Origin of the sequence: Spirosoma sp. (assembly GCF_026391055.1) — a bacterium.
Classification (GTDB): Bacteria; Bacteroidota; Bacteroidia; order Cytophagales; family Spirosomataceae; genus Spirosoma.
Genome location: NZ_JAPLET010000009.1, coordinates 1 through 57,671, shown reverse-complemented (window position 1 = coordinate 57,671; position 57,671 = coordinate 1). Strand labels below are relative to the sequence as shown.

Below are 57,671 nucleotides of genomic sequence, written 5' to 3'. Positions count from 1 at the left end.
GGCCAGGCTTTTTTACGATTGGAATGTAAAACCGCACGGGCGGCCCCGTGCTCTTCGGCGATCTGGATCACCGTTTGGTAGGCCTCAGCCTATAAGCGGAGAAACTGATTCTCCTTCCGCTCCGGCGGCCCGGTCCATGTCAGCTAGTTTACGTTCCAGCATTTTGATATAATCCGCGTCTCGTTTCATCGTTTTTCGGCGGTTTCTGGGTTGTAATAGGCGGCCGACGCGCGGGGAAGTAAGCGGAGTCTAAAGTAGTTGCGGTTGAGACGGCGCAGCTCCTTCATGGGAATGCGCAAGGTTTCTTCCAGTTCGGAGGCCTGGACTCGTTCGGCGCGATAGGCTTCGACGACCTTCCATCGAAATAGGTGTCGAGTTTTCTTTTTCTTATAGCCTAACAAATCATTAAGATACGTATTCATACTGGATTCTGACTAGATTTTCCAGTAGCATACGGTATTCAATAATGCTTACCAGGCTGCGTGATACAGATGGGTTGCTCGGCTAATTGCTTGACAAAGTCGGTCGGGCTGAGACCCAGGTAGCGTTGAAAATCCCGAATGAGGTGGGGTTGATCGTGGTAGCCATGCAGAACCACCAGATCGGCCCAATCGGGTTGTGTAGGGTACTGCTTTACCAGTTGAGCAATCATGTTTTTGAACCGAATAAATCGGGCCATCTCTTTGGCCGAAAAGCCCACGATGCTTTGTAGCCGGAGTTGGACCGACCGGGGTGATAGGTGACGATTTTTGGCAATGGTTTTGACCGGATCAATCGCCAGATTAGTGAATAGCGAAACCTCATCGAGCAATGAAGCCGTGTCCTCAGGGGCCACATTCACCTGGATGTAGGTCATGAGTAACTCAGCCCGGTCGGCAATGGCGGGTAGTTGCGCCAGCGTTTCCCACAAGTCCAGGTACGTTAAGTCGGTTAGTGGGACGGCCACATGGTTTGCCGTTTCGGTTCGTAGGGTGTGAATGGGTTGGCCCAGCAGCCGGTAAAACCCGTTCAGGGTAAACACGACGACCATGACCTCCGCGTCTGGTAACAGTTCGTAGGTTAGTACACGGTCCAATGGGCCCAGTACGGCCACCCGCTCCACCTGCGCGGTATCATCGGCGACGGATACTGATATTGGCGGCCCAAAATTAAACACCAGCATCATCTCATAGTGGGGAAACAACTGAAGTTGCTGACTGGTCGCTTCACCCGGATGCTTCATGTAATAGATATGCCTGAATACCTCCGTTAGCCGGTCAGGCGCCACAAAAGTTTGCGCTATTGTCTGATTGTTCTCCTTCATATACAATCTATGTATTTCGTTTTCGTACAAGCCTGCCCGTAGCCGGCAACCGAACTTTGGCCCATCAATCAAACAAGTTTCACAGATGGCCTTACATACACTTATCGGTGCCAATGGCACCATCGCTAATGCCCTGATCCCCGTTCTGCAAGCCAATCAGCAGACCATCCGACTGGTTTCCCGCAACCCCAAATCCGTTGCCGGGGCCCAAACCGCTGCGGCCAGTGCACTCCACCGCGACGAACTGATCCAGGCCGTTGCCGGTTCCGACGTGGTGTATCTGCTGATTGGAATCGACTATAACGCAGATGTCTGGCAACGCGATTGGCCCCTCATTATGCAGAACACAATAGCCGCCTGCCAGGCTGCGAACGCTAAACTCATTTTTTTTGACGACGTGTATATGTATGGCCGGGTGAATGGGCCAATTACGGAAGAAACGCCCTATCGCCCAAGTAGTCGAAAAGGGAAAGTACGCGCTGAGGTGGCGACGATGCTTCAGCAGGCGATGAAGGCAGGTAAGGTTCGGGCCAGTATTGCGCGCGCGGTGGACTTTTACGGGCCGGGGGTGAGCGACAAGAGCGCACCTGGCATCTACGTGTTCAGCAACCTGAAAAAAGGCAACCGAGCGCAGTGGCCCATCAACGCCAACGTACCCCGCTCGTTCAATTACACACCCGACGCGGCACAGGCGTTGTACTTGCTGGCCACCCGGGAGGAGGCTGTTGGTCAGGTTTGGCACTTACCTACTCCCCAACCCGCCCTGACCGGCCGTGAGTTTGTCCAGCTGTCGGCTCGTGCCATGAACACACCCAATAAGCTGTTTGTATTGCCCAAATGGGTGCTGAAGGTCATTGGTTGGCTCAATCCGTTTATGAAGGAGGCTTACGAGATGAATTATCAGGACGAGTTTGCTTTTCAGTTTGATTCCTCCAAATTTGAACGGGCGTTTAATTATACCCCGACTTCCTACGAAGAGGGTATTAAGGCTACAGCCGCGTGGTTTCAACATCGGTAAGTAACGCATTGGTAAGCTGCCCAGCGCGTGTTATGGTTGCCGGATTGTCACAAAATCATGACACATGCTGGACGGCTTGCTGGTTACTGTAGTTTTGGCTAGACGGGTACGGCGTCAAATAAAAGTGGCCATATCTAAGGTGGTTTTGGTGAAACACCCGAGTTGCTGATGGTTGGCCGTTGCCGTGGGATAACTGAACTGCCCCACTGGCGTCCCACCTCATCCTCTTTTCACCGCATGGCGAACCCCCCCTTATTTGTCCGCTTTGACTTGACAACGTGCAGCAATAGCAATAAGGTCTGGTCATTGCGAGAGACGAAATCCTCCTGTAATTCCTTTTTTAAAGTGACAAATTGTTGTTGACGGGTAGTGACACAGGTCGGCCCATCAAACACTCCATTATGGTGCCTGTTCATGGCCACTTGTCTGTCTCAATCGGGGGCGTATTTTGAGAGTAGGAGTGAAGTATCAGTTTCGTACACTATCCACCATTTGGATGTGTCAATCCATTTGGAACACGGCTTGGTTTTTGTATAATTTGTAGTCAAGGTGCATATAAAATCTTATGTTAATGAACTATTCTAAGATTACATGCTCTATACAAATCCTGAAAACGGGGCGAATTATCCTTTGAAAAGGGGAGATGATAGGTCGGTATTATAATAAGGAATTATTCATGGATTAGGTCTGTCAACTGCGCGTAAAAACCCTGTAGAGAGAAAAACAAAAGCCAGACAACACGAAGTCACCTGGCTTTCTTTTCGCTCTATGTGCAGGCCTAGGGCTGCGTTTTAAGTGCATCTAGGACTACTTCGAGTGAAATATAAGAGTAAAACTAGCTAGCTAAGGAATTGTTTAAGCGATTGACCCATTTTTACGGATTTAGAAAATATAGCTGTTTATTTTCCAAATTTAGCGTTTAATGATCGCTCGATAGGGGCTTTGCAGATGGTTAGATTAACATAGCGTTTGATTATACAACGGAAATTCAGCTAAAAAATAAGTTCTGGGTTACATGCAGATGCAGGCTATAGAACAGGTTTTGCGAGAATCAAGGTAAATAATAATTTCGTGGTAATTAACAGTATTCATTTTCCCTTCTTCAAACTCTTTATCACTTTGATTATGAAGCGTCTTCTCTTAAGTCTGCCAATACTAACAATGCTGGCAGTAGCCTGTCAAAAATCAACTCCTGACCTTTCACCAAACTACGAGGGCCAGTATCAACTACAATTTACCACTCAGACCAACTTCGATAACACACCCGTAGCGACGACAAGTACGATTAAAGGCAGCTTGATCATTGTCAAAAATGCAGATGGGACTTACACGTTCACCGAGAAAAGACCCAACGACAACATTGGACGTACTTACCAAGTCCGTTTAGTAGGTACTCGATTTGAGTTGCCCACTCAGACCGAATCATTTCCAGTTAATGGAGTCAGCTATGCTCCTCAATTCATGGGTACAGGCGAGTTTAAAACCAACAGCGTGACTATTAGACGAACAGCTAGTTTTACAGCAGGATCAGTACGAGTCAATAGCATGTATGAAAGCTATGGTTATCGTTAACAAGATCTGGACAATTGCGATAGAGATGCACCAGCGAAAGCGTAAAGTCAAGTTACGCTGGTACCCGTATAAGAAGGTGAGGTACGGAAATGTACAATATGAGGGGCTCTTACGGTGATTTTAATATCTGTCCAATCCAATCGGTAGCATACGGCTCAGGAATTACTGATAACCACTAACGAATTTATGGACTTCTCGTCTTCCAAATCGTTTGCCTGCTACTATTATATTGCCCCCTTTGAGCATCGAGCTGGTAGTAGCGTTCGAGGCAAGAGCCGAGTCAGCCACCGGGCCAATAAGCCTATGAAGAAGATTCTTCACTTAGCTGCCATGGCTGCTGTACGAGCTAGGGGTAAATTCAAGATTTACTTTGAGTGAAAAGTAGCGGAAGACAAAAGTAAAATGCTGGTGCTGAACAACGTACATAATAAGCTGGTGCGCACAATTTTCGCAGTTGTTCTTGAAGGCACAGAGTATAACAAAAATTATTCCTTCCCTGTTGTCTAACTATATAGAAATCCAGTAGTCTGCACATTCGCCACTACAGCTGATTAACCAACTGTACAGTAAAAGTTTATCGGAAATACATGCTTTCAACGTCCGATTATACGAGCGAAAATATGCGATTAATATGTGGATAAGCAATCAAAAGCGCTTGTTTTAAAGGTAAACAGAGACCTTAAAGCAAGAACCTGTTGAAAACCAGTCGTAACTGTAGCTTCAATTACATATTTCATCTAATGTGAGTCGGATATATCTTAATTATATCAGTTACGCCATGTAATTATTTATATATTAATAGCCGAGTTATATAGCTAAATTTATTTAATAACTATATGTCGAAAATATTAGTCTATATGTCGAATTTATTAAAGAAATATGAATAGCAAGTATAATTTAGCCTAAACCCTATAGATGTTTTAGTTTTCAAAATAAAAAAACATTATTATAAAAAATAGTATCAAAAAATGAAAAAAGTTGTTATGATAACAGATGTTGATTTCTGGCAAGGGGGCGCCGGTCATCGTTCTCGAATTAGTGAATTGGCTCGGTATCTGCATAAATTCACACAGTTAACTATTTTATTGGTTAATCAACCAAAAAATGCAAATTTAGAACTAAAACACGGCTATTTGAACATTATTGAAGTTAAAGATTTATTAAAGCTAAAGAGGAGTAATCAACAATTAATTATGGCTCAAATCATTCAAAGCTTGAACTGTGATTGTTGTCTTGTCGAGTACATTCATCTCAGTTATCTAATTGATACGCTACCACCTCAAATCAAAAGAATTTTAGATACACATGATATAATTAGCCAACGAAAGGAGTCCTTCAACAAAGCTGGTTATGTTGATTACTATCATCTGCCAATTAGCTTTGATGAAGAGATTGAAATTTACAAACGTTATGATAATATCTTACTTATTCAAGATCAAGACTATTGTACCATCACACCTTTATTAGAAACAGGTAGAACATTGCTCGTACCTCACGCGGTTTCTTTAGAGAGAAAAAATGTAGCAACTAATGCTTATAGCGTTAGCTTTGTCGGTAGCACATATGTACCTAATGTCGATGGTATCCATTGGTTTCTTGATAAAGTGTGGCCTCGAATAGCTGATAACAAACCGCTGTTGCATCTTTTTGGCAACGTTAGCCAGTTTGTTTCTCCAACACATAGAGTAATAAAAAGAGGATTTTACCCAGATTTAAATAGTATTTATCAACAAGTTGATATTGCAATTAATCCAGTACAGTTTGGCTCAGGGTTAAAAATTAAAAATGTCGAAGCGTTAAGTGCAGGGCTGCCACTGATCACTATGAAGCATGGACTGTCGGGTTTAGAGGATGCTCAAGGAACTGCCTTAATTGCAGTAGATAATGAAGATGAGTTTGTTGAGGAGTTGACGGATTTGCTAGGTGACTATAACCGGCGAGTTCGGCTTAGTCAAAACGCTTATGACTATGCTCTCACTAAGTTTAGTCCTCAGGCTTGTTACCTTCCTTTGTTAAACGTTATAAATCAGTGATAATGATTTCGTTTAGTATCCAGTATAAAAAGCTTATAGCTTACCTACCCTCTGCTTAAGTGGATGAAACCGAAAATAGATAGAGTTGTCAATTAGTTTATCGATGATAGAAGTCTTAGCTTGATCGGTAAACATTAGTTTATAAAAACGTAGCGCTAATTCTTGATCGTTGGTTTTAACGACGTCTCGAGCTGTGGTATGAGTTGGAAAAGAATGCGAAATTGGATATTGATCAAACCAGTAATTAGAAAAATCACCTAGCATCTTATACTTCTTCCAAAATTGAGAAAAACCGCAGCATGGATAATGTAGTATATGACCTTTATATTCTGTCTTAGTCAATTTATCAGGAAGAAATTCATGGACGCCGTGGGGCAGTAATTGTTGATGTAGATAACCTGCAGACTTTCCATTTCTGTAAAATCGAAAAAAATTCTTGAACTGACCGATCGTAGCTTCGCATATACTTATTTGATTGCGAGTGAGTAAATGCGGATTTAATTTGAATAATGTTACTTCTTCAAAGTAGTTCATAATATTGGTCTGTTCCGGCACCGCTTCATGATTCAAGTAATGAACAACACTATTTCCCTCATTGGTTAATCGTTGAAAATGGGACGTTAAATCTTCCTCGCAAACAAATAATTCATCTATGTCAATATGGAGAATCCAGTCATAGTTGGCTTGCTGCGCTAGCCTAATTGCCACCTCAACGTTGAGAATCTGCCGCGCCATAACTTCCCGATTGATATGTAATCGGTAGTCTTCATATAATTTATTTTGCTTCCATTGCTTTTCTAGCAATTCCCCTCTTTTGAAACAAGTAACATATGGAAGATCAGCTAAAGCATCAGCCATTAAACTGTCTGATTCATCGAAGAATAGATAAATGTGTGTAAAACCGAGCGAATGGTGGTACGCCACAAAGGTTTCAGCTACTGCATCAGCATCGCGAAGTGTGGTAACAAGACAACTTTTCATTGGTAAGATACGACTTCTGCTAAAGCTTGTGCACGAACCCAAATATTGCACCCATATTTTATACCTTTATCTACGGGTAATCCCGCATGAAGGGACGTGGGTATTATTTCCAAATTGTTATCTAAGTTTCTGAAATATAATGCACGTCCAGCTTTGGGCTGAATTTTCATATTTATTTCGGGGAAATAAGTTTCTCCTCTTTCAAAATCATCATTTAAATAGACTAGTATTGTGTGAACACGGTCGTAACCGTTTCCTCCATCGTAATGGGGTTTAAATTGCTGCCCAAGTGCATAACGAACGCATTGTATATTTTCGATGTGCGTTAATGGTACATTTAGTTCATCAGCTACTTTTTGATAAATACTAGCTAACAGTAAGTTGTTCCTATCGGGCAAAAAGGCACTAAAGCTTGTTCGTCGTGTTGATTCGACATGAATTTTCGCTTCTTGCTTTACCTGCTGAATTTGGCTTCTGCTAAACATATTGCTTTGTTCAGCATAAGTAATCAATTGATTACATTCATCTTGTGTCAAAAAGTTGTCAATTAACCGTACATCTGGATATGGTTGGGTTTCCATGAGTGAGGAGTCACTTTCTGAATACCCGAGCCTATCAGTAACTTCACCTACTAAAACAATGCCATTCCAATCATTTTTAAATGTTTCAATAGTTTCCTTACAATCTCCTAAAGCAGGCGTGTAATAGTACACATAATCTGAAATCTCGCTAATAACTGCAAATTGAGGGCCAATAATAGTTTGGCAATAGGTTAGCAGAGGACCTGTTAAAGATGTATCCTGATAATCCGAAAGCTGTAAGGAATAAGGTGTTACGCCCCAACCACGTAGTAGGCGCGAAAAATCCAATAGGGAGATTTTCGGAAAACTATCAACAGTTGTCAGGGCTTGCTGGACTAAACGACGGGGAATAGAGAGGCCGACATCTGTTAAAAATCGATGTAAAGTCAAACACTCGGGACAAGTTGTGAAGTATGGTTCCATACGCTAAGCAGAGTAAGGGGTTGTTACTAATTTTTTTAAATAATCGAATGGTTTTAAAAGCTTTATTGATTGATGAACGTAAGAAACCAGTTCGTAATGGATAGAACTATTAATCAGGCCGGTTTCCTTTGTAATTAACAATAGTAAATTTTGCAATAGAGAAAGCTTCAAAAGGTCAAATGAAATATCGAGATCCTCCTGCATGAATTCGCTTACGCCTTGGCAAAAGATCTTGACGTCTCCGGCAAAAAATGCACGTTTCAAATAAAGCCAGTTGTATATAATTGCCCTGTTTTGTGTGGTAGCCTCAATGTTAGGTAACTGATCGAAAAGAACTGTGAATAAATCGGCTTCAGTACATTTATATCCACTGGCACCTGCTTCGATTAAGTGTTTGGCAGCCACTGAGACAAATCCATCAATAGAGAGTTCACTAATATATGATACATGTTGAACTGCTTGTAGGTCCCAACCACCACCAAACAATTTCTGAGTTTGCTGGGCCACTAATAGTTCGATTATCCCACTTAACAAAGTGGCTCCTTCCAACTCACGGTTCGTTTTGAATAAGATAGTGGCCAGATTGTTGTGCTGCTCAAAACGTCGATAGATCAAAATACGATGCCCTCGGCGCTCCAAGTATTCGCTTATATTTAAACCTTCCAGCGTGAAACTAATAGCTTTTTCTGTTTGCTTTCGTTTATAATAATAAAAAGCCCAGCCTGATAGACTAAAAAGACGAGCGAAAATATAGGCATCACCACTGAGCTGATGGAGTTGTGAATCTGCATCAGCTAAACGCATGTTTCCTTTTTCGAGATCAGTTCGGCAAACAGATACTGCCTGTTCATAGGCCAAAGCTACATTTACTGCTTTGTCAAAGCCTGCCTTTCCTAAGTAAGTTGTGCCTTCCTTATCAAAGTATAGTTTTGATAATCGGCCCGTGTCATAAAATTTTGTTACAGAGTCTGCAGTTCGAAAGGCCTTCAAAGAGTCCTTTACATCTGTGAGCCAGATCGGATAAGTAGTAGCAACCATATAGCTGCAGCGGTTAAGTTTTAATGAATATAAACCAGTTCATCGAAGGGAGGCAATCCGACCTGCAAATACCGCATCAATGAGAGGCCTATACCGATAATGCCTTCATTAAAACAGGGAAAGGTAAACGGATACGTTTTGTTAACAGCCGATTCGTATCCAGCAAATTCGTTATTGAACGTGGCGAAAGACGGCAAACGAGCATACCAACTATTGGCGGCAGCTTGAAACTCAGGGCGGCCAGTTTGACGCCCTAGTTTATCAAATAGAAGGGCTGTTCCAGCCGCTCCATAATTTAACTGAGCGTCCCGAATGTAGGTTTCTTCTAAACTTGATCGCAGTGTACAAACTCTGGCCAATTCAAGCGCCTTTGCTTGTATAACATCGTTTGTAAGCACCTCCGAAGCGCGTAAAAGCGCATAACTGATACCAAGATCACCACAAGGTAGCAACAATGGTGTAGCACCAGGCGAGTCTCCAACTACCATTGGGAACGCTCCACCCGGAAAATTCTGCTGCTGGGCCAGTAAATAGGTAACCGCTCGCTCTAGTATTATTTTACAGCGGTCAGCTTGAATTCCCTGCCGATATAAAGCCGAGAGAAACATAATTCGAGCAGCCGAGCCATTAGCTAACCCGAGATAAACACCTTCACGTTTATACAGCGGCCCTTTCCAATAGACCCCCCCTGTAACGGAGTCTTCGTGGGCAGTGTTCTCAATGGCCGTAGCTAACTCTTTAAGTTGGCGTCGAACGTCCGGATTCGAATGCTGCCTAATTAAAAAGTAATTTCCTGCTCTGGATGCTCCACTATACTCATTAATATCATCGTCTGCTATTTTTTGAGTCATAAACGTCGTTAAAACTTCATCTATATACGCGAGTAAAGGCTCAACATCTGCTTCTAAAAAGCTATTGTTAGTGGCAAACAGCAGAAAAGTACCTACTTCGGCTAACTCACGGACATACGCTAATTTTCGCTTATTCAAGTAATCCGGTGATTCAAGTAGCTGCAAAACCTGATTTAAGTAATCCTGCGCCTTATCATAATACTCATCATCATGAAAATATCGTCCGCAGTAGCAGTAAAACAAGCTTAATCCTAATCGTCCGTATGCATATCCAGCATTAGTTAATCGATTCTCAACGCTAGGGATACAGGCAATTATTCTATTTAAACTGTCTAAGTGGGTTTGACTATTAATAGCTTTCATAATTGGCAGTCCTGTAAGTTTGTTGTTTTCGTTACATTTTTAATCGATCACGTTCTGCGCTATTATTCAAATTTTGACTACGTGCAGGAGTCACAGTTTTTTTACCAAATTTGTAATAGAGAGACATCCCGAATCGGCGCGTATCGTAATAGTTATATGTCTGCTGATCAACTACTCCGTAGCGAACGGTTGTTCTATAGCGTTCGCTCCAAAACATATCGTCAGCGCTTAATCGTAAGCTAGCCTTTCCTTTCCAAAGCTCTTTAGATATAGAAAAACTGACGTTATAAATTGGCTGGGTGTCGTTAAGCCCCCAAATGCTCCTGGATGTGTAGTAGGCAGTTAGTTGAGCCTGCCAGGTTTTAGGAAGTGAAAAACTGTTTACTGACTGAAGAGAGTAAGTTGTTACTGACGTTTTAAAATCTGCAAAATTGGCAGACTGCAAATTATTATTTGATGTCCAGATACTATTGGTTGTTTGCCACCATTTAGCGAGTGTCAAGGGCCAATTGATGGACGCATAGAAATTATTCATTTCAGAAAAATTTCTAACAGCAAATCGAGTAACCTTAGTAGTGGGATCCTGCTCGGGAAGTGTGATCATTGAGTTCAGAATATGATAATATCCCGCAGAAAAGGTAAGACCTTTATATGAGTCTGATAATTCGAATAGGCTAGCGAACTGAGGTTTCAAATTAGGGTTACCAACAGACTGTGTATAAGGATCAATAAAAACAATAAAAGGGAGCATGTTCTCGTACATTTGCCGGTCAATCCGACGAGTATAGGAAAACGAGAAGTCATGGTTCTTGCCAAACTTGCGTTGTAGAAAAATACTTGGGAATAGATTAAAATAGCGAGTTCTAAAGACGTTTATAACGCTAGCATCCGTATTTTCAGCTCGTAGACCTCCTTGAAATTGCAGCTTTTTGAAAGACCTATTGATCGTTAAGTATGCCGCAGCTACTTCTTCACGGTAAGCAGATTGATTGGAGAAATTAGGATTTACTACCGATTCTCCACTAGCCTGTTGATCCTGACGAATCAAGTTGTTATTGGTTCGGACAGAGCTATATTTCACACCTATCTCTGCTTTTGCCTTTTTACCAATTGGGAGCGAATAATCCAGTTGAGCAATGCCAATCTGAATTGCTGATTTATTTGTGATGACCAGTTGAGAAATAAAGGATGGATCATCGCCCACGTGCCGTTCAATAGCGATGGGTTGAGACCAGAAATCATTATAATCTGTAAGCGTAGCGGTTGCAGATAACTCTTTGTCAACGCCTAGTTTTCCTTTATAACTAAAATTGTAATTAAAAATCGTATAATTCTCACCCATCCGTCCGGTAGTTAAGAGGGAAGAATCAACAACTGGTGAATTCAAGCGGCCAAATTGGGCGTTGTTCAATAGTTTGTTATTGATAGAACCCTTCAATGCGTCAAAACGGAGACCAATCACGTGGTTAACTGTTGGACTAAAATCAACGCCTACTTTTGTAGCTAGACGAGGAAACGTTTGCTGATCCGTTTGCGATTGACTTCTATATTCTAGCTTATTTTCATTAAAACGGCGAGTTGCCTGCTCCCAACGGGCACCATTATACGTTGAGTAGTCAATGTCGGTGTACAGGTTCCATTTATTTTGTCGGTAATTAAGATTTAATCCTGTACCTCCCCGAAATCGTTGCCCTTGTGAGGTATTAACCCGATAGCTTCCGTTAAGGCCAAGTTTCTGCCCTTGTTTGGTTACGATATTGATAACACCACCAGAAGCACTTGCATCATACTTAGCTGAGGGGTTTGTAATAACTTCAACAGAAGCTATATTATCAGCCGCTAGGCTTTGTAAAGTTGTCGTTAATGTAGCCTCTGGTATCGTTTTACCATCAACTAATATCAGTACGTTTGTTCGACCTCGTAGAGAAACGGTATTATTGCCATCTACAAATACATAAGGAGCTACCTTTAAAACCTCAATAGCATTCGTGCTTTTGCCCGCAATACTGTTCTCAATATTGACAATCAGTTTATCGGCTTTTTTCTGTACAAATGCTTGCTGTGTTTTAATAGTTACCTCCGCCAGTGTTTGTGTATCGGGCACTAAAGGGATATCAATGGGAGCTAGGGCAGATTCATTTAGAGTCAAAAGCGGACTAAATGATTTCTTGTAGCCAACATAGGTAGCTGCTACATAATATTGCCCATTACTAATACCATCAATTAAATACGTTCCGTCTTCGCCAGTAATCTTCGCCTTTACAATACTTGAATCTTTGGCTGCTAAAACCATAACCGTTGCAAAAGGAGCCCCTTGACCAGGCTTTTCGAGAATACGGCCGGTCAGCTGATTTTGCGCTATCACCTTCGAAGAACTCAGCAAGTTCATCCCAAGAGCTACCGCTAGATAAAAGAGTTTATAAGTACTCATGTCGCTTTTATTTTATGCTTCAGCGAAGCAAGCCGAATCGCCAGTCATTCTAAAATAAAATCGACAAACCCGCTCACTTTTTCGACCAATTGAGCGATTCTCTGTCAATTGGAACCGGCAGCACGTTTTAGCTTCATATGAAGGCAAAAAAATGACTTAATCTCACCAGCACATCAAGTAGTCGAAGTTGTCAATTAAGTGGTCGAAAAAATTTCTATAAGCTTTTTTGCCCTATTTACTTTGTATCGTTAGTCAGCCAAAACTATCTGAGCACTAGCACTTGCTTAGTACATATTGGAAAAGAGCAGCCATTTAATAGCTCTGTAGGGTCGTAACCTACCTAAGCAACTGCTGTGATCAAGGATCTTTAATTGAGAATGAAGGCCTGCATTTTGAATTAAAAATTCTTGATTACAGCTTCTAAAAACATCCTTTCATTTTAAAAAAACGACAATGAAAAAGATCAATTTGATTAATGCCTTGGAACTGGCAAAAGAGACCCTTGCTCAATTAAGTGATCAAGAACTTCAATATGTTGCGGGTGGTACGCAAGACGATTATGATGAGCAAGTGTGTGTTTCGGGAACAAACAATTCCTGTAATACATCTTCATGCCCACAAGGTGGTGGTCAACCTAAATAAACAAGTACGGGAACTACAAAAGGAGACGGCTATTTCCTTATATAACGAGGGATAAAGTCGATCCTTTTGTAGTTTTTTTACAAGTAAAAAATCTCTTAGGATTAGCAGTCGTATAAATCACCGAGATAAACTTCTAACTTAAAAAATACGTATGAAGACTAATAAGCACACACAAGCGATAAAATTAGCTAAAGAGACTGTAGCTAAACTGAGCGAAGAAGATCTAAAACAAATTGTAGGTGGTGCAACAAAAGAAGATGATTCATCCGAAGCACTTGACCCCCCCTCTATGTACTGCGCATCGCGGATAAATGCCTGTACTTATCCCAAATAAATAGCCATCAATACTTTGAATGGGCCTGGCTACACACATGACATAATGCAAACAAACTTACTGTAAAGTTATTTGTGAAATAAACTATTCGGGCTTCTTATATTAACAGAGTTATGCGTCATTACTCACCCTGTGATTTTTTTGTGCTTCGGACACCACTTAAATCCGTTGAAGAGGTTATTGAACTTAATGACCTCTTCAACCTGGAAGGGGAAGTTGCATTTCTTGATAAATTGAAAAAATTATTTGAAGATCCATTGCTGCTAGAAGCCATTTATTTAGCTTCTCCTGAACTTTATTCAAGCACTAAAAAGTGGATCGCTGGTGAGGTTTTAGAGAAAAAAAAACAGGAAAAAATTAGCTTGGCTCTTTATAAGTATTTCTGTAGAATGGCTACTCGACCCACGCCTTATGGCTTATTCGCTGGGTATGCCGATGGTCAACTTACCACGCACAATACGGAAGTAACGTTTGCAACCGATTCCTTACAGAAACAGTCTCGTTTGGATATGAACGCGGTAGCCAAGTTAAGTACGCATCTTCTTAGCATTCCACAAATCGCTGAGCAACTGTTATTTTACCCGAATACGAGTTTATATAAGATCGGTGATTCATACCGGTATGCTGAATCAAGACTTCAAGATCGAAAGCGTAGCTATTGTCTTACTTCTGTTACTTACAGCCCTTACCTGGATAAAGTGGTAACATATGCCAAAGGGGGAAAAACAATTGAATCACTTACTAAGCATTTACAATCTGAGTCGGTCAATGCTGACCTTGCGCTAGGTTATATTAAGCAGTTAATCGATGCTCAGTTACTAGTAAGTGAGTTGGAGCCAACTTTAACCGGTGAAGACTTTTTCGCCGTGCTGAGCCGTAAGCTAGCTGCATTTAAGGGCACAAAGAATTATCAATTAATTTTACAGAAAATACAACACCACCTAACTGATCAAACTGAAGATATAGGTAAATATTTGTCTATCAATGATTTAATTAATAAGAATTTTTTTGAGACAGAGCAAAAAGATTTAATTCAAACGAATTTATTCTTTAATACAACAACAAACAGGTTGAACGGCCAGGTAGTCGACAAAACTCTGCAACAAGTTGAGAAGCTGCTTCGGTTTGAAACAAAAGCGCATTACCGCTCTTTGGAAGCATTTCGTAAACGTTTTAGTGAACGATATGACCAACAGGAAGTATCATTGACAACCGCCCTGGATAGCGAAACGGGCGTAGGATATGGGTTAAGTGTGACAGGTCAATCGGAATTCATGCCGCTACTACACCAGCTTGCTATACCCGGAACGGATGAACCAAATCAGATAGAATGGGATGCGTTAACCCGTTTTAAATTTAATAAATTAAATGAGGCTCGGCTTACTCAAACCAAGACGCTTCTGATTACAGATAACGATCTGGATACCCTAGGCAAACCCGTCGAATCAACAGGTTTGTATGATAGTGCTGTCTTATTTGGCAGTTTACTGGCTGAGTCCACAGTCGAATTAGATAAAGGTAATTTTAAGTTTGTTTTAAAAGCTTTTTTTGGTCCCTCAGCTGCTAATTTATTAGCCCGTTTTTGCCCGGATAATTCAACACTTTCTGATAAAGTAAAACAGTGCTTACAAGACGAAGAAGCAAACCATCCAGATGCTTTATTTGCTGAAATTGTACACCTTCCTGAAGCTCGCATTGGAAACGTATTACAGCGACCTAAGCTTCGTTCGTATGAAATTCCTTATCTTGGACAAGCCTCTGTTCCAGAAACTCATCAAATATCCGTTGATGACCTAGTAGTTTCTGTACGAGAGGGACGCGTTATTCTTCGATCAAAACAACATGGGCGAGAAGTTATTCCTCGCCTTTCTTCTGCTCATCTGTTTGGTACGGGCTTGCCCGTTTACCGTTTTCTTTGTGATTTACAATGTCAATCTGGTTTTTATGCATCGGAATGGAAATGGGGCTGTTTTGAGAAAGAAGCCTTTCTACCCCGAGTCGTTTATAGAAACATTATTTTAAGCCGTGCTCGTTGGCGATTGCTGCCAGATGATCATAAGTCGGCAATTGAGAAGCTGAATTCATATGAATTAGGCATTTATTTTAGCAAGCTTACTCATCAGTTGGGTTTGCCTCGTTATGTTACCCTAGGCTCCCACGATAATGAGTTAATGATTGATTTAACTTGTGGCTGGTCTTTACAAATTCTGCGGGACTACTTAGTAAAAGGTCCACTTGTATTACAGGAATACTTAGGTGCCCCAGACCAATGTTTTCTAACAAAAGAAGGAAAACATGTTACAAGTGAGGTAATTATTCCGCTTCGTAAACTAACAGTTTCTCCAACCGTCCCTCAACATCGTCCTAAGGTCTTAACATCCATACGGCGCAGTTTTCTACCGGGCAGTGAGTGGTTATACATCAAAGTTTATGTTGGTAATAAAACAGGCGATAAAATACTGACCCAAACGGTTGGCACTTTAGCTAATAAATTTTACGAACAAGGTTGGATTGATCGTTGGTTTTTTCTTCGTTACAACGATCCAGATCCTCACTTACGCGTGCGTTTTCATTGTCCTAATGGGGGTAAAAACATTGCAGAATTATTGCATCATATTCAGCAAGCAGTCGAACCATTCCTACAGGAAGGCTTACTGCAGAAAATACAGATCGATACATATGTGCGGGAATTGGAGCGCTATGGAGGCAATCAGACTATGGAATTGTCAGAAGAAGTTTTTTATCGAGACAGCCAAGCGGTTTATCAGTTTTTAGACTTGTTGGAAGGCGATCTTGGTGAAACGTATCGGTGGCAATTTGCGCTTCGTGGGATTGATTCTATGCTTACCGCGTTTGGATATTCACTCGCCGAGAAATTTAATTTGATCAGTCAATTGCAGGCTGGTTTTTTCGCCGAATTCAATGGTACGGAGCGGTTTAAACATAGTTTAAACGAACAATATAGGAAAAAAAGGGCAGTTATAACGGCTATTCTACAACCAGATATCACTGATCCAGACTTACAGATAGCTATTGACTGCTTTGTAACTCGAGAGCGACAACTTGCTTGTATTGCTAATCAACTTAAAGGAGAATTATTCGATTCACAGGTATCGCTTGATTTCTTGTTGCCAAGTTACATGCATATGTTCTTAAACCGGATGTTTCTGGCCAAACAGCGTCTTCATGAATTGGTCATTTACCACTTTTTGGCCAAGTATTACGAATCTATGCTAGCCCAGCTTCAGAAAGCTAGCCGAAGTCATCAACTCACAGCCGCCAACTGACCGCTTTATTATGAAAAACTCGGGCATTTTTATCTTAATCCTTTGGTGGGCAAGCCTGACTCAAGGGATGTCTCAGGAGCAACAAACCTACAAAATACCGGCACCCGCAATAAAGTCAGTTTTAGACGCACCAATTATGCCAGGAATCTGGGTAAATGGAACGGGTGACTATGCCTTGTTGATGCCACGGCCTACATTATGGCCACTTTCAATGCTTAATCGGCCTGAAATACGTTTAGCTGGCCTTCGGTTTAATCCCGATTGGTTTGGAGCCAGCCGGCTAAATTTTAGCACCTCATTACGAATCTTAACACTGCCATCTGGAAAAACTATTGATGTGCAAGGCATTCCGAAAGGAGCTGTTATGGATCATATCAGTTGGTCACCTGACAATCGGAAAGTGGCCTTTTGTGTTTACACAGAGCATCGAGTGGAAGTGTGGGTGACGGAGGTCACAAAGCCAACTGCCCGTCGAGTCAGCGCCTTAAAGCCGAACAGTCTTTTTGGAACGCCCTTTGAATGGCTCAATGATAGTCGCCACTTGCTACTTCAGGTTGCTGCATATGCAAATCGCCCAACTCCTAATCCATCCCAGTTAATGCCAACGATTCAGGAGCATAATGGTCAAGCTAACCCAACTCGAACATACCCTGGACTACTTCACAATGAACATGATAATCAGCTTTTCGAGCACTTTGCAACTTCTCAACTAATAATTCTTGATTTGGATGGCCGAAAAACCGCCCAAATTGGCACACCGGCGCTAATTACTTCTGCTAATAGCTCCCCCGACGGCCGATTTATCTTAATTAAATCAATTCATCGCCCGTTTTCCTATACCGTGCCCTGGAACCGATTTCCACACAAAGTTCAGATCTTTACATCCCAAGGTAAACTGGTGAAAACCTTACTTGAATCGCCCATAGCTGAGTCAATTTTGCCAGGCCGTGACGCTGTATCTACTTTAGCCCGAGAGCATAATTGGCGTACTGATGCCCCTGCTACTCTATGTTGGGTCGAGGCACTGGACGGGGGAAATCCAACACAACAGATTATGTTTCGTGATAAAGTCTTGGTGTTAGAAGCTCCTTTTTCAGGACAGCCGACCCAGATACACCGCTGTACATACCGCTTTAATGGCATATTATGGGGAAATGATACGCTGGCAATTGTTCAAGAACGTTGGTGGTCAACGCGCCAGGCAACTGCGTCGGTTATTAAATTAAAAGGCGGACCAGCGGAAGTATATAAAGTCGCAGATTACTCTTTAACTGATTTATACCAATATCCGGGTGATTTCGAATTAAATCGCAATAAATACGGGCGATACACATTAGATATTACAAAAGACGGGTACGTGTACATAACAGGGACACGAGTTGCAGCTCAAGACAATATTCCCTTTATCAATAAATTAAACTTACAAACAAATGTAATCAGCAAGGTCTGGCAAAATACAAAAGGGTCTTATGAACAACCTATAGCTTTCCTAGATTCCGATAAAGCTAGCGTATTAGTCAGCCGTGAGTCGCCCGAAGAGTATCCCAACTATTACTTATATGATCTTCGTAAAGGATCGTATCAACAGCTAACTAACTGGCCCCATCCATACCCACAATGGAAAAACGTAAGAACAGAACGGATTACGGCTCTACGTAAGGACAGTATTACCTTAAATGCCCAACTTTATCTACCGGTTGGCTATCGTCCGGAGATGGGGCCTTTACCCACTGTGTTTTGGGGATATCCTGTAGAATACAAGCGAAAAACCGATGCTAGTCAGTTTTCGAATGAGGGGCGTCGCTTTACTTATTTGCCAACACTTCCGCCTATTTTGTTAGTGTTGCAAGGATATGCCGTACTAGTTGCAGCTATGCCTCTAGTAGGTGAAGGTGCCATCTCACCCAATGATACTTATCTTGAGCAGCTGACGCTTAACGCCCAGACGATTTTACAAGCCGCTGCCAAATCAAAATTGGTTGATACCAGTCGTGTCGCTGTTGCCGGCCATTCTTATGGAGCCGCCATGGCCGCCAATCTACTGACCCACACTCATCTATTCAAAACAGGAATCGCCTTAAGTGGGGCCTATAATCGTACACTGACACCTTTTGGCTTCCAAGCCGAAGAGCGTCACTATTGGCAGGTACCTGAGCTTTACAATCACGTATCTCCTTTTCAAAACAGCCACCAACTTACCTATCCAATTCTTCTTATTCATGGTGAGGCAGACAGCAATCCTGGAACATTTCCTATCCAAACAGAACGTTACTTTCAAGCTTTGAAAGGATTAGGTAAAACGGTTCGTTACGTTAGTCTACCTAAAGAAGACCACGGCTATCAGGCTAGAGAGTCTATGTATCATGTGTTCTGGGAAATTACGTCCTGGCTCGACAAGTTTCTTAAGACTCCAGAGGTATCACTTCTTCCTGTTAATACAAAGTAGCATCGAAAAGCTGTGTTTCTTACGAAAACTTACTAGCATACATCTTTATTTGATAGACTTAACCATGAATTCCATGAGAGAAGTTGTTCGCGTTAATATGCCGAAAAACGCAGCTCAAAAAGAAGAAAATCTTTTTGAGCCTTTTTTGACTTATGAAATAGAAAAATTAAAGGTTAGAAAGCTCCACAATGTTTTTGTCTCTTACTCGGGTTTCTGCATTGACAAAAATGGTCTGGTGAAAGAATCACACCATAGCTACCCTACCCAAATGCAGAACTTTACCCAAGACGCTATGTATCATTACTATAAATCCTGTAATACACCGGGTAATTTATTGGAATTGAAGGATGATGAAACTTATTTACTGTTCCACCATCCCTGGTTTGTTAACTATGGACATTGGATGTGTGAAGGTATTTTGCGAATCTGGATGGTAAGAAAACAGGCTCATAAAATGGTCTTATTACTTCCAGAAAAGTACCTTACTAACCGCTTTATCATTGATTCGCTAGAGCCATTTACATTTAAATCAATCTATATTATTCCTGAAGGTAAAAGTTTACTAGTAAAAAAATTATGTTTACCTAGAATAAAACCTGTTGTAGACTCATACTATTATGATAAATTAAATGAAATTAAATCGTTTTATATAAATTATGCTATAAACGTAAAAAAAATTCATTTAAACTTGGGTGAAAAACTTTATTTAAGTCGGAAAAAATCAGTACAACGCCGAGTTCAAAATGAGACAGATGTAGAGCGTATAGTTAACGAATACGGATTCACTAGCCTTTGTAATGAAGACTATACCTTTTGGGAACAGGTGGCGATTTATGCAAATGCTAAGTATTTAGTATCAATCCACGGTGCTGGTATGACTAATATGATATTTATGAACAAAAACGCTCAAATATTAGAACTGCATAAAAAGATGACAAACCCTCATGATTGGCATAGCTTCGCGTTTTGGTATATGTGCGAAGCTCTCGGATATGGTTATTACCAGCAACTATGCCAGCCTATGCGTGAGGAAGACCATTTTTTTACAGCTGATTTTGTTGTAGATATACAAAAATTAGCTGAAAATATCGCCACTCTAGTTAGTTTGTCACCGGATAAAATAATTGGTGATTAAAAACATTATCAAGTAAATAGACATTTATCTGGCTATGGTATCCCTAATTTCATCAAGCTATTTAGGCGTAAATAAAGCACTTTTATGGCTGTTATAAAGAAACCCCTTACCACTGATACGATCATTGCCATTGCTGCTACATTCACAAGCATATGCGCATTAGTTGTAACACTGTACCAAACAAAGCTGACACGAGAACAGCAGCTCAATTCGGTATGGCCTTACTTAATTGCTAATGAAATTATCGATGAAAGCGGGCTTTCATCGATAACTATTGCTAACTCTGGAATAGGTCCAGCTATCATTGATAGTGTACAAGTATTCTATAAGGGCCACTTTTATCGATCTCCTACAGCTGTTGTGCAGGCTATTTCAGAACAGCAGAACCGGGGATTAAATGGAATGTCTTGGTATCAAACAGTGCTCGAAAAGGGATTTGTCATACCGCAGGGCCAAAACCTGAATTGGATCACGGTCAATGGTCAAGCCGATAATGCTATATTTCGAAAAGAATTGCCAAGTATAAAAGCAATTATATTTTATCATTCAATCTATAATGAGCATTGGCATTCAACTTTTAATGGCAAGGAGGAGGTAGTAGTCAAAGATTAAGGTATTCCTGCTTAATATCATTCAACTTCTTATATTCTTCGTGCGATACGGTTCAAACACGCAGCAAATTGGCTGAATGAAATAGGTTCGGTCAGGAAATCAAAGGGTTCAAATGGTAGATTAGTAAATAGATGCGGAGGATACGTAGAAGTGGCAATAACACATTTTTGGCTGCGAAGTAATATTCCAATTTCCTCATTGATTAACTCATCTGGGTGAGTCAGGCAAAGGAAAACAAGTGGATAGACGCCAAATCGTAGATAGAGTAGCGCTTCTTCATCCGTTTCACAATTCTGTCCTGAATCAATGAAGTCAGTATATTGTAAGTAATGGGTTATTTGGCATAAGCTTGCCCATGAATAATTTATAGTTAAATACGGCATCATTAGATATTTCTCGTTGAATAATCCAAAACTAAAAAATTTAGTAAATTATTAATACGCTACTGACCGTAACATAACTAACTAGATTGCAGATTGGTATTAATATAGATCGTTAAATTCCCGTTATAAATTATGAGAAATTTATAACGGGAATTTATGTATTTAAGGACTTTTTAAGCGATGTAGACATAAAATTTAGATTTAGAAGCCTATATAATATATACCAACTATCTCTTAAATTTTAGGAATAGGTGTGTAAAAATCCCTTAAAAGCAATTCACATGAAGAGCAACTTTTACAGACCGTTTGTGAAAATGGTAGTCCATATAGACATTTCCGATTTGAGAGTTGATGCAGGACGACTTAGATTGACTAGACGTTCACGATTTAAGGTTAACCGCGTTGTTTTTTCTACCGTTTTCATATGAGTTAGAGGTTAAAACATGAGTTATTAAGAGAAATATTAATCAAATTTGGACATTAGTAATAATATGCCCAAAAAAAATCTACAAACGTAGTAGGTTTAACCCACAAACATCAGATTTATTTCGACCAATTCATTAAAGTGGGTATTAGACGTATCACGTACAACTGTACCGTTGATTATCATCAGAGCTATCTGTTCTTTGACCAAGTGGTCACGAATCTAGTGGGTGTAAGTTTTACCAAACGTTTCGGCTCAGTCATAATGCTGTAGTGCTGAGTACATGCACGATTGTTTCGCATGACTTATTTCGTTTGGGCACAATGCCTGCAGGGATAGCTTTTAATACCATGTAAATGGTATGCATCATTTAACGCAGTTAGGCCACTACTCCAAAGCGTAGTGCTCTATCGCGCATCGATCGCTCCTGATGATTGCTCTAATTTAATCAGTAGTTTAATTGTATAACGATCTGGTTCTGAAACAACATCTAGTTGATATCTATCTTTATATAAGTTTTCTAGCCGACGATTTACGTTTTTAAGGCCAATTCCGCCTGAACGCTGCTGAACCGTTTTTGTAGTACGGTTTGCAACAATACTGTTGCTGACGACAAAAGTCAGTTCATTGTTGTTTATGTGAGCGTTTACAAAAACAACCCCAGGGATACTCATACTTTTAACTCCATGCTTGAAGGCATTTTCAACAAAAACTATAAGAATGAGCGGGGCAATTTGCAAACCTTCACTTTGACCAAGTTGCTGGAATTGTATATCAATAGGGTAACTACTCAGGCGATTCTTTTCAAGAATCAAATAGTTTTGAATGTACGATAATTCTTGATCTAAGCCAATAGAATTTACACCGGCTTCGTATAAACTGTAGCGCATCAACTCAGATAGGCGTAAGACCAGATCCGCAGCGGTGTCATCAAGCGTAAAAATCCGTGCGTATATACTATTGAGTGTGTTGAATAAAAAGTGAGGATTCATCTGAGAACGCAAAAATTCGAGTTCCAGCTTTAAATAGGATTGCTGTAGTTGTAAATTGGCAATCTCAAGGCGTACTGTTCGACCACGAATTGTGATAAAATCCTTTATTAGCTTAGGTACCAGATAGCTAAACGAAACGTTAAGGCTGAAAACAAAATTCTGAACTGCTAGCGTTAAGTTTTTAAAAGGGCCTAATAAACCATTGGCATGCATTTGATTCCACCAACGTTCTATAAAGTATTCACGTGGGTTATTAATACCATCGCTGTAGGAAACCAGTAAGGCAAATGAGACATAATTAGAAAGATATATTAGGTAAAAGATTAGTAATGAACAAGCTAATAAGGGAAACGGACGAAATTGATATAAGTAAGCAGGTAGTACCCAATACCCCATTAAATAGAAATACCCTAAAGTTTGACTAATTATAAGTACTGTAAAGAAGCGATTAATAAGGTTATTATCTTTGAATGCCAGTGGAACTGTGTAAAAAGCGAGTGTACAAGTAAATACCCATAGCAGGGCATGCAGGATAAAATGGATGGCTTTGCGATACTTTTCTACATAGTAGGCTACTTTTTCCGGAAGAAATGGCTTCATAAAATATTCCGCTTCAGCTCCTGCATAATTGTTTCTCGGTAAGTAATGCCGATGGTAACGATTTTCCCGTTAATAGTAACGATCCTATTACCGTCAATTTCTTTGATAGCCTGCCTCCGAACAATATATGACCTATTTACCCGAAGAAACTGACCCTCAGGAAGAACGTCTTCCAGGCGCGCCATAGTCATGTGAGCAACAATTACTCTAGAGTCAAGATGTAATTTCAGATAATCTTTCATCCCCTCAATAAATACAATTTCGTCAGGAGACACACGAATTAGTTTCTTACTTTCTTTAATTAAGAAGTATGGTGACGATTTATTCAAGTTGGACTCATTCAAATGCTTACTTACTTCTACCATGTTCTCATCTAATACAGGCGTGTTAGCCTCTACAAGCACTGGTGGTTCCTGTGGGGTTAGAGGTTGAATAAAATGTAAACGACCCACAATTCGCTGAACAGCTTGAATGAACTTTTCGAATCGAACAGGCTTGAGAAGATAATGGGCAATGTCAAAATTATAGGTTTCAGCAGCGAACTGTGGTGAACCTGTCACCATCACAATTTGAGGATAAGGCGCTGGAAGAGCCTTTATGAAATCCATCCCTGTCACCTCTGGCATTTCTACATCTAAAAACAAGATGTCTGGCTTAAGCTGTTGAACAAGTAATAATGCCTCAATAGAATCCGTACTTTGACCAACCAGCTCAAGGTACGAAACGCGACTTATGTAGTTGGCTATAACGAGATGGGCAGCCGGATCATCATCAATCAGAAAGCAACGCAATGTGTTCGACATATAAGTAGAGGATTTGAACAACTATATTTCTGTTCAAGAGACATATTAAACTGTGAACATACACAGCATGTTATTAATGGTGCGATGCTAATTGGTTCACAATCGATATTTGTTATAATTCATTTAAATGTGGGCTAAAGGCAGTAGTAAAACGAATCAGTTTTACTTACTACTTAACATTTAGTTACTCATCAATGTAACTGAGTACAGAGAAGTAAAGAGTAGTTAAACTATACTGGTAGTAAAGAGTAGAGATTAAAGTTTGTGCTATTGTAGTTAAACTGATTTCCAATAATTGTCTACTCCAAGTTTATCCATACGTTTCAGATAAGTCAATAATAAAGATAATTTATGATTAAACATTCAGATTTTTTTGTCTTACGTCGGCCTCTTTATCCAATTAGTACGCTGGCCGAGCTTTATACACAATTAGCTAAGCAACCGCTCGAAAAGCTATTACAAACATTTTATGCTGATCCTTTGCCGCAGCAGGCTATTTATCTTAGCTCATCATCACTTCATCAACGTCTGCAAGATTGGCTCGCGGGAAAAACTATACCTGAGAAAGATAAACTGTTAGTCACCCTACATAAATATGCGATCCGAATGTGTACACGAAGCACTCCTTTTGGGCTACTAGCTGGGTGTGCAGTAGGCTCATTTGGAGTAAGTACTCAACTACAGCCGGGTAGCATTAACTCTGTTTCCACTAATACACGATTAGATATTGACTGTTTGTTTGGGATTCGTGATAACCTCATTCAACAAACAGAACTACGCTCACACTTAAACGTATTTCCGAACTCATCCTTATATCAGATTGGAAGTTCATATCGATACATTGAGCGTCAACGTGATTCAACAGAACAGCATTATTACATTAGCGCTGTAGAAGGTGATATCTACTTGGATCATCTGTTACTTGTAGCTCGATCGGGCCTCACTTTTGGCCAATTAACAGGCGAACTCGTTGCCATGGGCATAGAGGAAAGTGAAGCTATCGGATATCTAGAGCAGATTATTGATAGTCAATTACTTACATTTGATATTGATCCTGCAATCACGGGCTCTAATTTGGTAGGTGAACTCATTAATCGATTTGACACGATATCTGGAAGTGCAATCTATGTCGATCCGTTAAAAGAACTCGAATCTTTACTTAAAGAGCCAGGTTCGATCCAAGTATACGATCAAATTCAACACTGGTTTACGGAGCAATATCCCAGCTTAAAAATTACGAATCTCATTCAAGTAGATTCTTTTTACAAATCCGATACAATTCAGCTAGGAGATCGACTCATTAAAAAAATACAACAGAGTATTGAAAAGCTATTGGCTCTTAATAATCCACGTCAAAATGTCCATTTAGACGAATTTAAACGACGGTTTTACAATCGTTACGAAGACGAAGAAGTGCCTTTAGCCCATGTACTGGACCAAGAGTTCGGCATAGGTTATGGCCAAAATTCAGTGATGGGAATTGGCTATGCTCCCTTAGTAGACGACCTAAGCTTACCCGTTAAAGAAACCTCACCTGTAGCAGTTTGGGATTGGTGGCAGTCGTTGGTGATGGACAAGTATGCGGCAACATTGCGAACTAATAAGATGGAGATAACCTTGACTGATGCTGATTTATCATACATACATTCAAGAAAAGGACCTCCAAACTCATTGCCCAGCAGCTTTTTCGTCTTTGGTTCTTTGCTGGCGAACTCAGCTAAAGAAATTGATGAGGGGACGTATTTATTTTATCTTCATGCTTGTCAGGGACCTTCAGCATTTAATCTAATCAGCCGGTTTGGGGAAGGCCATCCTGAACTGGCAAACAGTATTCAAAAAGGAATTATCAGAGAAGAAGAGTATCAAGAACACATAGTGCTGGCAGAAGTTATTCACCTGCCAGAAGATCGAGCGGGCAATATTTTAACCAGGCCCGTCATGTATACTTATGAGATTCCATACCTTGGCAAATCTTCAGTCGAACCCGCTAATCAATTATTAGTAACCGATTTAATGGTATCGATTCGGAATAATCGCATTATCCTTCGGTCAAGACGGTTAAACAAACGCGTTGTTCCGCGATTAACCAACGCCCACAATTGGCGGCTAGGCTTACCGATCTATCAGTTTTTGTGTGACCTTCAACAACAAGATTCCCAACTAAATTTAAGCTGGAATTGGGGTGTCCTGGCCGAGCAAGAATTTTTGCCCAGGGTTACGTACCAAAACATTATCATTAGTCGAGCTACTTGGCAACTCCGCTGTGATTTATTGAACGAAGCAAATCCTTTACGATTGGTAGCTCAACTAACGGCTTTGCGCATTCCTGACCAGTTTGTCATCGCCCAAGGAGATAATGAATTATTAATCTCAATGCATATTCCTGAATCATTAGACTTGTTAATTCGAGAGATTCGGAAACATAAAACGTTAAAAATTATTGAATTTTTGGCTACTGATAGCCTCTGTCCTCTGGGAATCAAAAAGGAACGGTATACCCATGAGTTAATTATTCCTTTTCGAAACGACAGCGTTTCTCCCCTGCCAGGTTTAGTTACAAACACATATCAGCCACCAACCCAACGATTTTCAGTCGGGAGCGAATGGCTTTACTTAAAAATATATACTGGAGAAAAAATGTCAGACTCTTTGCTGACTCAATTTTTGTATCCAACAATTCAACACTTGTTTGAGAAGAATATTATCGAGGCATTTTTTTTCATACGATATGCAGATCCTGATCCGCATCTTCGCCTACGCTTTCGAGGCAATCCGCATTTAGGCTTTTACAGCCACGTAATCAAAATGATGGAAAGTGCGTTGCAAGTACCTATTCATAACGGAGTTGTACACCGTATTCAAGCAGATACGTACCAACGGGAAATCGAACGATATGGTGCCGCTCACATCGTGTTGTGTGAATCTATTTTCCATGCAGATAGCTTAATAACACTATCTTTTTTAACTCAAACAGGAAATTCGGTCAATGAAGATCTACGATTTCTATTTGCGATTCGTAAAATCGATACATACTTAAACGGCGTGAATATGTCGATCGATGAACGAAGTATTCTTATGAATCAACTTAAGGATAATTTTTTCAATGAATTTGAGGGAACAACACTGCTTCGTCGGCAGATCAATGTGAAATACAGGCAGTACCAGTCCCTTATTCAACAATCCTTTGATGAGACATTTACTAACTGGGGGAACCAAAATGAAGAGAGCTTTTTAATCACTCAATTATATGAACTAAGCAACCAAGTAAGTGATATGACAACGTTATGTAGTTTACTTACTAGTTTGATTCACATGGCTATTAACCGAGTGTTCCCATCGAAACAGCGTATTTATGAGTTAGTTATCTATCACTGTCTAGCGAAATTATATGATTCAAAGCGTGCTCGTCAAACGGATTAACTGACGTTTCAAATCGGTCGGCAAAAGCTTTTAGAAGATAGCGCCAAATATTTTGTGAAATAGTGTCGTTTCATCTAAAATTATTTCTCCAGTAGCCATCAGCACAGGCTGACTGGGGATTTGTTTGTGATTAGTAGTTATAAAGCCATTTGAGAGTCGGACTCGGACTCGATAGTTGCCTTTAATCAAAACTGGTATTTTTTCGATCAAAACGCCTTCTAATAGCCCAAATTCATTAGCAGGGAAGGCATCTAAATTGATTAGAATCCGCTGACCTTCGTGAACATTTCCGTATACAGTTGGTGACAAGATAGCTTGACTTTCAAATTCGTGCAGAGAAGGGGTTACAATTAGAGTTGTTTTCCGAGCCTCCTCGGCAGTCCCTTTTACAAGCAAGACTCGGCCATTAACAGAATTAATTACAGGTGTAAGTGATTGGTCTATAAGGCTTCGTTCAATGAGAAGTGTATCACCTATTTTAACTGACTGACCCTCTTTTACATAAAGTACATGTTCATGAGGTCCATTTCGATACCAACTCACTCGAAAAGGTTGCACTTTATTACTTATGGTGACCTTCGCAGGAACCGTCTCTGGAAACCGAATAATAAATGAGCAGGCAATAAAAAGAAGGAAGACTATACTTAAGGTTGTAATTCCCCATCTAACAATCCATGGGGGAATTTGGCCGATAATTTCCTGTATTTCATCATTAGGGAACTCATGTTCGTTTGACATATTATAACCAGTTAAGCTGTTTCAATTTCTAGTTGGTTCTTAACTAATTCAAAATATTGACCGCGAAGAGCAATTAGTTCATTATGAGTCCCTTGCTCTTTTACTCGTCCCTGGTCCATTACAACAATCTGATCCGCACTTTTAACTGTACTAAGCCGGTGAGCTATCACGATTACGGTTCGTCCTTCAAAAAAATGATCAAGATTTTCCATAATGACTTTTTCATTATTGGCGTCTAGAGCGCTAGTAGCTTCGTCAAAGAAGAGATATTTTGGATTTTTGTAAACGGCCCTCGCAATAAAAACCCGTTGTCGTTGCCCTCCGCTTAGGCCGGAGCCAGTACTACCGATTTTTGTCGTTAGCCCTAATGGTAACCGTTTTACGTACGCGTCTAGATTCGACGTATGAAGGGCATTGGCTAACCGTTCACCATCAACACGTGTACCGTCCACAGCAATGTTACGAACTATCGTATCCGAAAAAATGTAACCGTCTTGCATTACTGTGCCGCATAACTTACGCCAGGAACGAGCAGAGAGACCATTCAGGTCAGCCCCATTAATCTGTATCTCTCCCTCAGAAGGTTGATAAAATTTGAGTAGTAGCTTCAGGAGTGTTGTTTTCCCACTGCCACTTGCTCCTACAATCGCAGTCACTTTACCTTGAGGAATATGAAGGTTCAATTGGTTAATGACTAAAGGGCCTTGCGGGCCGCCGTACCGAAATGAAACCTCTTTTAGAGTAATTCCTAATTTAGGTTGGTCACTAAGGCCACGAAGGGGCCCTTGGCGGAATTCGATCCCGGCATACCCAGTTTGCGGGAACTCATCGGCCTGCACTGTATTATGATCTTCATCTAATTCTTCATCAGGGCGGTCATGAATTTCGCTTAATCGTTCGAGACTGATTTTAGCATCCTGAACGCTTCGGATAAAGGTGATGAGTTGAGCTAACGGGCCGTTCATTTGGCCAACGATATATGAGACACTCAACATAATCCCGAGGGTGATCTCGTGGTGAATGACGGCCATCGCGGCAAGGTAAGAAATAATAATATTCTTTAATTGAGTTAGAAATGACGATCCTACTTCCTGATATTGCTCCAAAGCCAGGCTTTTTATACTTATTTTGAAGAGCTTAGCTTGGATTCGCTCCCAATCCCAGCGCCGGGCGCGCTCGCAATTATTAAGTTTGATTTCAGGCATGCCAGTGATCATCTCGTAAATGCTGTTTTGATTCTCTCTCATTCGTTGAAATCGAGCGTAATCGAGTTCTTTTCGACGTTTCAAAAAAAGCAAAATCCAACTTAGAGATAAGCCGCTTCCTACAAGAAAAACGTAAAGTATTTCCAGATTATATGTGCCAAGAACGACTGAAAAAATCAATAAATTTACGAGAGAAAAAAGAGTATTAAGAGTTGAGCCGGTGAGGAAATGTTCGATCCGCTTGTGATCACTAATGCGCTGAGTAATATCGCCAATATTCTTCGCTTCGAAGAAGCTAATCGGCAATTTCATCAACTTGAGCAAAAAGTTAGAGATAATTGTGACGCTAATTCTGGTATTAATATGAAGCAAAATCCAGTTACGAATTAGATCCACTCCTATACTGCCCGCAAAAAGTACCAGTTGAGCGCCCAAGACGAGATGGATGAAGGAAAAATTCTGCCTCTGAATCCCATGATCAACCAAACTTTGCGTAAGAAACGGGAAGACTAATAGCAATAAACTACTGATGATCATCCCTAAAACTATCTGAAGCAAATAACTTCGATAAGGAATTAGATACTGAAATAAGAAAGCAAAACCACCTGTGCGTTTGACAGGCCCTTCTTCTTGCTTATTGTAAAAGTCGGCTGTAGGTTCTAGCAGGAGCGCTACACCTTTTTGATCGGCTGTACTAAGCCAACATTTTTCTAGGATGGTTTCATCCACGGCCACCAGATTGTGACCTGGATCAGCTATAATATACTTCTCCTTATTTTTTGATAACGTTAGTCCTAGCCAAGGAGAATGAACATCGTATAGAACAACAAAATGCTCTTGGTTCCAGTGTAAAATACAAGGTAATGGTACTTCTTCGTTAAGTTGTTTTATAGTTAATTTGACCGGTAACGTCTTAAAACCTAATTGTTCGGCAGCGTTGCTTAAACTGAGCAGGCTAACGCCTTGGCGTGTTATATGTGATTTCGCGCGCAAGTAATCAAGAGAATACTCGCGTCCAAAATGAGAAGCCACCATTTTGAGGCAGGTTGGACCGCAGTCCATGTAATCAAGCTGCCGGTGAAATTTGTAACTGCGTTTCATGGTTGCGGTTTGAACTATATTTAGTTTTCGTTGCCAAACTATCTTTAAGCCGCCAGTTAATATGCTGGATAAGCCTATATAAGTCCTGACAATACACGGACGAATTATTAAACCCGTTATGCTGACTATAACGATTAGCTAATAGCCCCCCCCCGCATACGCTGACTACTGAACACTGCTGACAAACAGTCGGTAAGGCATAACGATTGCCTAAAAACTGTTCGAAAAGCCCATTTTTAGAAACATCCTTCAGGGGCGTATCTAATACGTTTAGGCCTAACTTGGTAAAGCCATCACCGCAAAGTTTTAAGGATCCATTAGGTTCAATACCACCATCTGTTTCAATGACAAAATAGGCTGGCCCCTGCTGGCCCAGATGTTCCCATCCGTGATCAATACCTAGGATAAGCTCGATCATTTGCCGAAACAAACCGATCGAAGGTTTTTCTAACGCTTGGTCTTCAAACCATATATCAAATAATTTAATTAACCAATCGCCATAAGCTGATAGCGAGGGTCTGCTCGGAGGGACGTCATTCGTAGCGTAAGGTAGCTGTAGACCAACGGCCAATGCGCTTAGTAACTTCCAGTGGGCATAGACTTCGCTCGGATTTGTTAATGGATCAATCACAGTTATAATACCTGGCCGGTTACGTAGTAGGTGCATGGCCAATTTTGTTTTCCGAGATACCAAAGCATAAGAGCCTCGTCCCGCGTGGTCTACACGGTGTTTGTCATGCGTTTGCGGGTCACCATCAATGCTTATTCCAACGGAAATATTTAGTTCATTCAGCAACTGACACCAGTCTTCTGATAATAGTGTTCCGTTTGTCTGCATAAAAAAGTAAGGGTGAATCTTACTGTTCATTAGTTGACGATTGGCGTTACGCACGAAAGCTTTGAAGAAGTCTGCTCCTGCTAATAAAGGTTCTCCACCATGAAAAATGAACGAGAAGGAAGTCAGATTGTATTCTAGGCAATATTCCTCTACTCTGTTAAGCAATGATGACTGAACAGACTGGGTCATGACTACCGGCTGAAAACGATACGTTCGGTCTCCTTGGTTATATACATAACAGTAGCTACAATTTAAGTTACACCTGCTGGCTACCTTCAAGACAAGCGCCCGGCAGATCAATTGATCTGCGTTCATAATTCCTCAGGCGCAGGTTTTTCTTCTGTTTGAGTCCCGCCTTCATATTCAATAAATTGAGGTTGCTTTGGCGCACCTCCAGTTAAATTTTTTTCGTCACCGTCGATATGGATATTCCGTTTGTCGAGTTCATCAATGACACGCCGAACACCCTTTTTTTTGATCCAGGAAAATAACTTGTTACCCATAATTAAAATAGTTTAAAAAAATCAGTGAATTTAATCCGTGTTTCGTCCTGAATGTCTTCGTATATTGGTTTGTATTCTTTGTCACCTCCTCGAATGACACTTGTATCTTCCAAGGATAAAATATCTAGTTGGTTATCAAATTGGGAGAATGGATTTCTGCCCATCCGCGAATTTTTTGTTACTCTGTGAATTAGTCTAGCCATGGCTTTTTTTTTGAAAGGTAGGAGAGAGCCTACTTGAACCAAAAAAAATTAGACCAATGCTCCTTTTTATTCGACTAATTACAATCATAAAGTAGGTATGATCTTTGTCTAAGATTAAAGCTGCTACCTTATAGAAAGGTCTAATATGTAAGATAGGGACGTACTCCACCTTGCTATATCTTGTAGGATACAGCAAGGCGTTTAGGGCATATTGCCATTATTCGTTTATAAAGGGCCTTCGATAAATTTTAATAGTCTAAAATGCCTTATCAACCGGTAAGTAGACAATCATAATCAGAATTGAGGCATCCATATGCTAAGAATAATAGTTGACAGTTATTAAAATAAACCGTCCAATTAAATGCCCGTTGCTTCCCATAAGTAAAGGTAGAATTGGGTATATCTCAGTTGGCTAAGGTCTCAACTAGCTATCTCATAAATCAAAGTCTCTTTTTGGGTAAGGTGTTGAATGGATGAGACCTATAGGGGTTCATCCGATGACGGTGGTAACGTCCGTTGCTCTTCAAGGCTGCTCTACAGGGGGCTGGTCAGCATGGGCCTACATCGATGCGTTCATAAGAGATTGTGCGGATATTACATACGTTAAACGGCCGTTAATGATATGTAAAATAAGAAAAGTCATTGTGGTCTTTTAATCTAAGCTCCCTTAAGAGTAGAAGTGTATAAGTAAAACAAGTGCATTATGCTCGTCATGGGTTTGTTACGAACAGGTCATCCTATATACTGCCCTGACAGGTTGTCGGAGTAGCCCGTTTTTCACCATGAATACCCAATAAGTGATCAGGTCCTAAAAATTTAAGGAGCAGTATCCTTCGGGACAGACAAAAAAGCTAGCTTGCCTCAATGAATGCAGATGACCAGAAAACGAGCCCGAATGCGGATGAAGAACTTGACGATCCGTATGTACACACCCTGTCAACGCAGGAGTTCGTCGAAACCATCGAACGAGCCAGTCAGGAAGAGAAAGACAATGCAGTAACGCCAAACGAGGACTGATTTTATCTGCTAACCCATGGATTACCCCGCTAATGCTGTTCGTCATGTTTGGCTAGAGAAGATGCGCAGTTGGCCGGGGACTTCGGGAAGGAAGAAGTTTTGTAGAGAATTTGTACTTGGCTAATAATTGGCAAAGAATATACTTTTATTCAGTCAGCATTAAAGATTGTGTTATTACAAGATTGGCTGACCGAATCAGGTTATTAATTCCACTCAGCTACAGACCGATTCTTCCGGTTGACTCCTGGCAGTAGTCTTACAGTAGCCCCTGGTTTCACCTACAGATTATTTCACTTATTCCCATCAACAAGCCGAGTTACTTAATTTTAGTCAGTGGCTGGAGGAGTTCATGGCCAGCGAGCTGTTCACTACTCGAAAAGCTCGCTACCTAACTCTTTATCAACGTCTGAAAGTGGTGGAAGATGGGGAAACTAGAGACTTTTTGTGGCAGGAAGCGGATTAGCTAGAAAACACGCTCAAGTTCTAAAAACATGTTTGTCTTACACCTGTAAGACAATCGCAATTTAGTCTTACAAACTGTGTTACTTATCATAATTCAGGCGGCTGTTGCAGAAGTCTGAACTGGAGCTTAGGAGCTAAATTTAACTACCGGACAAAGGCTATTTGATGGTTAAAAATCACCTTTTTGCAGCGATAAGATAAGCAGGCATCGACTTTTGCAACAGCCACTGCAATCAGGTTAACGCATAGGGTTATATCTCCTTCTCATGGCCTAAATCTGCGATCTTGCATCCGTTTCGAGTGATAATCAACAAACCAAAATTATCAGACTCGCAGGAGCTGGATTCCTTACCAGCCTGATCATACCGTACATACTTCAAGTCTGTAATTTCCCCTTTATTATTTCGCTTGATCACCTGTACCTCTGCGTTAATGCCGAAGCGTTGAAGAGCTTGCCGTTTGGCAGTTTCAATCTGCGTAGTAGTAGACACTCTTGTCACTTTGATCTCTGGTTCCTCCAATGCGCTTAGACTAGTGGTGAACCCTGTTAACAGAAAGATGATAGCCGATTTCATAGTTTGTGAGTTGAGGTTTAAATCTGTTCTATAATCTGAGAGAATGTTGATTTTGAAGCCGTTTGTAGCGGTTCTTTACTCATAGTTGGTAGACCAATCTACAGATAATGCCTTGATATTATACTAGCCTTTTACTCTCTCTTTCTGAGTTACAATTCGCCCTGTTTTCAGGGTTTGTGTAGAGCATGTAATCTTAGAACAGTTCATTAACATAAGATTTTATATGCACCTTGACTACGAATTATACAATTTAGGAATTAATAGCCACTTTGGCGATGTTTCACTCAAAGTTAGTCAGACCTTAACGTACACTAAATAACCGGGCTACTTATCAGACCCGCTATCAGAAGCATACCATTTAATAACCCTGTTTGGTAAGTTGGCCACTTCTGGCGTCCTTGAGCCAAACTTTAATCCTATCACAATGCCAACAGGGAGTGTCAAATTTTTCAATGAGAGTAAAGGCTTCGGCTTTATTAAACCCGACGACGGGGGCGAGGATGTGTTTGTGCACATTTCAGCGACTAACGAAGAACTTAGGGAAAACGACAAAGTAACCTACAATGTCGAGCAGGGCAAGAAGGGCTTGAATGCGGTCAACGTTAAACGTACCTAAGGCCATTGGGTCAATCACTAGGCAGTAGAGACAGAACAGGCTTGGCGGCCTGTTCTTTTTTTGTAGAGGTAATTCGGTTAGCTAAAATGTACTGGTCGTAAAGGGGGATTAGATTACCTTGTTTAAGCTGGTTAATAGGTGAGTCATTTACAAGAAATACGTTAGCGATCAGGCCTTTGTTAATCTTTGTACTAGCAGCGTCATGTAGTACTCCCCAATTAGAATTTTCGCCATCGCGATTTAAGCAACAGGCAAAATAGGTGTTACAGTTAGTCATACTTTTCATAGCCTGCATCCACAAAAAGCAACCTTTTCGTGAACGCTTTCTGGCTCCCAAGAAAAGGTTAGATCATTCCCATAATTCAGAATGAGCGTTCATGCGGGCAAGGGTTTCCCTGGACGAAATCACTATAACTATAAAATGTATTTATCCAAGGAGTAGCAATTAAATTCTTCTCCAGACATGAAAAATCAAGAATGGTATATTTAGAATAAGGCTTTAGCTGGTTTTATCGCACTAGTTTAAAGATATAGCCCCTAGATCGTAGCAGACGCAAGAGATGCCTTCATGATCCGATGTGGCCTCATCGTTTCAGGCCAAACGTGAGAAATAGACCTACCAGCACCACCGAACCACCCACACCAAGAAAAACTTTTCCGGTAACTTCAGACTCTTTTGCCGAGGTAGATACTGGATAATTGAGCCGATAGCCGGACCGGGTCATAGAAGTAGGCCACCTGCCAGCCTTGCCAGAACCCACCCGGATCCAGGGATACAACCGAACCGACCACATTGCCCCGTCGGGCTAATTCAAGCACCACCCGGGCCCCCACCGAATCGCCGACGGCATCAATGCCTAGGAGCTGGTGCTGGGTTAAGAAATCGGTTACCGCATCAGCCGTCAGCCGGGTATGAATAGATACCTCCCCGACCAGGGCAGGTGACTGCCCGAAACGGGCAGATCCAGCGCAATAACCTCTTGGTGAATGGCTAACTCACCGACAATCAGATCCCAGACCTTAAGGGAACTTCCCAGGCCATGGATCAGTAACAGCGGCTTATCGGCACCACGCCGGGCATAATTCAAGAATATAGGTAGTGGTCAGTAGATCTTAACTTTCAGAAATGGCCTGTCCACTAGTAGATGGATGGCACTCGATTAGGCAATGGTCTTGGTAACACCCCCATCTACCCGGACGGCAGCTCCGTTCGTGGCAGAAGCCAGTGGGCTCGACAGATAAGCCACCAAATTGGCTATTTCCTGGGTTGTAGCAAACCGTTTGATGATAGAGGTCGGGCGGGCCTGTTTGAAGAAGTCCTTTTCCATTTCCTCTACCGACACCTGACGGCTGGCGGCCATACTGCCGATAAAGTCACCAACCCCTTCGGATAAGGTCGGGCCAGGCAACACCGTATTAACGGTCACTTCGGTACCGGTGGTCAGTTCGGCTAACCCCCGCGAGATGGCCAGCTGAGCCGTCTTCGTCGTGCCGTAGTGAATCATCTCCGTCGGGATTTGCAGCGCCGATTCACTGGAGACAAAAATGATCCGCCCCCATCCGTTGGCCAACATGTTGGGGAAATAATGACGGGAGAGCCGAACTCCGCTCATCACATTGACCTCAAAAAACTTGAACCAGTCTTCATCGGATATCTGCGTAAACTCCCTGGGCTCAAATATGCCCACGTTATTGATCAGTATGTCTACCTGAGGTAGCTGGGCCAACAAGGCGTTGATTTCCTCGACCTGGCTGAAGTCAGCCGCTATGCCTCGAAAACGCGTACCGGGCAATTCAGCCGTCAGTTGATGGACCAGGGCGTCGACTCGCTCCTGATTTCGGCCATTGAGTATGACTTCGACCCCTTCCTGAGCCAATGTTTTAGCAATCGCCAACCCAATGCCAGCCGTTGATCCGGTTACCAAAGCCGTTTTTCCGCGTACCTGCAAATCCATTTTTTTCGTGTTTAAACGTTAGTTCTTTAGTCAATTAGGCCTAGTGCCCGCTGGTCAGGATGGGTACACTTTGCACGATGCGATTGGCTCAACCCATACGGCTACGCGTTGTATCACAGGATTATAGGTGGCCATCAGGTTAAGATGGTAATCTATTGCCAGGCCGTCACCAGCAGCCTAACGGTTTCTGGTGACGGTCGAGCTACGGATATGCTTAGCCTTAAAGCTAGACGGTGATTCCCTGCGTAAAGAACAACAGGACGTTGTCGTGGCTGTAGTTTTGGTGCACGGGCTTGTTTGCATCAACGTCGCCAGCCACAAAATTGTAGGTGCCTGGATAGTTGCCATCTTGTGAATCTTCTACGCTTCCGGCCAACGTTCTGCCAGCCATCATGCCATAACCAGCCAGGCTAAATGTAAAAGCATTCGTCGTCTCATCAATGACAGTCACCTCCGAGACTAAATACCCCCCTTCTTCCGTCTCCATCAGGGGTTGCTGGGAAGCCAATCGTGCTTGTAGATACTCGTAGGGCGTTTGCATGTTGTTTTTTCTATAACAACCAAGGCGACACGCTCACTGTTCATAGACTTTGTATTGCCCCATTATTGAGGCCAGAAGACGATTGGTTTTTGGTGAGTAACGTTTTAAACAAGCAGGGTTGTTAGGGCAACAGCAATAGGCGTTTTTGTAATGACGATAAAGCCAAGCAGTTTGTTCGGCTGGAATCTGATTGGCCAATGGTGCTGCGGGAAGCCATCCTGGCTTGTCGGAAAAGCGGCACGGTTTCGGTTATCGGCGTGTATGGCGGCTTGGTCGACAGTATTCCAATGGGTGCGGCCATGAACAAAGCCCTGACCTTCCGAATGGGCCAGCAACACGGGCAGCGCTACATTTCCCGGCTGCTGGATCATCTGCAAAAAGGAGAGCTTACTTCAAGGTTTATGCTCACCCACAAAATGTCGCTTGATAAGGGCATGAAAGGCTACGATCTGTTCAATAAAAAAGAAACGATGCGGGTTGTTTTTGCGCCACAATAAGGGATTAGGCGGCTGGTCAGGCAGGAGGAAGCCCGCGATAGCGCGTCAAGACGTCGGGTTTCCATCCGCCTGACCAGCCGTCGCTTCTAAACTAATGAAGCTGTTTACCGTTTTTAGTGAGACGAAGGAGTGTCCATGAATTTGATATATAAATAGTAGACTTTTTTGCGTGTATAAGAGAGTCTGTTAACGTTTTGCCCAGCATTCAATACAAATTACAATTGAAAAAAAAGGGGATCCGTTAGGGCTTTTTAAGGCAGGTTGCCAAAAAAAACAATCGCATTCGGTATCCCTTTATGGCTCGACGAACAAACGCCAACAACCAGGACGATAAAGCAGCATCCGGATTTGTCCGCGTGCGGGGCGCTCGTGAGCACAACCTCAAAAATATCGACGTCTCCATACCACGCAATCAACTGGTGGTTTTCAGCGGTGTCTCCGGCTCGGGCAAATCGTCCCTGGCCTTTGGCACCCTCTATGCCGAAGCACAGCGACGGTATCTTGAATCGGTTTCCCCGTATGCCAGACGGCTGATCGATCAGGTGGGCGTGCCGGATGTCGACGCGATTGACGGCCTGCCGCCCGCCGTCGCCCTTCAGCAGCAACGCGGCACGCCCAATGCCCGCTCGACGGTAGGTAGTCTGACGACCCTCTCAAGCCTGGTGCGCATGCTATACTCGCGCGTGGGCACCTACCCCGCCCGCCAGACGATGCTGTATGCAGAGGATTTTTCCTTCAATACTCCCCAAGGGGCTTGTCCCCGCTGCCAGGGCATGGGCCGAGTGCATACCATGACCGAAGAGTCGATGGTTCCGGATCCGTCGCTGACCATCCGCCAGCGGGCTATTGCTGCCTGGCCCACGGCCTGGGGCGGTCAGAACCTGCGCGACATTTTAGTCTCCCTGGGCTATAACATCGACATACCCTGGAAAGACCTGCCCAAAAAGGACCGACAGTGGATTCTCTTTACGGACGAGCAGCCGACAGTTCCTGTCTATGCGGGCCTTACCCCAACCGAAACGCGTCAGGCTCAGCGACTGAAGATGGAACCGAGCTATCAGGGAACCTTCAGCAGCGCCCGGCGAAACCTGGAGCACACGCTGGCCCATACCGACAGTGCCGCCATGCGCAAACGCGTGTTGCAGTTTATGATTAGTAGCCCCTGCCCGGTATGCCAGGGCAAGCGCTTAAAGCCCGAAGCCCTTTCGGTTACCTTCGCCGGCTATGACATCGCCGATTTCTCCCACCTCTCCCTGGACCAACTGGCAGACGTTATCACCCCGGCCGCGAATGGCGAGTTTGCCGCCGACATGAATTCGTCAACGTCGCTGGTGAGTCGCCAAGCGGCAAAAGACGCGCTGGATCGGCGCCTGCAGGCAGGTGGTTCAGCGCACAAGGGCGCCCCGGATGTGCGCCGTACGGATGATCTCTCGCCGGAAAAGCGCATCGCTGCCCAGCGCCTATGCGGTGACCTGCTGGATCGCCTGACAACGCTCATCGAGCTGGGCCTGGGTTACCTGTCGCTTGACCGTAGTACGCCCACTTGCTCATCCGGTGAGTTGCAGCGGCTGCGGCTAGCCACTCAACTATCCTCCCAGCTCTTTGGGGTCATCTATGTGCTGGACGAGCCGACAGCCGGGCTGCACCCGGCCGATGGCCACGCGCTCTTCGACGCCCTGGACAGGCTCAAAACGTCGGGCAACTCGCTCTTCGTGGTCGAACATGACGTTGAGCTGATGCGCCGTGCCGATTGGCTGGTTGATGTTGGCCCTGAAGCAGGCAGCGCGGGCGGGCGTATTCTTTACAGTGGAGAACCACAAGGCCTTAGGCAGGTCAGCGAGTCCCGCACCAGGCCCTACCTGTTTGAGGAAACAGCCCGGCTCTCGTCCTCCAACCGTTCCCCTACAGGCTGGCTACGTCTGGAAGGAGTCCGACGAAATAATCTCCAGGGGGTGACTGTTTCGTTTCCGCTGGGTTGCTTTACCGCCGTAACCGGTGTCTCGGGGTCTGGCAAATCCAGCCTGGTGAGCCAGTCTCTGCTGGATCTGGTAGCAGTGCATCTGGGTATGAGACGGGAAGAGGCCGAGGAAGATACGCTGGAAAATACCCCCGCCGAAAAAACCATCGGTCGATTGGGGGGCGATATCGAGGCCATCCAGCGCCTGATTGAGGTGGATCAAAAACCAATCGGACGAACCCCACGCTCCAACCTGGCCACTTATACCGGGCTTTTTGATCAGGTCCGAAAACTCTTTGCCGCCACGCCGGAAGCCCGTAGGCGACACTTCGATGCCGGGCGTTTTTCCTTCAACGTCGCCAAAGGGCGGTGCCCCACCTGTGAAGGAGAAGGCCAGGTCAGCATTGAGCTGCTGTTCATGCCGAGCGTGTATGCCCCTTGTCCGACCTGCCATGGCACACGCTATAACGAAAAGACGCTGGAGATCAACTGGAACGGCAAATCCATTGCGGATGTGCTGAACATGACGGTTGAGGAAGCCTGCCTGTTTTTTGCTCAGGAAGCGTTGGTGTTGCGGTCCCTCGACACGCTGAGGGATATTGGCCTGGGTTATCTCAAACTTGGGCAAAGCGCGACCGAGCTTTCCGGCGGGGAGGCCCAGCGCATTAAGCTCTCCACCGAACTGCAACGCACACAACGGGGCACCACCCTTTACGTGTTAGACGAGCCGACCACCGGCCTGCATCCGCGGGATGTCGACCGGCTTTTGGTTCAGCTTAACCGCCTGGTTGATGCAGGCAATACCGTTATCGTCGTCGAGCATGATATGCGTACGATCGCCCAGTGTGATTGGGTAATCGACGTGGGACCCGGAGCCGGGAATCACGGCGGCACGATCGTTGCGGCAGGCACTCCCGCTGAGATTGCCGCGTGTGAGGCAAGCCGCACAGCTCCTTTCCTTTCGAACATCCTGAAGTCCGAGCTAAGTCCCCCCTAACCAACGTCATTACAAGTCAATGCGCTACTAAGTTAGTTTCATCTTGGGCCACTGCCTCCTGGTAGTTTAACAGAACTACCAGGAGGCAGTGGCCCAAACAAGAGGTTGCTATTTTAGTGGCGTACCATTTTACCTCAAAATACCCTCCATTTCACGAGACGCTGATTTTTGATTCATGACAGTTTTGTACTTTCTTAACGCTCCTCAAATAGCTTGATCCAGACATTTTCTTTGTCATATTCAGTCCACTTAGGCTATCCAAGCTTAAGTGTCGGGGCGGTTGACCTGTTAATTGGAGCCGTCGAATGAGCAGAAAACTGATTTGTCGACCGTGGTCCGTGTCGACCTAAGTCAGGCACGAACATGTCCCTAAATCGTTACGTTTGTACTAGATAATCTGGTTCCGCTTACGAAACAGGACACAGGCCCCACAAACACCAAAAGTCCCAACTATCCAGCTTGTCACTGAATAATTGGGACTTGTTAGTTTAAAACAGACAGCCTAGCTTTTCGAGTTGGCTTTTTCGATCTGCTCTACCTGCGCGTGGCCTTCGGGGATGGGGGGCGCTAACTTGGGCTCACCACCGATGGGCTGGGCTTTCATTTCGCGGAACTCGCTACGGCCGTCGAGCGAAGGACCCTGCGTCCAGCGACGGTTCAGACCCGCCGAGGGCTCGTCTGGGTCGATGTTCGTATTGACAAACGCATAGCTGAATTCCTGATGCTCCTGGCTCTGGGGGAAGCTGTTGGGAATGGGCAGCACATTGCGGATGTCGCCGTTACCCAGCTCTTCCAGTACAGCCAGCCATTGCTGCTGGTGCATGGTGTCGCGGGCAATCAGGAACGAAAGCATGTCTTTCATACCGGCATCGTCGGTGAGTTCGTATAAGCGCGTGGCCAGTACCCGACCGGTCGACTCGGCCATGACGTTGGCGTACATATCGGCGGCAATGTTACCCGAGCTTACCACCCACGATCCGTTGAAGGGTACACCGTTGGCATCAGCCGCCAGTGCGCCCAGTCCACCCGAGAGAAAATGGCGGGGATCGCCACCACCCACAATCTTTTCCATGAGCGTGTCGCCACCCACGATGCTCTCGATTACCCCGCTCGATGCCCCTTCCAGGTTGAGCGACACCGCCGTAGCCAGCATTTCAATGTGGGCCATTTCTTCGGTGCCGGTGTCTAACAGCATGTCCCGATACCGTTGGGGACCACGTGAATTCCAGGATTGAAACAAATATTGCAGACATACCCGGATTTCGCCTTCAATGCCGCCAATGGCCTGCTGTAAGGCCCGTGCAAATTGTGGATTGGGTTTATCGACCCGTACTTTAAATTGTAATTTCTTATCGTGATAGAACATGCTGATCGGGTTAAGGGGTTATTGATTGTTTTTGCGGCTGCTGCCGTTGCTACCAGTACCGGAACCGCTCGACGTGCTGCCGTTGCCACTGCTTTGGTGCATTTTACCCTTACCGCCCGACTTACTGCCCATCGAGCCTTGTCCTGAGGTACCCGCGCCCGTCTGGCCGTTGTTGCTGCCAATACCGGCTCCGGATGCCGAACCGCTCGTTCCGGAACCAACGGTCGACCCGGCGCTATGGCCATTGGTGCCCGATGTGCCGGTTTGGCCCGACGCCGTACCACGACCCGAGTTAGTGCCGCTCGTTTTATGGGTGCCGGAACCGGTTGTGCCGCCCGAAGTATTAGCTGTATTGCTGCCCGATTGCGCCTGAGCGCCAATGGCCACTGCTACCAGCAGAGCGACTGTCATTAGTGAAGTTTTCATGCGTTGAATTGGTTTAAGTATTTGTATTGCACTCGTTAGATTAACAAACTGGCTTCGGGAAATCCCCGAAAGAATGAGCGCATGTGAGGAAACGGCCGACTGGGTCAGACGCTGCGTCACCCCAGTCACGATCAGCTGATTTTGGCACCGAGGTATTCCCGATTCAGGCGGGCTATATTCTCCAGCGATACGGATGCTGGGCACTCTACGGCGCAGGCACCGGTAAAGGAGCAGGCCCCAAATCCTTCCGAATCCATCTGAGCCACCATGCGCTCGGCCCGTACCCGCCGTTCGGACTGTCCCTGCGGGAGCAACGCAAAACGCGAAACCTGCGCACTCACGAACAGCATGGCCGATGCGTTTTTACAGGCTGCTACACACGCACCACAGGCAATGCAGGCGGCAGCATCCATAGTGGTCTCCTGTATCTCATGCGATACCAGTATTTCGTTGGCTTCGGGAGCTGCTCCCGTGTTGACGGAGATGTAGCCCCCCGCCTGCACAATCCGGTCGAAAGCCGAGCGGTCGGTAGAGAGGTCTTTGATAACCGGAAATCCCCGCGAGCGCCAAGGCTCCACAATGATGGTGTCGCCATCGTTGAAGCTGCGCATATAGAGTTGACAAACGGCAGCACCGGTTTGGGGGCCATGCGCCCGGCCGTTTACGTACATGGCGCAGGAGCCGCAGATCCCTTCCCGACAATCGTGGTCAAAAGCAATGATCTGCTCGCCCTTATGGGTTAATTCGCCGTTCAGAATGTCGAACATTTCCAGAAACGACATGTCCGGGTCGATATTAGCCAGTTTATATTCGACTAACTTTCCCGGTGTACTCGTGTTCTTCTGTCGCCAGACTTTGAGTGTTATATTCATACAATTGATTCTGTTTTGCCATATCGACTCCTCGGGTCGGCGCAGCTTTAAAATCTAGTGTTTATACCTTCCCTTTATAGTCCCAATGATCCTTTATAACCGCTCCGCTGGGGTCTTTCAGCAGTCGGCGGGTAAACTGGTCACCTTTTATAATACCCCGGTCGTCGGCTTTGCCGATGAACAGAAGTACAGGGTTACCCTCTTCATCAGTTTTTGTGGCAACGTCGTATCGGCCAAACGTAAAGGCGACCATCTGTGATGGGCCATACTTTTTATTGAGGTGTTTGAGCAGCCGTTCGCCTATTTTCATTGTGCTCTCGTTTACGGGTCACAGACACTAGATTGTTGGCGAACCGCCTGTTACCTGAACGGTGCTACCCGTCATGTAGCTGGAATCGTTGGACGCCAGTAGCACATAAACGGGTGCCAGCTCGGCGGGTTGACCGGCGCGTTTCAGCGGTACATCCTGCCCGAAAGTCTTTACTTTCTCCGGGGGCATAGTCGATGGAATAAGCGGGGTCCAGATGGGGCCCGGCGCTACGCAGTTGACCCGAATACCTTTCTCGGCCCATACCTGACCCAGATTGGCCGTAAAGTTCTGAATAGCGGCCTTGGTGGCGGCATAAGCCAGCAACTGCGGACTGGGCTTATATGCGTTTACGGAAGTCGTGTTGACCACCGTACTGCCGGGTTTCATGTGTTCCTCGGCTGCTTTGCAGAGGTAGAACATCGCAAAGATGTTGGTGCGGAACGTGCGGTCCAGCTCTTCACTGCTGATGTCCTGCAGGGATTCGTGCGCCATCTGGAAGGCGGCATTGTTAACCAGAATATCCAGTCCACCCAGCTCGCTGACGGCCTGTTGGATAAGCTGTTTGCAGTGAGCCTCATCGCTGATGTCGCCGGGAACGAGTACGGCTTTCCGACCGGCTTCTTCCACCAGACGGGCCGTTTCACGGGCGTCCTGATCTTCGTTCAGATAGGAAATCAAAACGTCGGCTCCTTCGCGGGCAAAGGCAATGGCTACGGCCCGGCCAATTCCTGAATCGCCCCCGGTGATGAGCGCTTTCCGGCCCGTTAGTTTGCCTGACCCCCGGTATGTTTCTTCGCCGTGGTCGGCTTTGGGCTGCATCTCGGCTTCGGTGCCGGGAACAGACTGTTGCTGATCGGGATGAGGGGGTTGCGGATATTTAGTCAGCGGGTCCTGCTGGGTCGATGCGAAATTTTGGGAAGTTGGATTCATAACGTATTTGTTTTTTGAATTGCCAATACGTTATACTATACCTGTCTTATACCAAATCGTTTGGCAAAAAAAGCGGGAATGAGGTAGCGGTTCAAACCACCTCATTCCCGCTTTTTTGGGTTATTGGTTACTGGAAGAAGGCAACCCTATTGGCCCACGTTGGGCATAGTCTGTGACTATGCCGAGCGGCCCGGGCCATTTTCTCGACCAACACCATCTGTATTTCAAAAAAAGCCCGACATGGATGTGCCGAGCTTTTTGAATGGTTAATGGGGTGCTTTCAATAACCAATAACCATTCTACTACTTCCGGGCCACTACCGTTGGGTTTGCCAGGACCAGGGTGCGTTTTTTGGCAACGATCCAGGCGGCCCGACGGCCAATGTTATTACTATTGTAGCCAATCCACATGTACCCGTTTTCGCCCCAGCTGGTGCCCCATGAATTTTTCATGAGCCAGGCCTGGCGAGCGTCGTCCCAGCCAACCAGCAGGATGGCATGGTTCGTTGATGGGTTGGCCGGATTGCTGGGGGTTTCATTGAACGTGCCTCCGGCATAGTTCTGGAAAAGAGGAGTTACCTGCACACTGGCGGCTACGGGGCCATACTTACAGATGGCTGCTTTGATCTGGGCGACCGATGCAATTTTGTTGATGTCGCCGGAGGGATCGACAACACCCCAGGATACTGCCCGGTAATCGGTAGCGGGAGTCGCAACCGGACAGCTGCCGTTCGTACCGGTATCGGGGAAGTTGGCTTCCGTAGCCAGTCGTTTGTTTTGGTTCACCAGCCACTCCATCACTTTATAGGCAAAGCCACCGCTACAGTTGCCGCCACCAGAGCAACTGACTGCATATTGCTCAGAGGCATCAATTCCGGTACTGGCCGTACTGTTGACTTTAATGTAACTCGACTCATACGCTCCTACGGCCGAATAGGCCCAGCAGTTGCCGCAGCGCTGGTTACGAACCGGCGATACCAGATTGGCTACCCGGGCATCGTATTTCGCTTTGTCGGCGAAACAGACTTTTTGCAGGTTTTGAAGGAGGACGCTATACCGCGGATCGAGCCGCATACTGGTCACCTGCGTTTTAATTCGGGCGCGTTCGGCTTCCGACAGCTCGTTTTTTTCACCCGCCAGCACGGCCAGGCTCAGCGTCGATACACCGGTGTTAGCCACCTGGAAGGTAAGCTTGCGGCTGGCAATCAGCTTTCGCTGTTCGACAAGTGTGGCTTTAAGCTGAGCGGGGGCCTGACGTTCGCGGGCCTGATAAATTTGGGGCAGCTCGGCAGGTGCCTGAGCGAACAGGGTTTTGGTAGCCAGAAGGCACACGGCCAGCAAGCTGGCACGAAGGGAAATTGGTTTCATGATAAGAATAGGGATTTAATAAGCTGGGTTAAAAAATAGTAATCGAAAAGGTCTGGTAGCGTGTGTCTTTGGGTAGCATTTTCTCCCAGGGCCGGACGTATTGAAAGCGTAAGCGAACCCACCCTTTTTTTACCGCCCTGAAGGTAAACTGGTCTGTTCCCGGCCCGCCGTCGAGGTTATTCGCGGCTATATAATGCTTTGATATGAACGTAACATGAGTACTATCGGCGGGGCTAGCCAACTGCCAGGTGTAGCCTGTACCGATGGACGATGGCATTGAGACGATAAATACTTCGCCCTGCCTGACCCGTCTGGCCGAGTCCTCCGGCGGCATCAGATTAGTGCAACTCAATACGATATGCAGTAGTAGCCCGATGGTCATGACTGGTAGTAGCGAATGAGCCTTTGCCCATAGCATACGGTAAGATTGTGAAAAGAAAAGACGTGTTACTGTTGTTTCAGAAGGTTAGTCGCGAACGCGTTGAGGGATGGAAACAAGAGGAGTAACTTAGGCAGAAAATGACCCGGGTGGAGAAAGAAGAATGGATCGGCCAGACTGATTCAGCCGGGTAAGCAATCGTCCGGGCGGGGCGGCCCATGTGGGCACAATTACTGGTTTGTAACGAAGCTGGCAGCGTTTACACCAGCGGATACTGGTTGGTGGGACGTACGTTATGCATCTCCAGCGAACGCATGAACGGAATGCATAGCACGATGGCCACGGTCAGCAAGAGCAGGCTGGCAAATAAATCCTTATCGGCCAGCAGCATCGCCTGGGCGTCTACTTTTTGATACATAAGCTGATCGGCAGCGGCCCGGGCGTGCTGTGGGTCGAATCCTGCCTGCGTAAATCGGCGAATAAGCAGCTGAACCTCCTGCTGAAACGAGCCATTTTCGCCTGTAAGACGACTAATCAGGTTGTTGCGGTTAATCGCCGACCGCTGAAATAGTGCATTATCCCAGACCGAGCCTACCGTTACCAGACCAATAACCGACCGGGCGGCTACGCTGGCAAAGGCCCGATGCGGATTGTCGGCCACCAGGATATCGGTAGAGGCAAAGGTCGACAGGGTGGTTAAAATTAGCCCGTAGGCAATGCCCTGTAGAAAATAAAACAGGTATAGATTGGCGGGGTCGATGCCAGGAGAAATAAGCACGACGATGTAGCCGTACGACAGCATGTAACAGACAAAGCCGGTTAGTAAAAGCAGTCGATACGAAACCTGACGGGCCAGCAGCCAACTGCAAAGCGGGAAGCTGATGAGGTAAGCCAGCAGTGTCGATACTGTCAGTCGGCCCAGAAACCAGCTATCCCCTTTAACCAGCCCCAAGGCAAACTGACGGGCCAGCGATGACGAATAAATGAACAGGCAAAGTACCAGCATGAGCAGTATGCCCAGCCGAATTTGTTTATACTGGCCGAAAATCCGGAGGTTCCAGTAGGGTCGTTCCTGCCGAAGCTCCCAAAGTACAAACAGGGTTGCCACCAGTAAAAAAAACACTACCGACCAGTCGATAATGGCTGAGCTGAACCAGTCGTAATATTTTCCGAAATCAGCAATGAAGGTGAATAGCACGCAGGTTAGCGTCAATAATACCGCGCCTGTCCAGTCGACTTCCGAAAGCGGGACTTTAGGCAGCAGACGCTCACCATGAAAGAGCAAAGCGGTTATACCAATCGACGCCAGAATGGCGGGTACCGATAGCCAGGCGGCATAATGCCAGTTGTATTGGTGAATGAGCCACGCCAGACTTAGGTCGGCGAGGAGCGCCACCGGTTTGGCAATGGTGTAGTATAAGCCGTAGAAAAACGCCCGGTTATTGGTGGGGTTGAAACGCGCCATCAGAAGCCCGATCATGTCCAGCGTGACCATACACTTGGTGATGCCGATGCAGAAATTAAGCAGACAGAGACCCGGAACAAACGCCATCTGGCCCGCTGCCAGTGCCAGGACGAGCTGAAGCAGCAAAGCACCCAGCAGTAGGTCTTTTTTCTTGAAAAAACTTCGAAACCGGTAATAGAGTGGGAGGGTACACAGGAACCCAATGGCATTGGCCTGAATGATGAACTTGACGTTTTCGGCTAGGGTACCCAGTTCGCCGGTCAGCTCCGGCAGCATATCCGTGCTGAGCCCGAACACAAAACTTTGCAGAATCAGTAAGACGATAACGCCCACATCACGTAACCACGAGGGCACCCAGTCGTAATAAGGAAGCTGATTCGCCATGATCAACAAGTATTCTGATTGTAAGATGCTAAGCCACAGAGAAACAGAGGTTTATGGGCAGGCTCTGTGTGCATAGACAGATACCGCTGTGCGCTCTGTGTCTCTGTGGTTAACAAAAAAGGCGTGTCTGATCTGACCGGGTGGCGTTCCAGAACCCGACACCCATGGTCTCTAAAAATTTGCTGACAGGTTTACAAAGTAATACCCGCCATTAAACCCAAATTGCGTGGCGCTACGGCTGTAGACGAACCGCCCGAAGGAGGAGTTATCCAGTGCTGCGGCCCCGTATCGCTCCGGCGTCGGGTAATTGGCCACGCGGAGCCGGTCAGGATAAATATCGAACAGGTTATTTGCCCCCACCGTCATGTTGAGGTTTTTCAGGATGCGATACGACAAACTCAGGTCGGTGATGAGTTTAGGATTCTGGATCTCGTCCAGTGCGGGGTTGGCCGGGTCGTAGGCCTGTACCGTGCCAAAGCGCGAGAAACGCAGCACTGCCCCAAACTTACGGAGCCGGTAGTTGAACGTCAGCTGTATTTTACTTTTGGGCTGGGCTACCGTTAGCCGGGCGCTGTCCTGCCGGTTGAACAGGAAATTGCCGAAGGTGGCATCCGTTGGCACGTTGGCGGGCCGCTGAATGTCGCCCACGAGTTTCGTCTGGTTGAAGTTGGCCGCCAGTGTTATGTCCAGCGTACCCGTTCTGAGCCGTGGGTTGGTCGCAATGACCACGTCAATTCCCTGCGTTTGGGTGTTTACGGCATTGGCGAAAAACTGGGCGCTGTTCACATCCGTTTGCCCGGCCCCGTTCAGGATATTGGCCACAATAAGACCCGCTCCCGCTGTACCGCGCGAAAACTGGTTGCTGTAGATAATGCGGTTGGTGATGTTGATCTGGTACGCGTCTACCGTAACGCTCACGTTCGGCAATGGCCGCGAGGTAATACCGATGCTGTAATTGGTCGAGCGTTCGGCACCCAGTGGCGGTACGCCAAAGGCCTGAGCAATTGGGCTGTCGTTGCGGAACGTACCCGTTTGGCGGGGCTCAAGAATGGTGCCGTTCGATACGAAGACTGTGCTGATGGCGCTGAAATACCGCTGGTGTAAGGAAGGTGCCCGGAAGCCGTTGCTGATAGAGCCCCGCAGCGAAAACGCTTCACTGAACCGATAACGGGCCGCTATTTTCCCGGCTAGGTTTCCGCCGAAGTCGCTGTAATACTCATATCGACCCGCTGCATTCAGCAGCAGGCGGGTTGTCACATCCGACTCAAGGTCGATGTAGCCGCCGTACACGTTCCGGGTGGCATTGACCGCGTTGGCAGGCTGGTAGCCCGGAAACACCTGCGAGCCGCCAATCTGGCCCGATGTGGGGCTGAAGTTCAGGTACGAAGCCGCTTCACCCGGTTTGATGCGGTACTGATCGTTGCGATAGGTGAGGCCGGTAGCCACGTTGAACGACGTTAACCCAAGCTGCTTCCCGAAATCCTTGGCGGCACTGACATCGGCCGAGTTCTGGTAAAAGCTGAGTGTACCGGCATAAAATGAAGTGGGATTGTTTTGAGTACCCAGGTACGCCAGCGATGCGTTGTTGGAGTTGGTTACATCAAAGCGGAACGAGTTGCCGCCATACACGTTGCTGATATCCCATCGCCAGCCCATCGTTTCGCCATTAACCCCCACCAGCAGCGACTGGTCGTTGATACTCGACTGAATATTGGGCAGGAATCCATTGGGATAAATAGACGTAATTACCTGCGAGGTCTGGTACGGATAGCGGTAGAAACCGCCCGCCAGCCCACGCCGGTAGTTGAGTCCGCCTGATGCGTAAAAACTGGCGTTGCTGTTGGCAATCGGAACGCGGGCATTCAGGAAGAAACCGGCGTTGTCGACGCGGGCGTTACCTACCTGGAGGTTGTTCTTCAGACTGAAATTATTCTGTTGAATCAACGTCTGGTCTTGCTGATACAGGTTCTGCCGACGCGCTACGTAAGCCGCAGCACTCTCGCCCGATTGCTGGCCTACATTCCAGTTAGTGTAAACCGGTCCGGTGTAATCGCCCGCGCGATTGGTAGCGCCCCGGTGGCGAAACTCACCCGTAAGGCTCAGAAAACCTTTTTCGCCGAGTTTAAAACCGTGGTTGATACCAATTTGTGCCACCTGACCATCGCCTTTGTAATACTGCCCCACCTGGGCATTGACCGTTGTGCCGGGCCGTTCTTTCAGGCGGAGGTTAATGACGCCCGCAATGGCATCGGAGCCGTATTGCGAGGACGCCCCATCGCGCAGCACTTCAATCCGCTCAATCGCCGAACTCGGAATGGCGTTCAAATCCGTCCCTACCGAACCGCGACCGATGGTGCCGTTTATGTTAATGAGGGCCTGGTTGTGCTGACGCTTGCCGTTGAGCAGCACCAGTACCTGATCGGGGCCAAGGCCACGCAGGGTGGCCGGGTCGATGTGATCCGTACCGTCCGACACCGTTTGTCGAGACGAGTTGAACGACGGGGCTACAAAGTTCAGCTGCTGGGTCAGGTCGATCTGGCCCGTCGCCTGTAAATCACGCGATTGAATAACGTCGACCGGCGCTACCGTTTCGGTGCTGGTGCGGGCCTGGGTCGAGCGCGACCCCACGACTACCACTTCATTAAGGCTTGCCAGCCCTTCCACGAGTTTGACGCTCACGGTGGAGGTGTTGCCCGCCGTAACCTGAACCGGGATATTCTGGGTTGTATAGCCTACAAAACTAAAGCGGAGAGTGTACGAGCCCGGACCAACCGACAGGTTGTAAAGCCCGTTTGCATCGGTAATGGCACCGGCTGTCTGGCCGGTTACCAGCACCGAAACACCCGGCAGACCGGTTCCCGTGGTGGCATCGGTTACCTGTCCGCTAATGGTTTGGGCGGACGTTGTGAGCGCAATAAACAAGGAAAAGATACTGGCCAGAATCAGCCAGCGATACAGGTATGTGTTTCTCATAGTTGAACAGCAGCGAGGGGTTGACGGCGGTTCACGGCATGGTGATCCACCAGCCTCACTCTGCTGACAACTACAGCGGGGCTCCTTTCTCTTTTGTTACAATTGATTATTTAGCCAATGGACCAGGATTCACGGCTTACTCCGCCTGGTTCAACCATAGCCGGGTTGCGGTATTCGGACTGCTGGTATAAGGCAGCGGTTAAGCCTGTAAGGGTTTGGGCTGGGAAATGCCCAAATCCAGCTTCTGCCGGAGTTTTGCCGCCGTGCAAAACGCCAGAATCACGCACAACCCAATGGTCGACACGGTCAAGATCCGGAAGTGTTGCAGGACATCATACGCATACCGGCCTAACAGATCGCTCGAAATAAACGGGGTAAAAATGAGTGCGTTGATGGCAAAAATAATCAATAGAATGTGGCGGTTCCGGCTCTTCCGTTTGAACGAAATAAGCAGGTAATAAACCAAATAAATAACGGAAGGAGCAATGTAAAGAAACGCATATTTCTGCTGGTGCGGGAATAGCAACGGCGTCACCAGAAACAGGTATGAACACTCCCAGATCGTCTGAATTTTATCCGTATTGCGTTTGAAGGGAAGGCTTCTGAGAAAATACAGGGTAGCCGCTACAAAAATCAGCCGGGCAATGTTGGTAACAAATACAGCCTGCTCGGGGGTGAGCGTCAGAACGTTTCGCTGTATGTCAATCTTATTGTGCGTTTCGGTCAGGTACACGGGAATCAGGCTAACGAGACTATGGGTGCCCAGATCGGCTTCAATGGCGTTTTCTGCGTTACCCGGATTAATAACCAGCCACCATTCTTTCAGCAGAAATGTGTTGAAATCGAAGCCAAAGGCAAGAGCGGGTGCAATCAGGAAGAACCCAAAGAACAGCAGGGTGTACGCAAAGCCCGTGAAGTGCCGTCGGTAAATCAGGTACGGTAGAAAGATAAGGGGTAACAGCTTGGTTGTGCAGGCAAACCCGAACAATATTCCCCCTACGACCGGGCGATTTTTCTCGAAAAGAGACAAACTTTCCAGGGTGGCCCACATCAGAAAGATTGTCATCTGGATCATCGAATAGTTGTACAGTAAAAAACGCAGCGACAGAAAGAAAACTGCAAAAATCCAGATTCGATGTTCTTTCTTCGTCAACACGGTCATGTCCAGATACCGGGTCGTTAACACCCATATTCTGTACAGCAAAAACGTCGACAACAGCAGCCACGCTAGTTCAGGAATTACAAAAGGAAGGTAGCTGAATGGCAACAGCAATAAGGCGAAGAATGGACTATAATAGTACTGAAGCCCTTTGGCAAACGGTGGCCGGTAAATATTCTGTTGCGTAGCCAGTTTATGGCCGGCATCCAGAAATACATCGAAATCGCCCCCCTGAACAGCACAGAAAACACAATAGGCAAGAATGATAACGGCCAGTACGATCGATGCGGTTGAATACTTCGGCGATTGGTTGCTTAATGGGCCTGCTGCCGTCATGATTGTGAAAAAGACTGATTAACGTTGAGTTTTGTCGGCCAGGCCGTGAGAAATAAGGCCTTCTCTTACAAGCCTTATCACCGGCAAAGTAAGTCTATTTTCAGGTTATTGTAATTAGTGTTATAGACTTACTGTGTTAATAAACGTACCGGTTAAGTTTTTTTAACGGTGCACGCTCGCGTGCACCGTCAATTGGCTTACTGCTTACTGCTTGGTCAGCCCGGCAGCTTCGTCAACGTTTCGAAATCGCCCACCTTTTGCAGGTACTGTAAATGGCTCATCACGCCATGAATATTACTCACCAGTCCGTGCGCTTCGGGCAAGGTTGCGATGTGCAACTGCGTATGCTCATTCTCGCCTTCAGCCCCGGTCGATTTATCGTTCAGAGCCTGTATATCGGCCAGTGGCATTCGCCGTTCGAGGTAAAAAAAGTGCAGTGCTTCGTCGCTGGTGGCGGTAGCTGAGTACAGGGGTTTATTAAACAGCGGGGTCAATTCGGATGAGTCAACGTCCAACTGGGCTTCTTCACCCAATTCCCGCGCGGCCACCTCAATGGGTGATGAGTCTTCCTCATCGACCATCCCGGCGGGGTGTTCGTAGGTGAAGTCGCCGTTGCAGATGCGCCGTTGTTTCACCAGCAGCACGTATTTTTCGTTCGTTTCTTCGGCAATCAGAACCACCAGCATGGAAACGGCATCGCCTTTGAGAAAGCAGATCGGGTTCATGGTTGTGCCCTCCGGGGTGTTGGCGTCCAGATTGAGCAGGGCGTATAAAATGCTGCCATCTTTCTGCGCCCGATGAATATAAAGTGGATTAATGTGGTTGATGGAAATCTGGCTTTTCAGCAATTGAGCCCGCCAGTTTTTGTATTTCGATGCGTCGTTGAGCTGTTGGGAGTCCATTGTAAGTTTAGTTAAGTACCCGACCGCATGGCACCGGCTACCCGGCCTGCCGTCGGGTACAAGAGATTAGGGCTGCTGGCTGAGGAAAATCTTGGCAGAGTCGGAGCGGAGGGTGAACCCTTTATCAATTTTCTCAATGGCATACCCTTTTTTGTCGATGTACAGACTATCCTGTTCAACCTTCCAGGTGAAGGGTGTATCTCTTGACACCATGCCCATCTGTAAATGATTCATGCCTTTGCCGTCTTTGCTGAAGCTATAGACGGCCTTTGACCCCATCAGGCTGGCCAGATTGGTGCTGTCGATGCCTTTTGTCGAATCGATATTGTACGTAGCCGCAAACTGCTTGCTGACGAAATCAATATCCCGGGTACCGGTTTTGCAACCGCTGAGCAAAACTAGACCAAGGATTGCTGTTCTGATTGACCAATAAATCATAGTATCGTTGGGTTGAGAAGCCGCTTATAAACTGGCATATCTTGGCCGCAGCAGATCAGGAAGTACGTACTGGCCGAAGTCGTCGATGAACCGTTCGTGTTCAAGGTTAACGTTGTGCAGAAAAAGCTGTTCGAAACCCAGGTCGATATACTCCTGCAACCACGCCATGTGCTGGCTGGTGTCTGCCGAGATATGAACCATCTTATCCACTTCGGCCAGGTTGACGAGTTCACCGGCCATATCGAACTGCTCGGGCCGGCGGAGATCGGTAAGCATACCGTTCGGAAAAATGTTACCCCGCCACTGATCGTAAGCCCCGGCTCTGGCATTCTCCAGCGTATCGGCGTACGAAAGCTGTACTTTCAAATGCATGGGCTTACCCGCGCCACCCCCTCGCCGGAAAGCCTCTACGACTTCCCGGAGCTGATCGAGGGGCTGCGAAATGGTTAATAACCCATCGGCCCAGCTCCCTACCCATTCGGCGGTTTTGCTGGTTACGGCGGCACCAAACAGCAGTGGTTTTATGGCGGGCCGGGTGTATAGCGTTGCTTCCTCAACCGTCACCAGCCCCTTATGCGTAACGGTTTCGCCATCCCACAAGGCCCGGATAATGTCGACACACTCTTTCAGGCGGGCGTTGCGGTCGGCTTTCGCGGGCCACTTGTCGCCGGTAATGGCTTCGTTGAGAGCCTGCCCGGTACCCATAGCTACCCAGAATCGTTCCGGAAACATGTCGGCGAGGGTGGCGGCTGCCTGCGCAATAATGGCCGGATGGTAGCGCTGACCGGGGGCGTTAACTACCCCGAATGGCAATGCAGTTGCCTGTAAAGCGGCCCCTAACCACGACCAGGCAAAACCACTTTCGCCCTGCCGGTTGCTCCACGGATGAAAATGGTCTGATGAGGAGCCCGCCGTAAATCCCGCTTGTTGCGCCAACTGAATATAATCCAGTAAGGTGCTAGGCTTAAATTGCTCGTGCGATGCGTGATAACCTATTCTTAGCATAACGTTGTGTCTATAATAAATGCTGTAAGATGAAAAATGAACCCGTTAACGGTTGTACACAGTGGTCCATTCCCGAAGGCGGTGTTCTATGGTTTGGTCCAGTTGCCCGGGAAGCAGCCGCCAGGTCCAGTTGCTGGCGTCCGAAGCCGGGGTGTTCAGCCGGGCCGATTCGTCCAGGCCGAGCACATCGGGTAAGGGTAAAATGGCAGTATTGGCAACCGACGCATACACCAGCCGACCCAGCACCAGATGCACATCGAGCTGCGATACCGGATGGCCTACGTAGCGTTCCAACTGGCTGCGGTGTTCGTGGCTGCTGTCCTGCCGGTACCAGCCCACGCTTGTGTTGTTGTCATGCGTACCGGTGTAAGCGATGGAGTTGAGCGTATGGTGATGCGGTATATTCACGGTTTCGGGCATGTCTTCGCCAAAAGCAAACTGAATGACTTTCATGCCCGGCAAGCCGAATTGATCCCGTAACGTGTATACATCAGCGTCGATGTCGCCCAGGTCTTCGGCTACAAAGGGCAGTTCGCCTAATTCGCTTTGCACCGCCCGGAAAAAGTCGGCCCCCGGCCCCGGTTTCCATTCGCCCTGAATGGCTGTTTCCTCGTGAGCGGGCACTTCCCAGTAGCTGGCAAAGGCCCGGAAATGGTCCAGCCGCAGCAAATCGTAGCGTTCCTGATTCTTTCGCAGGCGGTCGATCCACCACGAATAACCCTGTTCTTTAAGCGTATCCCACCGAAATACGGGCATGCCCCACCGCTGGCCGTTAGCGTTGAAGTAATCGGGCGGCACACCGGCAACACCAATCATGGCACCGTCTTTATCAAGGCTGAAAAACTCCGGGTTTGCCCACACGTCCACCGAGTCGTAATTCATGTAGAACGGCAGATCACCGAAAAGCTGAATGCCCAGGGTGTTGCAATAGCTTTTCAGTCTATTCCACTGGCTGGCAAACATGAACTGGAGCCATTTTACCTCCCTGATAGCCTCCGTCTGCTCGGCCCGGAACTGGTCCAGCGCTTTGGTCTGACGGGATTTATACGGATTTGGCCAGCGGTGCCAGGGCTGATTATTGTGATGCTCTTTCAGAACGGCGTAGAGAGCAAAGTCGTCGAGCCAATCCGCTTCCTGCTCACAAAACCGGGCAAAGTCGTCGTTGCTGTCTGTCTGCTGTCTGGCCGTTTCGTAAGCCTTTTTGAGGAGTTCTTTTTTTGTTCGGTAAACAGCTTCGTAATCAACTTCAGAAGAAATGGGCAGATGACAGGGTGGTAAGTCGGCCTCTGTCAGCAAGCCATCTTCAACCAGCCAGTTAGGGCTGAGCAAAAACGGGTTGCCCGCCATGCTCGATATGGCGCTGTAAGGCGAGTAAGCGCATTCGCCCGCTACCGGGTTGAGCGGCAGCACCTGCCAGTACGTCTGCTGGCTGCGGCTGAGGAAATCAGCGAATGCCACAGCTTCCGGACCAAAATCGCCAATGCCAAAGGGCGATGGCAGTGAGGTAATCGGAATTAGAATGCCCGCACTGCGCTCATTAGGCAGTTTTTCGAGGGTTAGTACGGCCAGCGGCAGTTTATCAAATAAATCGGCCACCAGAAGGCCATCAGTCGCTTTGCCCTCCTGCTCGATCAGGCGGTGCTGCCAGGTAGTGGGGGCGCCATCGGGCAGGATGACGCGCGTATCCAACCACGCCAGACCCAAGGCATCCGTCTTCTGCTGGCGGCACAGCCGAGCCAGACCCAGCGGTACCACCACTACATACCACAACTGCTGATACCGACGGGCAAACGCCAGCACATGCTGTTTGTAATGCCCTTCTACCGACAAGGGCACATAATGTCCGTGGGCAAACAATTCGGGGTGCTGGTTGCGCTCGGCTAATAGAGTATGCACAAGCCACTGCTTGATCCGGGCATCGTAACGGGTATCCCATAGGTCCGGTAAGAGGGTTTCCGGGTCATGGCTCATTAACTCGTTCAGTGCCTGCTGGCGAGGGGCAAAGTCGACCGGTCGCCGGTTGTCGGGATCGACCAGGCTCAGGTCCCAACCCTCGCAGCCCTGATAAATATCCGGCACGCCCGGACTGGTGCATTTGAGCAGCACCTGCGCCAGCGAGTTGATAATGCCAAAGTCGGCTATGCGCCGGTGAAACTGCTGGAAACTGGCCCAGAAAGGTCGTTTGGCGTCGAGCAGCTGCCGGGCAAACGTTTGTGTGGCGGCTTCGTAGGCTTCGTTGGGGGCGTCGTAAGTTGAATTACGTTTGGCTTCCCGCATGGCTTTTTGCAGGTACTCTTCGAGCCGGTCTGCAAAATCGGGATTCTCCTGACCCGGCATGGGGTAGGCCCCGATTAGGGTCTGGTAAATAAAATACTCGTCGTTGGCGTCGGGCGCTTCGGAGGTGGTGTCGCTGCCCGTATCGGTCGACTTCAGGTCTTTGTTGAGCTGCTGCCATTCCTGCACGGCGGCAATCCATTCGTCG

At 45.9% G+C, this 57,671-nt stretch carries 45 protein-coding genes and 1 pseudogene; 15 read left to right on the top strand and 31 right to left on the bottom strand.

Annotated elements, in window-relative coordinates; genetic code table 11:
* Positions 1-185 precede the first annotated feature (185 nt).
* On the bottom strand, positions 186-422 hold the full coding sequence (locus NT073_RS01125) for a hypothetical protein (RefSeq protein WP_297367479.1): 237 nt from the start codon (positions 420-422) through the stop codon (positions 186-188).
* A 38-nt stretch (positions 423-460) separates the two neighbouring features.
* Entirely contained in the window at positions 461-1,303 is an 843-nt protein-coding gene (locus NT073_RS01120; RefSeq protein WP_297367476.1) for a helix-turn-helix domain-containing protein, read from the bottom strand.
* An 85-nt stretch (positions 1,304-1,388) separates the two neighbouring features.
* On the opposite strand from NT073_RS01120, the gene NT073_RS01115 reads away from it, so the two are divergent.
* The 4 genes and pseudogenes from NT073_RS01115 to NT073_RS01105 all read left to right on the top strand — a co-directional run bounded on the left by NT073_RS01115 (position 1,389) and on the right by NT073_RS01105 (position 5,926).
* Positions 1,389-2,321, top strand: a complete 933-nt coding sequence (locus NT073_RS01115) for an NAD-dependent epimerase/dehydratase family protein (RefSeq protein ID WP_297367473.1) — start codon at positions 1,389-1,391, stop codon at positions 2,319-2,321.
* A gap of 1,125 nt (positions 2,322-3,446) precedes the next feature.
* Complete coding sequence (locus NT073_RS01110; protein WP_297367470.1) at positions 3,447-3,893, top strand: hypothetical protein; 447 nt, start codon at positions 3,447-3,449, stop codon at positions 3,891-3,893.
* Positions 3,894-4,055: 162 nt separating this feature from the next.
* Positions 4,056-4,271 (top strand): annotated as a pseudogene (locus tag NT073_RS33275) (transposase); the annotation flags it as partial.
* Between the two features lie 590 nt (positions 4,272-4,861).
* Positions 4,862-5,926 carry a glycosyltransferase gene (locus NT073_RS01105; protein WP_297367467.1) on the top strand — a complete coding sequence of 355 codons (1,065 nt, stop codon included), beginning with the start codon at positions 4,862-4,864 and terminating at the stop codon, positions 5,924-5,926.
* A 33-nt stretch (positions 5,927-5,959) separates the two neighbouring features.
* Here NT073_RS01105 and NT073_RS01100 read toward each other — a convergent pair whose 3' ends face one another.
* From NT073_RS01100 to NT073_RS01080, 5 genes are read right to left on the bottom strand one after another with little or no spacing between them, the layout of a single operon-like run.
* Positions 5,960-6,907: a glycosyltransferase family 2 protein gene (locus tag NT073_RS01100; protein ID WP_297367464.1), complete on the bottom strand. Its 948-nt coding sequence runs from the start codon at positions 6,905-6,907 to the stop codon at positions 5,960-5,962.
* Positions 6,904-7,911 carry a 2OG-Fe(II) oxygenase gene (locus tag NT073_RS01095; protein WP_297367461.1) on the bottom strand — a complete coding sequence of 336 codons (1,008 nt, stop codon included), beginning with the start codon at positions 7,909-7,911 and terminating at the stop codon, positions 6,904-6,906. Before NT073_RS01095 ends, NT073_RS01100 begins: the two co-directional genes overlap by 4 nt.
* A gap of 3 nt (positions 7,912-7,914) precedes the next feature.
* Positions 7,915-8,949 (bottom strand): hypothetical protein, encoded by a 1,035-nt coding sequence (locus tag NT073_RS01090; protein WP_297367458.1) that lies wholly within the window; start codon positions 8,947-8,949, stop codon positions 7,915-7,917.
* A 20-nt stretch (positions 8,950-8,969) separates the two neighbouring features.
* The gene (locus tag NT073_RS01085) at positions 8,970-10,163 is read right to left on the bottom strand and encodes a lanthionine synthetase LanC family protein (protein ID WP_297367455.1); all 1,194 of its coding nucleotides are present in this window, start codon (positions 10,161-10,163) and stop codon (positions 8,970-8,972) included.
* A gap of 31 nt (positions 10,164-10,194) precedes the next feature.
* A complete protein-coding gene (locus NT073_RS01080) occupies positions 10,195-12,594 on the bottom strand; it encodes an outer membrane beta-barrel protein (protein WP_297367452.1) in 2,400 nt (799 codons plus the stop codon).
* A 453-nt stretch (positions 12,595-13,047) separates the two neighbouring features.
* Between NT073_RS01080 and NT073_RS01075 the strand changes: the two genes are divergently transcribed.
* The 6 genes from NT073_RS01075 to NT073_RS01050 all read left to right on the top strand — a co-directional run bounded on the left by NT073_RS01075 (position 13,048) and on the right by NT073_RS01050 (position 21,050).
* A complete protein-coding gene (locus NT073_RS01075) occupies positions 13,048-13,236 on the top strand; it encodes a class I lanthipeptide (RefSeq protein ID WP_297367448.1) in 189 nt (62 codons plus the stop codon).
* 151 nt (positions 13,237-13,387) lie between these two features.
* Positions 13,388-13,570 (top strand): class I lanthipeptide, encoded by a 183-nt coding sequence (locus NT073_RS01070; RefSeq protein WP_297367445.1) that lies wholly within the window; start codon positions 13,388-13,390, stop codon positions 13,568-13,570.
* A gap of 113 nt (positions 13,571-13,683) precedes the next feature.
* On the top strand, positions 13,684-16,857 hold the full coding sequence (locus NT073_RS01065; protein ID WP_297367442.1) for a lantibiotic dehydratase: 3,174 nt from the start codon (positions 13,684-13,686) through the stop codon (positions 16,855-16,857).
* Between the two features lie 10 nt (positions 16,858-16,867).
* The gene (locus tag NT073_RS01060) at positions 16,868-19,303 is read left to right on the top strand and encodes a prolyl oligopeptidase family serine peptidase (protein WP_297367438.1); all 2,436 of its coding nucleotides are present in this window, start codon (positions 16,868-16,870) and stop codon (positions 19,301-19,303) included.
* 73 nt (positions 19,304-19,376) lie between these two features.
* Positions 19,377-20,438: a glycosyltransferase family 61 protein gene (locus NT073_RS01055; protein ID WP_297367435.1), complete on the top strand. Its 1,062-nt coding sequence runs from the start codon at positions 19,377-19,379 to the stop codon at positions 20,436-20,438.
* A gap of 84 nt (positions 20,439-20,522) precedes the next feature.
* On the top strand, positions 20,523-21,050 hold the full coding sequence (locus tag NT073_RS01050; RefSeq protein WP_297367433.1) for a hypothetical protein: 528 nt from the start codon (positions 20,523-20,525) through the stop codon (positions 21,048-21,050).
* 1,214 nt (positions 21,051-22,264) lie between these two features.
* Here NT073_RS01050 and NT073_RS01045 read toward each other — a convergent pair.
* Together NT073_RS01045 and NT073_RS01040 are read right to left on the bottom strand one after the other, a co-directional pair.
* Entirely contained in the window at positions 22,265-23,449 is a 1,185-nt protein-coding gene (locus NT073_RS01045; RefSeq protein ID WP_297367430.1) for a histidine kinase, read from the bottom strand.
* Positions 23,446-24,252: a LytTR family DNA-binding domain-containing protein gene (locus NT073_RS01040; protein ID WP_297367426.1), complete on the bottom strand. Its 807-nt coding sequence runs from the start codon at positions 24,250-24,252 to the stop codon at positions 23,446-23,448. Before NT073_RS01040 ends, NT073_RS01045 begins: the two co-directional genes overlap by 4 nt.
* Positions 24,253-24,603: 351 nt before the next feature.
* On the opposite strand from NT073_RS01040, the gene NT073_RS01035 reads away from it, so the two are divergent.
* Positions 24,604-27,672 (top strand): lantibiotic dehydratase, encoded by a 3,069-nt coding sequence (locus NT073_RS01035; protein WP_297367423.1) that lies wholly within the window; start codon positions 24,604-24,606, stop codon positions 27,670-27,672.
* Positions 27,673-27,702: 30 nt separating this feature from the next.
* On the opposite strand, the gene NT073_RS01030 is transcribed toward NT073_RS01035, so the two are convergent.
* From NT073_RS01030 to NT073_RS01015, 4 genes are read right to left on the bottom strand one after another with little or no spacing between them, the layout of a single operon-like run.
* The gene (locus NT073_RS01030) at positions 27,703-28,410 is read right to left on the bottom strand and encodes a hypothetical protein (RefSeq protein WP_297367418.1); all 708 of its coding nucleotides are present in this window, start codon (positions 28,408-28,410) and stop codon (positions 27,703-27,705) included.
* Positions 28,411-28,421: 11 nt separating this feature from the next.
* Positions 28,422-30,716, bottom strand: a complete 2,295-nt coding sequence (locus NT073_RS01025; protein ID WP_297367414.1) for a peptidase domain-containing ABC transporter — start codon at positions 30,714-30,716, stop codon at positions 28,422-28,424.
* Positions 30,682-31,869, bottom strand: coding sequence for a radical SAM protein (locus tag NT073_RS01020; protein WP_297367410.1), 1,188 nt, complete (start codon positions 31,867-31,869; stop codon positions 30,682-30,684). Before NT073_RS01020 ends, NT073_RS01025 begins: the two co-directional genes overlap by 35 nt.
* Positions 31,866-32,057: a hypothetical protein gene (locus NT073_RS01015; protein WP_297367406.1), complete on the bottom strand. Its 192-nt coding sequence runs from the start codon at positions 32,055-32,057 to the stop codon at positions 31,866-31,868. The genes NT073_RS01020 and NT073_RS01015 overlap by 4 nt, the downstream gene beginning before the upstream one ends.
* A gap of 1,067 nt (positions 32,058-33,124) precedes the next feature.
* On the opposite strand from NT073_RS01015, the gene NT073_RS01010 reads away from it, so the two are divergent.
* On the top strand, positions 33,125-33,277 hold the full coding sequence (locus NT073_RS01010; protein WP_297367403.1) for a hypothetical protein: 153 nt from the start codon (positions 33,125-33,127) through the stop codon (positions 33,275-33,277).
* Positions 33,278-33,990: 713 nt separating this feature from the next.
* On the opposite strand, the gene NT073_RS01005 is transcribed toward NT073_RS01010, so the two are convergent.
* Positions 33,991-34,314, bottom strand: a complete 324-nt coding sequence (locus tag NT073_RS01005) for a hypothetical protein (protein WP_297367400.1) — start codon at positions 34,312-34,314, stop codon at positions 33,991-33,993.
* 424 nt (positions 34,315-34,738) lie between these two features.
* Here NT073_RS01005 and NT073_RS01000 point away from each other — a divergent pair, with 424 nt between their 5' ends.
* On the top strand, positions 34,739-34,930 hold the full coding sequence (locus NT073_RS01000; protein ID WP_297367397.1) for a cold-shock protein: 192 nt from the start codon (positions 34,739-34,741) through the stop codon (positions 34,928-34,930).
* A gap of 902 nt (positions 34,931-35,832) precedes the next feature.
* On the opposite strand, the gene NT073_RS00995 is transcribed toward NT073_RS01000, so the two are convergent.
* The 3 genes from NT073_RS00995 to NT073_RS00985 form a co-directional block, all read right to left on the bottom strand.
* Positions 35,833-36,018: a hypothetical protein gene (locus tag NT073_RS00995; RefSeq protein WP_297367393.1), complete on the bottom strand. Its 186-nt coding sequence runs from the start codon at positions 36,016-36,018 to the stop codon at positions 35,833-35,835.
* A 72-nt stretch (positions 36,019-36,090) separates the two neighbouring features.
* Positions 36,091-36,885 carry an SDR family oxidoreductase gene (locus tag NT073_RS00990; RefSeq protein ID WP_297367390.1) on the bottom strand — a complete coding sequence of 265 codons (795 nt, stop codon included), beginning with the start codon at positions 36,883-36,885 and terminating at the stop codon, positions 36,091-36,093.
* Between the two features lie 226 nt (positions 36,886-37,111).
* The gene (locus NT073_RS00985; RefSeq protein WP_297367388.1) at positions 37,112-37,393 is read right to left on the bottom strand and encodes a hypothetical protein; all 282 of its coding nucleotides are present in this window, start codon (positions 37,391-37,393) and stop codon (positions 37,112-37,114) included.
* Positions 37,394-37,623: 230 nt separating this feature from the next.
* On the opposite strand from NT073_RS00985, the gene NT073_RS00980 reads away from it, so the two are divergent.
* Together NT073_RS00980 and NT073_RS00975 are read left to right on the top strand one after the other, a co-directional pair.
* On the top strand, positions 37,624-37,923 hold the full coding sequence (locus NT073_RS00980) for a hypothetical protein (protein ID WP_297367384.1): 300 nt from the start codon (positions 37,624-37,626) through the stop codon (positions 37,921-37,923).
* Positions 37,924-38,219: 296 nt separating this feature from the next.
* Positions 38,220-40,877 carry an excinuclease ABC subunit UvrA gene (locus NT073_RS00975; RefSeq protein WP_297367381.1) on the top strand — a complete coding sequence of 886 codons (2,658 nt, stop codon included), beginning with the start codon at positions 38,220-38,222 and terminating at the stop codon, positions 40,875-40,877.
* A 502-nt stretch (positions 40,878-41,379) separates the two neighbouring features.
* Here NT073_RS00975 and NT073_RS00970 read toward each other — a convergent pair.
* The 14 genes from NT073_RS00970 to malQ form a co-directional block, all read right to left on the bottom strand.
* Positions 41,380-42,243, bottom strand: a complete 864-nt coding sequence (locus NT073_RS00970; protein WP_297367378.1) for a manganese catalase family protein — start codon at positions 42,241-42,243, stop codon at positions 41,380-41,382.
* A gap of 18 nt (positions 42,244-42,261) precedes the next feature.
* A complete protein-coding gene (locus NT073_RS00965) occupies positions 42,262-42,669 on the bottom strand; it encodes a hypothetical protein (RefSeq protein WP_297367375.1) in 408 nt (135 codons plus the stop codon).
* A 131-nt stretch (positions 42,670-42,800) separates the two neighbouring features.
* Positions 42,801-43,541, bottom strand: a complete 741-nt coding sequence (locus NT073_RS00960; RefSeq protein WP_297367371.1) for a succinate dehydrogenase/fumarate reductase iron-sulfur subunit — start codon at positions 43,539-43,541, stop codon at positions 42,801-42,803.
* A 61-nt stretch (positions 43,542-43,602) separates the two neighbouring features.
* Positions 43,603-43,851: a hypothetical protein gene (locus NT073_RS00955; RefSeq protein ID WP_297367368.1), complete on the bottom strand. Its 249-nt coding sequence runs from the start codon at positions 43,849-43,851 to the stop codon at positions 43,603-43,605.
* Between the two features lie 27 nt (positions 43,852-43,878).
* Positions 43,879-44,781, bottom strand: a complete 903-nt coding sequence (locus NT073_RS00950; RefSeq protein WP_297367366.1) for an SDR family oxidoreductase — start codon at positions 44,779-44,781, stop codon at positions 43,879-43,881.
* 302 nt (positions 44,782-45,083) lie between these two features.
* A complete protein-coding gene (locus tag NT073_RS00945) occupies positions 45,084-46,148 on the bottom strand; it encodes a C1 family peptidase (RefSeq protein WP_297367362.1) in 1,065 nt (354 codons plus the stop codon).
* Positions 46,149-46,176: 28 nt separating this feature from the next.
* On the bottom strand, positions 46,177-46,530 hold the full coding sequence (locus NT073_RS00940) for a protease inhibitor I42 family protein (RefSeq protein WP_297367359.1): 354 nt from the start codon (positions 46,528-46,530) through the stop codon (positions 46,177-46,179).
* Between the two features lie 256 nt (positions 46,531-46,786).
* Positions 46,787-48,376, bottom strand: coding sequence for a hypothetical protein (locus NT073_RS00935; protein ID WP_297367356.1), 1,590 nt, complete (start codon positions 48,374-48,376; stop codon positions 46,787-46,789).
* A 171-nt stretch (positions 48,377-48,547) separates the two neighbouring features.
* Positions 48,548-51,349 (bottom strand): TonB-dependent receptor, encoded by a 2,802-nt coding sequence (locus NT073_RS00930; protein ID WP_297367353.1) that lies wholly within the window; start codon positions 51,347-51,349, stop codon positions 48,548-48,550.
* A 199-nt stretch (positions 51,350-51,548) separates the two neighbouring features.
* Positions 51,549-52,844, bottom strand: coding sequence for a glycosyltransferase family 87 protein (locus NT073_RS00925; protein WP_297367350.1), 1,296 nt, complete (start codon positions 52,842-52,844; stop codon positions 51,549-51,551).
* Positions 52,845-53,059: 215 nt separating this feature from the next.
* Positions 53,060-53,746 (bottom strand): NUDIX hydrolase, encoded by a 687-nt coding sequence (locus NT073_RS00920; protein WP_297367347.1) that lies wholly within the window; start codon positions 53,744-53,746, stop codon positions 53,060-53,062.
* 66 nt (positions 53,747-53,812) lie between these two features.
* Complete coding sequence (locus NT073_RS00915) at positions 53,813-54,184, bottom strand: hypothetical protein (RefSeq protein WP_297367344.1); 372 nt, start codon at positions 54,182-54,184, stop codon at positions 53,813-53,815.
* Positions 54,185-54,208: 24 nt separating this feature from the next.
* Positions 54,209-55,189 carry a TIGR03885 family FMN-dependent LLM class oxidoreductase gene (locus NT073_RS00910; RefSeq protein WP_297367341.1) on the bottom strand — a complete coding sequence of 327 codons (981 nt, stop codon included), beginning with the start codon at positions 55,187-55,189 and terminating at the stop codon, positions 54,209-54,211.
* Positions 55,190-55,234: 45 nt separating this feature from the next.
* The coding region (gene malQ, locus NT073_RS00905; RefSeq protein WP_297367337.1) for a 4-alpha-glucanotransferase at positions 55,235-57,671 on the bottom strand (2,437 nt) is incomplete at its 5' end.

Coding starts and splice junctions, on each gene's coding strand:
- NT073_RS01125 (WP_297367479.1), bottom strand. CDS start 422: ATGAATACGTATCTTAATGATTTGTTAGGCTATAAGAAAAAGAAAACT.
- NT073_RS01120 (WP_297367476.1), bottom strand. CDS start 1,303: ATGAAGGAGAACAATCAGACAATAGCGCAAACTTTTGTGGCGCCTGAC.
- NT073_RS01115 (WP_297367473.1), top strand. CDS start 1,389: ATGGCCTTACATACACTTATCGGTGCCAATGGCACCATCGCTAATGCC.
- NT073_RS01110 (WP_297367470.1), top strand. CDS start 3,447: ATGAAGCGTCTTCTCTTAAGTCTGCCAATACTAACAATGCTGGCAGTA.
- NT073_RS01105 (WP_297367467.1), top strand. CDS start 4,862: ATGAAAAAAGTTGTTATGATAACAGATGTTGATTTCTGGCAAGGGGGC.
- NT073_RS01100 (WP_297367464.1), bottom strand. CDS start 6,907: ATGAAAAGTTGTCTTGTTACCACACTTCGCGATGCTGATGCAGTAGCT.
- NT073_RS01095 (WP_297367461.1), bottom strand. CDS start 7,911: ATGGAACCATACTTCACAACTTGTCCCGAGTGTTTGACTTTACATCGA.
- NT073_RS01090 (WP_297367458.1), bottom strand. CDS start 8,949: ATGGTTGCTACTACTTATCCGATCTGGCTCACAGATGTAAAGGACTCT.
- NT073_RS01085 (WP_297367455.1), bottom strand. CDS start 10,163: ATGAAAGCTATTAATAGTCAAACCCACTTAGACAGTTTAAATAGAATA.
- NT073_RS01080 (WP_297367452.1), bottom strand. CDS start 12,594: ATGAGTACTTATAAACTCTTTTATCTAGCGGTAGCTCTTGGGATGAAC.
- NT073_RS01075 (WP_297367448.1), top strand. CDS start 13,048: ATGAAAAAGATCAATTTGATTAATGCCTTGGAACTGGCAAAAGAGACC.
- NT073_RS01070 (WP_297367445.1), top strand. CDS start 13,388: ATGAAGACTAATAAGCACACACAAGCGATAAAATTAGCTAAAGAGACT.
- NT073_RS01065 (WP_297367442.1), top strand. CDS start 13,684: ATGCGTCATTACTCACCCTGTGATTTTTTTGTGCTTCGGACACCACTT.
- NT073_RS01060 (WP_297367438.1), top strand. CDS start 16,868: ATGAAAAACTCGGGCATTTTTATCTTAATCCTTTGGTGGGCAAGCCTG.
- NT073_RS01055 (WP_297367435.1), top strand. CDS start 19,377: ATGAGAGAAGTTGTTCGCGTTAATATGCCGAAAAACGCAGCTCAAAAA.
- NT073_RS01050 (WP_297367433.1), top strand. CDS start 20,523: ATGGCTGTTATAAAGAAACCCCTTACCACTGATACGATCATTGCCATT.
- NT073_RS01045 (WP_297367430.1), bottom strand. CDS start 23,449: ATGAAGCCATTTCTTCCGGAAAAAGTAGCCTACTATGTAGAAAAGTAT.
- NT073_RS01040 (WP_297367426.1), bottom strand. CDS start 24,252: ATGTCGAACACATTGCGTTGCTTTCTGATTGATGATGATCCGGCTGCC.
- NT073_RS01035 (WP_297367423.1), top strand. CDS start 24,604: ATGATTAAACATTCAGATTTTTTTGTCTTACGTCGGCCTCTTTATCCA.
- NT073_RS01030 (WP_297367418.1), bottom strand. CDS start 28,410: ATGTCAAACGAACATGAGTTCCCTAATGATGAAATACAGGAAATTATC.
- NT073_RS01025 (WP_297367414.1), bottom strand. CDS start 30,716: ATGAAACGCAGTTACAAATTTCACCGGCAGCTTGATTACATGGACTGC.
- NT073_RS01020 (WP_297367410.1), bottom strand. CDS start 31,869: ATGAACGCAGATCAATTGATCTGCCGGGCGCTTGTCTTGAAGGTAGCC.
- NT073_RS01015 (WP_297367406.1), bottom strand. CDS start 32,057: ATGGGTAACAAGTTATTTTCCTGGATCAAAAAAAAGGGTGTTCGGCGT.
- NT073_RS01010 (WP_297367403.1), top strand. CDS start 33,125: ATGAATGCAGATGACCAGAAAACGAGCCCGAATGCGGATGAAGAACTT.
- NT073_RS01005 (WP_297367400.1), bottom strand. CDS start 34,314: ATGAAATCGGCTATCATCTTTCTGTTAACAGGGTTCACCACTAGTCTA.
- NT073_RS01000 (WP_297367397.1), top strand. CDS start 34,739: ATGCCAACAGGGAGTGTCAAATTTTTCAATGAGAGTAAAGGCTTCGGC.
- NT073_RS00990 (WP_297367390.1), bottom strand. CDS start 36,885: ATGGATTTGCAGGTACGCGGAAAAACGGCTTTGGTAACCGGATCAACG.
- NT073_RS00980 (WP_297367384.1), top strand. CDS start 37,624: ATGGTGCTGCGGGAAGCCATCCTGGCTTGTCGGAAAAGCGGCACGGTT.
- NT073_RS00975 (WP_297367381.1), top strand. CDS start 38,220: ATGGCTCGACGAACAAACGCCAACAACCAGGACGATAAAGCAGCATCC.
- NT073_RS00970 (WP_297367378.1), bottom strand. CDS start 42,243: ATGTTCTATCACGATAAGAAATTACAATTTAAAGTACGGGTCGATAAA.
- NT073_RS00965 (WP_297367375.1), bottom strand. CDS start 42,669: ATGAAAACTTCACTAATGACAGTCGCTCTGCTGGTAGCAGTGGCCATT.
- NT073_RS00960 (WP_297367371.1), bottom strand. CDS start 43,541: ATGAATATAACACTCAAAGTCTGGCGACAGAAGAACACGAGTACACCG.
- NT073_RS00955 (WP_297367368.1), bottom strand. CDS start 43,851: ATGAAAATAGGCGAACGGCTGCTCAAACACCTCAATAAAAAGTATGGC.
- NT073_RS00950 (WP_297367366.1), bottom strand. CDS start 44,781: ATGAATCCAACTTCCCAAAATTTCGCATCGACCCAGCAGGACCCGCTG.
- NT073_RS00945 (WP_297367362.1), bottom strand. CDS start 46,148: ATGAAACCAATTTCCCTTCGTGCCAGCTTGCTGGCCGTGTGCCTTCTG.
- NT073_RS00940 (WP_297367359.1), bottom strand. CDS start 46,530: ATGACCATCGGGCTACTACTGCATATCGTATTGAGTTGCACTAATCTG.
- NT073_RS00935 (WP_297367356.1), bottom strand. CDS start 48,376: ATGGCGAATCAGCTTCCTTATTACGACTGGGTGCCCTCGTGGTTACGT.
- NT073_RS00930 (WP_297367353.1), bottom strand. CDS start 51,349: ATGAGAAACACATACCTGTATCGCTGGCTGATTCTGGCCAGTATCTTT.
- NT073_RS00925 (WP_297367350.1), bottom strand. CDS start 52,844: ATGACGGCAGCAGGCCCATTAAGCAACCAATCGCCGAAGTATTCAACC.
- NT073_RS00920 (WP_297367347.1), bottom strand. CDS start 53,746: ATGGACTCCCAACAGCTCAACGACGCATCGAAATACAAAAACTGGCGG.
- NT073_RS00915 (WP_297367344.1), bottom strand. CDS start 54,184: ATGATTTATTGGTCAATCAGAACAGCAATCCTTGGTCTAGTTTTGCTC.
- NT073_RS00910 (WP_297367341.1), bottom strand. CDS start 55,189: ATGCTAAGAATAGGTTATCACGCATCGCACGAGCAATTTAAGCCTAGC.